This window comes from Streptomyces curacoi (assembly GCF_001513975.1).
Classification (GTDB): Bacteria; Actinomycetota; Actinomycetes; order Streptomycetales; family Streptomycetaceae; genus Streptomyces; species Streptomyces curacoi.
The window spans coordinates 657,617-715,287 of the sequence record NZ_KQ947987.1; the positions used below are offsets into that span (position 1 = coordinate 657,617).

Below are 57,671 nucleotides of genomic sequence, written 5' to 3' on the forward strand. Positions count from 1 at the left end.
GGGGGGGGGGGGGGGGGGGGGGGGGGGGGGGGGGGGGGGTGCCGTGTTGGGGCGTCCGTCGTCTGCGGCGCGCTGTCGTGTTGGGGCTCGGCCATGCGGAGGAGCCGCCCGGGGGCAGCGCCCTGTGTGCCTCAGGGTGCTGTGGTGCCGAGGGTGGGAAGGGGGTGGTCGGTCTGTGGGTGGCCGAGGGTGTGGAACAGGGTCGTGGTCAGGGCGAGGCCCTCGCGGGCGAGGGGGGGCGGGGAGGTGCTCGTCGGGGGCGTGCTGGAGGCAGCCGGGGTGGGAGTGGGGCAGCCAGAGGGTGGGCAGGCCCAGGACGTCCGTGAAGACGGCGTCGGGCAGGGAGCCGCCGATGTTGGGCAGGACCGCGACCGGCCGGCCGGCGACGCGCTCCAGCGTCGCGTGGGCCCAGCGCACCCACGGGTCGTCGAGCGGCGTACGGCTCGCGGCGAAGCTGCCGAGGACACGGACCTCGACCATCGGATAGCCGTGCTCGGCGAGATGGCCGGCGACCACCTCCGCGATCTTGCCGACCTCGGTGCCGACGATGTACCGCAGCTGCAGGACCGCGCGGGCCCGGCCGGGGATGGCGTTGACCGGGCGGTCGATGTCGCCCGCGCCCAGGCTGAGCACTTCCAGGGTGTTCCAGGCGTACAGCCGCTCGGCGGCGGACAGCCCCGGCTCGCCCCACCCCGCGTCCGGCACCGGGTCGCCGGTGCCGCCCGCGACCGTGACGCCGGCGAGGGCCTCGCGGACCGGGTCCGGGACGGCGGGCGGCAGCAACGCGAGGGTTTCGGGCGCCGCCTCGTGCCCCGGGCGATCGCCGACTTCCGGCGCGCGCACCCGGACGTGACGTTCCGCCTCGACGTCGTCCCGCGCCAGGAGGCGACGCGCCGGGTGGTGGAGGGGATCGCGGACGTCGCCGTCACCTAAGCGATGGGCCCGCAGCACGATGTCCGCGTGGAGTGCGCCGTCGTGGTGCCGGTGTCCGCCGTCGTCCCGCTCGGCCACGAGCTGGCCGGCCGCGACCGGATCGGCCTGGCGGAACTGTGCGCCCACCCGCTGGCGCTGGGCTCCCCGGGCACCAGCCAGCGTGAGCTTTTCGACATCGCCGTGCGGCTGGAGGGGCTGGCCGTCCGCCCCGCCCTGGTCTGCGACTCGCTCGCCCCGCAGTGTCAGCGTCGACCACGCCGTGTTCCGGCAGCGCGAGGCCCAGGTGCAGACGGCCACGGGCCGACGGCTGCCGTGGTCGGCCGTGCGCTTCACGGAGTCGCTGGTGACGTCGCTGCGCGCGGGCGCCCGGCCACGGTGATCACGACCCGATGCGCTCGGCGTCGGACGCCGGCCGGGTGACGGCCGTGTCGGCGGCGGCCGGTATCCGCAGCAGCAGCAGTGCCGCGTCGTCGTGTAGCCGGCCGCCCACATGGGTCAGCAGTTCGTCGTGGAGGGCGGTGACCGTGCGCACCGGCTCGTCGGACGTGTGCCGCGCCAGGCCGTCGGCGAGCGGGTAGAACTCACGGTCGTGGTTGCGGGCCTCGGTGACGCCGTCGGTGTAGAGCAGCAGCTGGTCCCCGTCGGCGAAGGGCAGCACCTGGAGCGCGGGGGTCTCACCCGCGAGGGTGCGCAGCCCGAGGGGCGGGGCCGGACGGTCCGGCTCGACCGCCACGACGTCGGTGTCACGCACCAGCAGCGGCGGCGCGTGGCCGCAGTTGACCACCTCCAGCTGCCCCTCCCGGGGGTATCCGGCGACGACGGCGGTGACGAAGTCGTCGCTGCCCAGGTTCCGCGCCAGGCTCCGTTCGATCCGCGCGACGACCGCCAGCAGGTCGGGCTCGTCGTAGGCGGCCTCGCGGAAGACACCGAGCACCAGCGCGGCGGTCCCGACGGCGGGCAGCCCCTTGCCGCGCACATCGCCGACGATCAGCCGGACCCCGTGCGGCGTGGACACCAGCGCGTAGAGGTCGCCGCCGATGCGGGCCTCCGCCGCGGCGGCGCTGTAGCGGACCGCCACCTGGAACGGCCCCACCGTCGCCGGCACGGGCTGCAGCAGCGCGTGCTGCGCGGCCTCGGCCACCGACCGTACGGCCGCGAGCACCCGCTCGCGCCGCCCGCGCAGCGCGCTGGCCAGGCCGCTCGCCAGGGTCACGGCCAGCAGGGCGGCCAGGGCGACCGCCAGGTCACCGCCCGGCGCGCCGTCACGGATGCCGAGGGCGGCGCCCAGGGCGGCGGCCAGCAGCCCCACGCAGAGGACTCCGCGCGGCCCGTTGGTGGTGGCGGCGAGCGCGGGCCCGGTGGCGAGCAGCGGCACCCAGGTCATCCCCGGTTCGCCGAGGAGGGCGGCGAGCACGAGGGCGGAGACGATCAGTACGGGCAGGATGGGCAGGATGGGCAGTACGGGCGCAGCGGCGACCAATCGCCTCGGCCGGTGGTCACGACCGTGGTGCGGGTCCTGGATCATGTCTTGTCCGCTGTCCTCACCTGTGCGCGGGGGGCGTGCACCCGAGATGTCCGTTTCCTTCAGGAAATAGGTTCGAACCGGACGGGACAAGGAGCTGGTTTTCAGATAGTGAGCGAGAGGCCCCTCGTCACCCGGCTCGCGGTCGGGATCAGGCGCGCCGTGATCTCCTCCAGACGGGAGCGCCGGTCGGCGCGCAGCGAGACGCCGAGCGAGCCGAGTGTGGTCCCGCTGTACACGGGCACCGCGACGCAGACCGTGCCGAGGGCGTACTCCTCCAGGTCCGTGACCGCCGGGGCCAGAGGCGAGGAGTCGAGCCGCCGCAGCAGCTCCGGAGTGTCGGTGATCGTCCTGGGGGTGAGGTCGGCCAGCGCGTGCCGGGACAGGTAGTCCTTCCGTGACTCGTCGTCCAGCTCGCGCAGCACGGACTTCCCCAGCGCCGTGGCGTGCCCGGCGTCCTCGAACCCCACCCAGAGATCGACCCGGGGAGCGCGCGGGCCGTCGACGATCTCGGCGACCCGGATCTCGCCCTCCTCGTAGAAGGTGAGATAGGCGGCGGTCGACAGGTCGTCCCGCAGCGCGGCGAGCGTGGGGCGGATCCGGCTGAGCAGCGCCTGCGCCCGGCCCGCCGTGTGCAGCGTCCCGAGCCGGTCGCCCAGGATGAAGCCGCCGTCGTCGAGCTTGCGCACGTATCCGTCGTGGACCAGGGTCCGCAGCAGGTGATACGCCGTGGCCAGGGGCAGACCCGTCTCCCGCGCCAGTTGCTTCGCCGGCGCGCCGTTCTCGTGCGCGCTCACCGCCTCCAGCAGGCGGAAGGCCCGCTGCACGGAGCTGATGAGGGTTGGCCCGTGGCCGGCAGCCATACGAACAGCGTGCGCCGGGCGCACAGCACGGGCAACACGGGCGCCGGGTTCCTACAGCACCCGCGCGACGAGAAGGGCCACGTCGTCGTGGTCGTCGGCATGGCGCAGACCGTACAGCAGGAGGTCGCAGGTCTCCTCCAGGGACCTGCGGGGTTCGTCGAGGAAGCCGAGGAGGGCGTTCAGGCGGTCGTCGATGGGGTGGTGGCGGGTCTCGACCAGGCCGTCGGTGTACAGGACCAGCAGATCGCCGGGGCCGACGTCGACCGTGGTGGTCTCGAACGGGATGCCGCCGACGCCGAGCGGGGCACCGGTGGGCAGGTCGAGCAGTTCCGGCGTGCGGCCGAGGCGGGCCAGCGCGGGCGGCATGTGACCGGCGTTGGCGATGGTGCACTGCCTGGTGCCGGGGTCGTACACGGCGTACAGGCAGGTGACGATGTAGTGCTCCAGATCGCAGGTGATCTTGTCCAGGTGCTGGAGCACCGAGCCGGGATCGAGGTCCAGGTCGGCGTAGGCGCAGGTCGCGGTGCGCAGCCGGCCCATGGTGGCGGCGGCGTCGATGCCGTTGCCCATGACGTCGCCGACGACCAGCGCGGTCCTGTCGCCGGTCAGCGGGAGGACGTCGTACCAGTCGCCGCCGACCTCGCTGGTGGCCTGCGCGGGCTGGTAGCGGGAGGCGAGTTCCAGACCGGTGTGGTGCGGCGGGTGGTCGGGCAGCAGGCTGCGCTGGAGGGTGAGGGCAGTGTTGCGCACGCTCTGGAACCAGCGGGCGTTGTCGATGGCCACGGCCGCCCGGCTGGCCAGCTCACCGGCCAGGACGACGTCGTCCTCGTCGAACGGCACCGGATTGCGGGTCCGCTTCAGATCGAGGGCGCCGAGCACCTCGCCATGGGCGATCAACGGCACCGCGAGATAGGAGTGGACGCCGGCCCGGGCCAGCAGGGACATGGCCTCGGCGTCCCGGGCGATGCGCGGCAGATCGTGCTCGCCGACATGGCGCACCAGGACCGGCCGGCCGGTGTGGACGCACAGGGTGACCAGGCGGTCCCCGTCGTATGCGGCGAGGTCACCGGGCGGGTCGGCGGCGCGCAGCGCCACGCTGGGGTAGGCGGCCTTGAGGGCGAGGGCGCGGAACAGTTCGGGGCCGTTGTCCGGCTTGCGCATACGGCGGCAGGCCAGCGCGGAGTCCAGGACGTCCACGGCGACCACGTCGGCCAGCTCGGGCGTGGCGATCTCGGCCAGCTCGCGGGCGGTCTGCTCCACCTCCAGCGTGGTGCCGACGCGGGTGGAGGCGTCCGCGATGAGCGCCAGGCGCCGCCGGGCCCGGTCGGCCTCGGCGGCGGCGCGGTGCCGCTCGGTGACGTCGACGAACGAGATGGCCGCGCCCAGGACCCGGCCGCCGGGATCCTCCAGCCGGTAGAAGGACAGCGACCAGGCGTGCTCGTGGTCGGGGTCGGCCGGCGGGCGGCCGACGTGGTACTGGTCGAGCAGCGGGGTGCCGGTGGTGAGCACCTGGCGCAGGGCCGACTCGATGGTGTCGATGTCGGGCAGCGGCAGGGTCTCCCTCAGCCGGCGGCCGATGTGCTCCTCGGCCGGTATGGCGTCGATCCGCTCCAGCGCCGGGTTGACCAGCAGGAACCGCAGATCGGGGTCGACCAGGGCGAGACCGATCGGGGACTGGTTGATCAGCCGCTCGCACAGGGCCAGATCGGTCTCCACCCGCTGGAGCAGGGAATGGTCGGCGGCGATGCCCAGGGCGTAGACGTCTCCCAGATCGTCCGTGAGCCGCATGTTGCGGAACTCCGTCAGCCGGGTGCTGCCGTCCTTGAGCCGCACGGGGAAGGCGCCGGCCCAGCTCCGCCCCGTCTCCAGCACCTCCGCGAACAGCTGCACCACGGCCGGCAGGTGCTCGGGGTGGATGAAGAGCCGCGCCGCGTGCGTGCCGAGGGCCTCCTCGGCGGTGTAGCCGAAGAGCTCCTCGGCCTGCGGCGTCCAGAACACGATCCGCCCGTCGGCGTCGACCACCACCGCGGCCACGCTCAGCACGTCGAGCAGGCCGATCGGCCGGGGCGGCTCGGGGCCGTACTCGTTGGACTCGAAGGATTGGGCTGTCATCCCGGCTCCTCCTCCACCGGCGGCAGGGCCCGCCGACCTCGGCCACAGCCGGGCACCACGGCTGCGACGACCGGCACCTCCATGCTCCCTCCGCCGCCTTCGCCCTGCCCAGTGCGAGCACCCCGCGTGCCCCGACCACGGCGGCCGTACCCGTCGGCCCGTGCACATCCGTCGGACAAGCAGGAACATGGTCGTGTAGAGGACGGGAACCATGGACGCTGCGTGAGGACCCATGGATGCTCCGCGAGTAGGACCGGACGCGCCCACGTCCGCAGGACCGCGCGCGCTCTTCGACGCGGCCTCCGACGCGGCGGCGGTGCTGTCCGCGCAGGGTGTCGTGCTCGGCTGGACCCGGGCCGCGGAGGAACTCCTCGGCCACCCGGCGGCGGAGGTCGTGGGCTGCTCCGCGGCCCGGCTGCTGGCGATGCCCGGTGATCCGGTACGGGTGGCCGGGATCGTCGAGCGCTGCCGCGCCGGCATGGGGTGGAGCGGTGTCATCCGCGTACGGCATCGCGACGGCCGCGGCATCGACGTGGACCTGCGGGTCTCGGCCTCCTTCCGCATCGGCGCGGACGAGTGCTTCCTGGTCTCGGCACGGGCGCGGCGCGAGCAGTGGACGGTGGGCCAGTCCGTCCTCGACGGCTTCCTGACCCGCTCGCCGATCGGCATGGCCGTGATGGACACCCAGCTGCGCTACGTCTGGCTGAACGACACCCTGGAACGCTTCGGCGGTGTGCCCCGTGAGCAGCGGCTCGGCCGCAGACTGAGCGAACTGCTGCCCGGGCTGCAGGCGGAGACCATCGAGGGCCTGATGCGCAAGGTCATCGAGACCGGCGTCCCGGTCACCGACTACGAGTACGCGGGATGGAGCTGGGCCGATCCGCACCGCCAGCACGCCTACTCCACGTCGTTCTTCCCCCTCGTGGACGCCGACGACTCGATCAGCGGGGTCTGTTACATGGTCTCGGACGTCACCGAGCGGTGGAACGCCCGCCGGCTGCTGTCGCTGGTCAACGAGGCCGGCACACGCATCGGCACCACCCTGGACGTGCTGCGGACGGCTCAGGAGCTCGCCGACTTCGCCGTTCCCCGCTTCGCGGACTTCGTCGTCGTGGACCTGCTGGAGCCCGTTTTCAGCTCCGAGGGACACGGAGCGTGGCTGACGGACGCCGGCCCGGCACCCGCCAGGCCGGTCATGCGCCGGGCCGGGATGAGCTCGGTGCGCGAGGGCTGCCCGGAGGCCGTCGCGCGCATCGGGGACCGGGTCGACTTCGTTCCTCCGCCGCACGACGTGCGGCTGCTCATCGACGGCGAGCCGGTCCTCGTCCCGGTGCTCGACCCCGCCGACGAACTGTGGGCCACCGAACAGCCGGCGCGGGCGGCGAGCATGCGCGAGTTCGGCCTGCACTCCCTCATCTCGGTGCCGATGCGGGCGCGGAACACCGCCCTGGGGCTCGCCACGTTCCTACGGTCGCTCAACCCCGTGTCGTTCCAGCCCGACGACGTCCTGGTCGCCCGGGAACTGGTGGCCCGAGCGGCGCTGTGCGTCGACAACGCCCGCCGCTACACCCGGGAACACACGGCCGCGGTCACCCTGCAGCGCAGTCTGCTGCCCCACGCCCTGACCGGCGGAACCGCGCTGGAGGTGGCCTCCTCCTATCTGCCGGCGGACCCGACCGGCGGCGTCGGCGGCGACTGGTTCGACGTGATCCCGCTGTCCGGCGCCCGGGTGGGCCTCGTCGTCGGCGACGTGGTCGGCCACGGCATCACCGCGGCGGCGACCATGGGCCGGCTGCGCACCGCCGTACAGACCCTCGCCGACATGGAGATGCCGCCCGACGAACTGCTGGCACACCTCGACGACCTGGTGCTGCGGCTCAGCGAGGAGCAGACGGACGGCGACCCGCCGGGGCACAGCACGACCGCCTTCCTCGGGGCGACCTGTCTGTACGCCGTCTACGACCCGGTCACCAGACGCTGCACGATGGCCCGCGCCGGACACCCGCCGCCAGTGGTCGTCGCACCCGACGGGCAGGTCTCCTTCCCGGAACCCCCTGCCGGTCCGCCGCTCGGGCTGGGCGGGATGGCGTTCGAGGCCGGCGAGATCGAACTCGCCGAGAACAGCCTGTTCGGCCTCTACACCGACGGCCTCGTCGAGGCGGCCGACCGCGACATGGAGCGGGGCATGACCCGGCTCGGCGAGCTGCTGTCCCGGCGGGACCTCGACCTCGCCACCCTGTGCTCGTCCGCCGTGCGCCGGCTCGTACCCGCACCGCAGCCCGACGACATCGCCCTGCTCCTGGCACGCACCCACGCCCTGGGCGCCGAACACGTCGTCTCCTGGGACGTGCCCGTGGACCCGGCCGCCGTCGCCGACCTGCGGGCCCGGGCGATCCGCCAGGTGGAGGCCTGGGGCTTCCCCGAACTGGCCATGACGACCGAACTGATCGTCAGCGAGCTGGTCACCAACGCGATCCGCTACGCCGAACCGCCGCTGCGCCTACGACTCCTCCGCGACTCCCGACTGACCTGCGAGGTCTCCGACGCCAGCCATACCGCTCCGCGGCTGCGGCACGCGCGGAGCACGGATGAGGGTGGTCGGGGTCTGTTCCTGGTGGCCCAGCTGTCCCATCGCTGGGGGGCTCGCTATACGGGCGACGGAAAGATCATCTGGGCGGAGCAGGAGATCGCCTGAGGGCTCGGGTGGTTTGGCTTGTTGTGCTGCCCCGCCACCAGTGCACCGGCCCCGCGCCCCTTCGGGTCGGCTGCCGCCCAGTCCGTCAGGGACGGGCCGCCCCGGTGCGTCGTACGCCTGCCGCCGCCACCAGTGCACCGGCCACGCACAGCACGCCGGCGACCAGCACGGAGGTGTGCACGCCGTTCATGAAGGCTTCGTGGCTTCCCTCGACGACGGCGGCCTTCAGCTGGGCCGGCATCTCACCGGAGACCGGGACGACGCCCATCGCCACCGCGTCCTTCGCCTCGCCCAGGCCCTCGGCCGCCTGCGCGGGCACCCCGGCGGAGGTCAGTTCGCCGGTCAGGGTGGCGCCGACCCGGCTGCTGATGAGGGACACCAGCACGGAGGTGCCGAGCGCGCCGCCGATCTGCAGCGCGGTCGCCTGCAGGCCGCCCGCCACACCGCCGTCCTCGACCGGCGCGTTGCCGACGATGGCGTCGGACGAGGACGCCATCACCATGCCGACACCCAGGCCGAGCGCGATGAACGGCGGCCACATGGTGGTGTACGAGGAGTCCGCGCTCCAACTCGGCATCGCGAAGCAGGCGGCGGCCTGGAGCGCCATGCCGAGCGGCATGGTGAGCCGGGGCCCGAACCGGTCCGTGAGCGCCGCGCCCAGCGGGGAGGCCACGACCGAGGCGAGGCTCAGCGGCAGGGTGCGCACACCCGCCTCGACGGGGCTGAAGCCGCGTACGTTCTGCAGATAGAGCATGACGAAGAAGATCACGCCGAGCAGCACGAAGAAGTTCAGCGCGGTGATGACGGTGCCGATGGTCAGCGCCCGGTTGCGGAACAGGCGCATGGGCAGCAGCGGCGCGGCGACCCGGCTCTCGTAGCCGCCGAAGACCAGCAGGATCACCACGCCCGCCGCGAGGGCGCCCAGCGTGCCGCCCGAAGTCCAGCCCCAGGTCTCGCCCTTGACGACGCCGAACACGACGGCGAGCAGGCCCAGCGCCAGCAGGACGACGCCGACGAGGTCGAACTTCTCGTCCGCGGCGGCGGTGTTCCTGCTCTGCGGCAGGACGATGCCGCTGAAGACGAGCGCGACGACACCGATGGGGGCGTTGATGTAGAAGACGGATTCCCAGTCGACGTGCTGCACGAGCAGGCCGCCGACGATGGGGCCGAGGGCGGTGGACACCGAGGAGACCATCGCCCAGATGCCGACCGCCATGCCGAACTTCCGCGGCGGGAACACGGCACGCAGCAGACCGAGGGTGTTGGGCATCAGCAGGGCGCCGAAGAAGCCCTGCACCGCGCGGAAGGCGATGACGCCCTCGATGGACCCGGCGAGCCCGATGGCGACGGACGCCGCGGTGAAGCCCGCGACGCCGACCAGGTAGAAGGTGCGGCGTCCGAACCGGTCACCGAGCTTGCCGCCGAGGATCAGGGCGGCGGCGAGGGCCAGCAGATAGGAGTTGGTGACCCACTGGAGGTCGGCGGTGGAGGCCTTGAGGTCCCGGCCGATCTCGGGGTTGGCGATCGAGACGACGGAGCCGTCGAGGCCGACCATGAAGAGGCCGAAGGCGACGGCGATCAGCGTCAGCCAGGGGTTGGCCCGCAGGCCGCGCGGCTGGTCGGCGGGCGGTGCGGAGGCCGGCGGGGCAGAGCTGGGCAGAGCGGCGGAGCCGGTGGTCGCGGAGGGCATGACTGTGCCTGTCCTTCGTGAGTACTGGAAGAAGAGCGCGGATCAGCGCACGGGACGGTGCAGCTGCTCGGCGAGGGCGTTGAGCGCGCCCAACGCCGAGCCGAGGGCGTCCAGTTCGCCCTCGGTCAGAGCACGCAGCGCCTGCGCGAGATGGGCGCCCATCACCTTCGATACCTCGGCGTTGCGCTGCCGGGCGGTCGGCGTGAGGTGCAGATGCGCGATCCGCTTGTCGGCGGGGTCCTGCCGGCGTTCCAGCATCCCCTGCTCGGTCATCAGCGTGACCAGCGCGCTGACGTTGTTCGGCTTCATCCGCAGCGCCTCGGCCGCCTCCCGCACGGTGACCCCGTCATGGGCGTCGACATACCGCAGCAGCGCGAGCTGGGCCTCGGGGGGCTTGGGGTGCGGGAACTCCTGGCCGACCTGCCGGTCGAGGGCCCGGTGCAGGGCGGGCAGGCATGCCACGAGCACAGCGGCCACGTGGTCGATGTCCTGGGCGGACGCGCTGTGCTGGGGCATGCCATCAGGGTAAGTATGAAGAGATACCTATGTCAAAGGACCTAATGTGGGGAGGCTCAATGGGGCAGGAGCGGCGCACCCGTACGCGCCGCGACCTCGTCCACGGCGACCCCGGGAGCGGTCTCCACCAGGGCGAGCCCCTCGGGGGTGATGTCGAGGACGCCGAGGTCGGTGATGACCCGGTGGACGCAGCGTTCGCCGGTGAGCGGCAGGGTGCAGTCCGCGACGAGCTTGGGGGAGCCGTCCTTGGCGTTGTGCTCCATCAGCACGATGACGCGCCGGGCACCGTGGACCAGGTCCATCGCCCCGCCCATGCCCTTGACCAGCTTGCCGGGGATCATCCAGTTGGCCAGGTCACCGCGCTGCGACACCTGCATGGCGCCGAGGACGGCGGTGTCGATGTGGCCGCCGCGGATCATGCCGAAGGACACGGCCGAGTCGAAGAAGGACGCCCCCGGCAGGACGGTGACGGTCTCCTTGCCGGCGTTGATCAGATCCGGGTCGACCTGGTCGGCGGTGGGATACGGCCCGGTGCCGAGGATGCCGTTCTCCGAGTGCAGGACGACATGCACCCCGGGCGGGAGGTGGTCCGGGACGAGGGTGGGCAGGCCGATGCCGAGGTTGACGTAGGAGCCGTCGGTGAGTTCGGCGGCGGCGCGGGCGGCCATCTGGTCGCGGGTCCAGGCCATCAGGAACGTACCGTCACCTTCTCGATGTGCTTGTCGGCTGCCTCTGCGGACGTCAGCCGCACCAGCCGCTGGACGAAGACGCCGGGCAGATGGATCTCGTCGGGGCCGAGTTCCCCTGGCTCCACCAGTTCCTCCACCTCGGCCACGGTGACGCGCCCGGCCATGGCGGCAAGCGGGTTGAAGTTGGCCGACGCCCTGCGGAAGACCAGGTTGCCGTGCCGGTCGCCGCGCCAGGCGCGGACGAGGGCGAAGTCCGCGGTGATGGCCTCCTCCAGGACGTGCGGCCGGCCGTCGAAGGCGCGGATCTCCTTGGCCGGGGACGCCACGGCCACCGAGCCGTCGGGCGCGTACCGCCACGGCAGGCCGCCGTTCGCGACCTGGGTGCCGACCCCGGCCGGCGTGAAGAACGCGGGCACACCGGCGCCGCCCGCGCGCAGCCGCTCGGCCAGCGTGCCCTGCGGCACCAGCTCCACCTCCAGCTCACCGGCCAGGTACTGGCGGGCGAACTCCTTGTTCTCACCCACGTAGGAGCCGGTGACCCGGGCGATCCGGCCCGCCGCCAGCAGCACGCCCAGGCCCCGCCCGTCCACGCCGCAGTTGTTCGACACGACCTTCAGACCGGTCGCGCCCTGCGTGTGCAACGCCTCGATGAGCACGGCCGGGATGCCGCTGAGGCCGAAGCCGCCGACGGCCAGCGACGCGCCGTCGGGGATGTCGGCGACCGCCTCGGCGGCGCTCGCACAGACCTTGTTCACAGAGGGACCTTTCTGGGCTGAGGGCTCAAGAACGCAGCGCGTCCGAGAGGGACTTGACACCGCCGTGCGCGGTGAGGCCGCCGTCCACGGGGATCTCGGCGCCGGTGATGAAGGACGCCTCGTCGGAGAGCAGGAACACCACGAGCGGGGTGATCTCGTCCACGGTGCCGGTGCGGCCGAGCGGGGTCTCGCGGATGTTCGCCTCGCGGAACGCCGGAGCCGCGGAGGCGGTCATCTCGGTCTCGATGTAGCCGGGGTGGATGGTGTTGACGCGGATGCCGCGGGGGCCGAGTTCGGTCGCTGCCGTCCTCGACAGGCCCCGCAGCGCCCACTTGCTGGTCGTGTAGGCGACCGGGTAGTGGCCGGTGAGCGCGGCCGTCGAACCGACGTTGACGACGGACGAGCCCGGCGGCATCAGTGGCGCGAGGTGCTGGATGCCGAGCAGCGGGCCGGTGACATTGACCGCGTGGACCCGGTCGAGGTCCTGCGGCCGTACCTCGCCGAGGCGGGCCCGCCAGGTGATGCCCGCGTTGTTGACCAGGCCGTGGACACCGCCGTACGACTCCCGCAGCTCGGCGGCGAGCCGGGCCCACGCCTCGTCGCTGGTGACGTCGAGGCGACGGCAGCCGGATGCGTCCGTGACGTCGGTGGCGATCACCCGGGCGCCCTCGCGGGTCAGTGCCTCGGCCTCGGCGGCGCCCTGGCCGCGGGCGGCTCCCGTGACGACCACGACCTTGCCGAGCAGCCTCTTGGGCCGCGGGCCGCTCACGGCCGCTCCCGGCTGCGGCGGCGGCCCCTCGGCAGCGGCACCGGCTCCGCGCCGGCCACCACGGTGTTGGACACGGCACCGATCCCCTCCACCGTGAGCGTCACCGTGTCACCCGGCTTCAGCGGCGGCGGCTCCCGTCTGCCGCGCACGCCCCACAACTCGGCGAGGCAGCCGCCGTTGCCGCAGGTGCCCGAGCCGAGGACGTCACCCGGACGCACCCACGTGCCGCGCGAGGCGTAGGCCACCATCTCCTCGAAGGTCCAGCTCATGTTGGACAGCAGGTCCTCGCCGACCACCTCGCCGTTCACCTCGGCGGTCAGGGCGAGACGCAGGAAGCCGTCGGCGTCGCGGTGGTGCTCCAGCTCGTCGGCGGTGACGAGATACGGCCCGAGGGTGGTGGCCGTGTCCTTGCCCTTGCAGGGGCCCAGGCCCACCCTCATCTCCGCCGACTGGAGGTCTCGGGCGGACCAGTCGTTGAAGATCGTGTAGCCGATGATGTGGTCGCGGGCCTGCTCCGGGGTGAGGTCGCGGCCCTCGCGGCCGATCACGGCGGCGACCTCCAGTTCGAAGTCGAGCACGCTCGACCCCGGCGGCATCGGGATCTCGTCGTGCGGGCCGTACACCGCGTGGGGATTGGCGAAGTAGAAGGTCGGGGCCGCGTACCACTGCTCGGGCACGCCTGCGGCCCCGTCCACGGAGCGCCGTACTCCTTCGACGTGCTCCTCGAAGGTGACGAAGTCCCGGACGGTCGACGGCGTCAGCGGCGGCAGCAGCCGCACCTCCGACAGCGCGACGGCCGCACCCACGGGACGGACCCCGACGGCGTCGAGGGGCGAGGTGCCGTCGGGCAGGGCCCGTACGACGGCGTCCTCCACGACCCCGCAGTGACGCCGTCCCTCGTACACATAGGTGGCGATACGCACGGGTCGGCGCCCCTACACCGGCGGGGCGACGAACACGCCGCGGTCGACGTCGTTGAACGACTCCTTGGCGATGAGTTCGTTCATCGGGTTCGCGGTGCCCCACTGGTCGGTGACCTCGGGCTGGGAGAAGTCGTAGACGTGCGGGTGCCAGGTGTCCTCGTCGAGCTCCTCCAGCTCGGTGGTGTACTCGACGGTGTTGCCGTGCGGGTCGAGGAAGTACGTGAAGGTGTTGTCGCCCGCCATGTGCCGGCCCGGCCCCCAGATCTTGCGGAAGCCCGCCCGCATCACCCGGCCCGAGCCGCGCATGTACTCGTCCAGGCCGCGCATCTCGAAGGAGACGTGGTGCAGGGAGGTGTGCGGGCCCTTCGCGAGCGCCATGGAGTGATGCTGGTTGCTGATCCGCATGAAGTGCATGACCTCACCCATGTGCGGCGAGCTGAGCGTGTCGGAGAGCCGGAACCCGAGGTGGGTCTCGTACCACTCACGGGTCCTGTTCAGGTCGGGGGAGTTGAGCACCACGTGCGACAGCCGGACCGGGATCGCCTCCTTCTCCTCGATACGACGGTGCCGGCGCGCCACCACATCGGCGGAGACCTCGATGGTGCGGCCGTCGACGTCGAAGAAGCGGAAGCCGTAACCGCCGCCGGGGGTGTCGAGCTTCCCCGGCTGGGAGATCAACTGCACACCACCCGCGAGCAGTTGCTCGGCGAGCGTGTCCACATCGGCCGCGCTGCCCGCGCCGTAGGAGACCAGGTCGAGGCGCTTCTCGTCGGCCTTGCGCAGCCGTACGACGTACTGCTCGGGGCTGCCCTCCGCGGCCAGGAAGGAGATTCCGGAGTCCTCGGCGACCTCGGTCAGGCCCCAGACGCCGGCGTAGAAGTCGAGTTGCTTGTCGTAGTCGGGTACGGCGAGGTCGACGTGCCGCAGGTGGGTGAGCAGACGGTGGGACATGTGGAGGTTCCTCCTCAGGCGAGGTTCAGCAGGGCGGCGGCGTTGCCGCCCCGCACCGCGTGGAAGTCGTGGTCGGGCAGACCGGCCGCGCGCAGGGCGCCCAGCGGGTCGTCGGTGCCCATGTCGAAGGGGAAGTCGGAGCCGAGCAGAACCCGGTCGGCGCCGACGACGCGGATCAACTCCCGCAGGACGTCGGGGTCGTGGACGAGGGAGTCGAAGTACAGCTGCCGCAGATAGCTGCTCGGCTCCCGGGCGCAGTCCCGGGCGTCGGGGCGGACCCGCCAGGCGTGGTCGGAGCGGCCGATGTGGGTGGGGAGGTAGCCGCCGCCGTGCGCGGCCACCAGCTTCAGGCCCGGATGGCGGTCCAGGACGCCGGAGAAGATCAGATGCGAGAGGGCGACGGCGTTCTCGGTGGGCTGGCCGACCGTGTTGGACAGGTACCACTGGTCCAGGCGCTCGTCGAGGGTGCAGCCGAAGGGGTGCAGGAAGACCAGGGCGCCGGTCTCCTCCGCGCGGGCCCAGAAGGGTGCGAGTCTCGGGTCGGAGAGCTCGACCCCCCGGGCTCCGCCCCGCCCCGGGGCGTGCGAGGAGATCTCCACGCCCCTCAGCCCTTGGTCCAGCGCGTGGTCGAGCAGGGCCGGAGCGAGGTCGGGATGCTGGAGGGGGACCAGGCCGAGCCCGTGCAGCCGGTCGGGGGCCTTGGCGCAGTGCGCGGCGGTGCCCTCGTTGGCCAACTGGCAGAGTTTTCCAGCCATTTGTCGGTCGGCCCAGTAGTGGTAGTGGCCCGGCGAGGGGCTCACCAGCTGCACGTCCACCCCGGCCGTGTCCATGGCCGCCAGGCGCACGGCGACGTCCGTCAGCGCCGGCAGACGCGCGCCGACCATGGGGCCGTTCACCGCGAGGGCCGCCGGACCGTTGCGGCGGGCGTCCAGCCCCCGCGCCTCGGCGAGGCCGGGGTGACCGGCGACGGCCTCCTCCACCTCCGGCAGCAGGACGTGCGCGTGCACGTCGACGGTGGGCGCCGTCACGGCAGCTCCTTCAGGAGGTTCATCGTGCGGCCGATCAGCCCGGGGACGTCGGCGTCGCGCACACAGTCCAGCTGCCACTGGCCGATCTGTACGGACGCCTCGACGACGGCCCGGACCCGGGGGATGCGGCGGTCGTAGTAGCTCTGGAACAGCTCGTCGTCCCAGTCCCGGCCGCTCGTGAGCAGCTCGGCGAGCACGAGGGCGTCCTCCAGGGACATGGCCGCGCCCTGGGCGAGCGTGGGCGGGCAGCAGTGGGCGGCGTCACCGACGAGGACGATCCGGCCGCGGTGCCAGGAGCCCTCGACCAGCATCCGGGTGAACCAGGTGTAGTTGACCCGTTTCGGGTCGGTGATGTGCTTGGTGATCTCCGGCCAGGCACCGCCGTACGCCTGCGCAAGGCGGCGCATCTCCTCGGCGTGGTCGGCCGCGTCGACGGAGGCGCGGTCGCGGCACCCTTCGACGAGGTACGCGTAGAGGGTGTCCTCGCTGGTGGGGGTGTACCCCGCTATATAGGCCGGGCCGCCGTAGGCGAGGTCGGTGCGGTCCACGCCCTCGGGCCGCGGAGCGGCGATGCGCCAGATGCCCATGCCGGTCGGTTCGGGCGTGTCGGGGATGCCGATCGCGGCGCGGGTGGCGGAGTTGAGGCCGTCGGCGGCGACGACCAGGTCGTAGCGGCCCTCGCTGCCGTCGCTGAGGCGCACCCGGACCCCGTCGGCGTCCTGCTCCAGCGACTCGGCGGTGGTGCCCAGGCGTACCGTGGCGCCGGACGCGCGGACCGCGTCGATGAGGATCCGCTGGAGCTGCGGGCGCTGCATGCCGAGCGTGGCGGGCAGGTCGTCGCCGCCGGTCCTGATGTCCTCGGCGACGTGCAGCACCGTGCCGTCGGGGGCGGTGATGCCGAGCGTGCCGAAGGGGAATCCGGAGGCCCGCACCCTTTCCCACAGGCCCAGTTCGCGCAGCACGCGCAGGGCGTTGCCCTGGAGGGTGATGCCGGAGCCGGTGGTGGCGTTCCAGTCGGGCCTGGCCTCGATCAGGTCGACGCGGAGGCCCGCGCGGCGCAGCAGGACGGTGACGGCGTTGCCGGAGGTGCCCCCGCCGATGACGAGGACTCTGCGGTTGGGGCTGTCTGCCATGTCGGGGATACCTCCCGAGATTCGGCCGCGCGGCTTCGAGCGGCGGGGTGCGGCTCGCCCGCGGGGAGCGCGGGCCAGGGGTGAGGACGGAGGTGGGGGCGGGGGTGAGGACGGAGGTGGGGGCGGGGGTGCGGGCGCCGGATGCACCGCCCGCTGTCCGGGGAGTGCCGCGCATCCGGCGGCCGGTTTTCGGTTACTTGACGGCGACGGGGTTGACGGGGGAACCGACGGCCCCGGTGATGGGCAGCGGCGCGGCGGTCAGCCAGAACTCGTACACGCCGTCCGCCGCGCAGTCCTCGGCGAGCGACTCCAGGTCCCACATCTCGCCGATGAGCAGACCCATGTTGGGGATGACGACCTGGTGCAGCGGCTGGAAGGCGTTCTCGAACTCGTTGGGCCGTACCTCGAAGCCCCAGGTGTCGGTGGCGATCGCGGCGATCTCGGTACGGTGCAGCCAGCCGGCGGTGGTGAACGACAGGCCGGGCGCGGCGCCGCCCGCGTAGTCGCCCCAGCCGTCGCGCCGGACACGGGCCAGCTGCCCGGTGCGCACGACGACGATGTCCCCGCGGCCGACGCTCACCCCGTGGGCCTCCGCCGTCGCGGTCAGGTGCTCCTCGGTGATCGCGAAACCGTCCGGGAGTTCACCGGGCTCACCGCCGATGACCCGGCCGACGTCGAGGAGCACGCCGCGCCCGGCGACGTACGGCGCCATGTGCTCGATGCCGGTGACCAGGTCGCCGTCGGAGGTGACCACCTTCTCGGCGTCCCGGCCGTTCCATGCCTTGCCGTGGTCGAAGATGTGCCCGAGGCCGTCCCACTGGGTGGAGCACTGCAGCGGCATCGCGATCACGTCGTCGGCGCCGCCGATCCCGTGCGGGAAGCCCTGGTTGCCGAGGGCCGCGTCCGTGCCGGTGTCGAGCATCGTGTGCACCGGGTTGGTGCGGCGCCGCCAGCCCTTCTGCGGGCCGTTCATGTCGAACCGCTGCGAGAGGGAGAAGCTCACCCCTCGCCGGACGAGGGCGGCGCCCGCACGCCGCTTGGCCTCGTCGAGGAAGTTGAGGGTGCCGAGGACGTCGTCCTCGCCCCAACGGCCCCAGTTCGAGCACTCCTTGGCGGCCTCGGCGATCGCGCCCTCGGGGTCCGTACGGTCGATCATGCGCCGGCCCCCTCCGCGACACAGCGGGTGCGCTGCACGCCCAGACCGGTGATCGACCCCTCCATGACGTCCCCGTCGCGCAGCAGCCGCCCCCAGTGGATGCCGTTGCCGGCCGGGCTGCCGGTCAGCACGAGGTCCCCGGGCAGCAGCCGCGCGGTCCGGGATATGTACGACACCAGCCGGGCGATGCCGAACAGCATGTCCTTGGTGGACTCGTCCTGCATGGTGTCGCCGTTGAGCTTGAGGGCGACCCGCAGATCACCGGGGTCGGCGATCGACCCGGCCGGGACGAGCCACGGGCCGAGCGGGGTGAAGCCCGGGGCGTTCTTGCAGCGCAGCCAGTCGGTGCCGATGGCCTTCATGTCCCGGCGGAAGACGGTGGCGCGGTCGGTGAGGTCGTTGGCGATCGTGTACCCGGCGACGTGCTCCAGGGCCTCCTCGACGGACACCCGGTACGCGGGCCGGCCGATCACCGCCGCCAACTCCAGCTCCCAGTCGGGCTGTTCGGCCCAGGCGGGGAGGACCACGTCGTCGTACGGCCCGGCGATGGTGGTGGGCAGGCCGATGAACACGTACGGCAGGTCCTCGGCGGCCCGCCGGTCCATCACCGCGGCGATCTCGGCCCGCGCCTCCTCGACGGTGCGCGGGTCGTCGGGGGAGCGGTGGGCGACCTCCAGGTCGATCACATGCTGCCGGTAGTTCGCCCCGGACTGGAAGATCTGCCGGGGCTCCACCGGGGCGTGCACCCGCAGCCCGGCCAGCGGCTGCCACTCCAGTGCGTCCTCGTGCGCGAGGGTGTGCAGGACGGGGAGGGCCTCCTCCCACCGCTCCAGCACGGCGCGCACGTCGGACGGCTCCCAGGCCATGGCCTGCCGCAGGTCCAGCACCCGCTCCCGGGCCACGAGACCGGGGAACGCGGACCCGCCCGGAGCGGAGAACGTGCCGAGCGCGAACGGGCCGGCAGGTTGCACGAGTGTTGCCATGAGATGTCCTCCCGCTGGGTTGCGGTCTACTCTGGCCCCCATCGACGAATCACGGAAATCAATCTTGTGGATGCATCACATCCACGACATGGATGGCTCTCGCTCGCTAGGTGGTGCCCGGTGAACCTGTCCCGACTCGACCTCAATCTGGTCGTCGCCCTGCGCGCCCTGCTGGAGGAGCGCAACGTCACCCGGGCCGGCGAGCGCGTCGGGCTGAGCCAGCCGGCGATGAGCGCGGCGCTGTCGCGCCTGCGCCGCCACTTCGACGACGAATTGCTCTCCCGGACCGGCAACAGCTACGAACTCACGCCCCTGGGCGTCGCGTTGCGGGACCGCAGCGCCACCGCCTGCGACCTGCTGGAGCGGGTCTTCTCCAGCCAGGCCGAGTTCGACCCGACCGCCGAGGCCCGCGAGTTCACGCTGCTCGCCTCGGACTACGGCGCGGCCGTCTTCGGCGCCGCGCTCGCCCGCGCCGTGCACCACGAGGCGCCCGGCATCCGGCTCACCTTCCAGCACCCCGCGCCCGGGGTCGTGGAGAACACCGCGACCACGCTCAGCACCGTCGACGGCCTGCTGATGCCGCACGGCGTCATCGACGGTTTCCCCGCCGTGGACCTCTACAGCGACCGCTGGCTGTGCCTGGTCGCCGACGACCACCCCGACATCGGCCACGAACTCACCCTGGACCAGCTGGCCCGGCTGCCCTGGGCGGTCTACCAGCGCCCCTACGACGCCCCGGCCGCCCGCCAGCTCAGCATGCTCGGCATCAGTCCCCAGGTGGAGGTCTCCGTGCAGACCTTCCAGCTGCTGCCGCACATGGTCGAGGGCACCCGTCGGATCGCGATGATCCAGGAGCGGCTGGCCCGCAGGGCGGTCCGCTCCGCCGCGGTACGCGTCCTGCCCTGCCCCTTCGAGGCCGTACCGGTCCAGGAGGCCCTGTGGTGGCACCCGCTCCACGCCCAGGACGCGGCCCACATCTGGCTACGCCAGAAGGCGGCACAGGTGGGCGAGACACTGCAGAGCAACGACACCGGCGAGACCACCCCCACCACCCAGCCCACGGAGCCGGTACCGGAACAACCCTGACACCGGCAACGCCACATGCCCACCAACGGCAAGTGCCCACCAACCGTCACTGTCCCGACGACACCGGCCGCGAGGGAGCCGGAGGGGCGCGTCGGTGTCGGGAGACCGAACGCGCGGAGGCGCGCAGCGCCGAGCACGATCGGTCTCCCGACACCGACATGTGGCGCCCCGCAGGCGACCGAGCCATCAAAGGGTGACGGCCCGGCAATGGCGCTACGGCGCTACGGCACAACGGCATGACGGCATGACGGCACAACGGCGCGACGGCTCGACGGCACAACGGCGCGACGGCGTCTCAGGCCGCCTGCTCAGGCACCGACCGGGACCCCACGACCCCCACCCGCCGCCGCACCGCAAGAAGCCCCCCGGCCACGAGGACGGCGACCAGCCCCAGCACACCCACCGCGCCGGCCAGCGACCCGACCGCCGACTCCACGGCGAGCAGCACCAGCGGGCAGACGAACTCACCGCCGAAGAAGGCCGCCATCCACAGCCCCGTGCCACGGCCCCGGTCCTCGAACGCCAGGCGGGACATGGCGCTGGTGAGGAGGGCGGGCAGCAGCATGCCCGTGCCCACGCAGTTGATCACCGCTCCGACGATCAGCAGCGGGGCGTTGCCCGCCAGGAACATCACCCCGAAGCCGGCCGCGCAGACCGTGAGGACGGCGGGCAGCATCGGGTCCGGGGAGCGCTTCAGCCGGGCGAAGGCGACCGCTCCGCCGACCGTGGCGGCACTCGCGATCGCGGTGGCCAGACCGATCACACCGGAGTCCGCCACACCGAGGTCGTCGAGCAGGTACGACATCTCCACGGGCACGGTGTAGAAGACCATCGCCCCGAAGAAGGTGAGCGCACAGATGCCCGCCAGCTGCCGCCAGGGGAAGGGGCGGCGCGCCTGACGGCTCGCTGCCTCGGCCGGGATCGCGTCGGTGGCCGTGCGGGCCGCCGGGCTGGGCAGGGCGGAGGCCATCAGCGGGGCGAGGAGCAGACTCACGCCGTAGACCCAGAAGGGCATCCTCCAGCTGGCCGCGCCCACGGCTCCGCCGAGCACGAAGAAGGCGGTGGCCGACGCGGAGGCGCACATGGTCTGCAGGGCGAGGTACTTCACCCGCCGCTGACCGCTGTAGTAGTCGCCGATGAGGGTGGTGCAGCAGGTCATGATGGCGGCCTCGGCGACGCCGACCAGGGCGCGGCTGGCGATGATCGCGCCCAGTGAGTCCAGCCAGAGCGGCGCCGTGCCGAACACGGCGTACAGGACGGTCGCCGCGATCAGCAGCCGCTTGCGTCCCAGCCGGTCCACGATCACCCCGGCGAACGGGGCCAGCAGGGCCAGCGACAGCGCCGGAACGGTCAGCGCCAGTGGGACGAGTGCCTTGGCCCCCGCTGTGGAGGCGAAGTGGTCCTGCATCTTCGGCAGCACCGGCGCGATCAGCACGGCACCCAGGATCGGCAGACAGCTGCCCGCCATCAGCACAGTCACGCGCAGCAGATGGGCGGGGCCCGACACGGCGGCGGGTGACGGAGCGTCGTCGTCGACCGTGGCGGCAGGCGGGGTCGGGGACACGGAACCGGGCATGGCGACTCCAGGGGACGGGATACGGGAGCGGGCATGCCGTTCACGGGCGCCGACGGTGCAGGGCATGCTGCGGACGGCCGCACGCGCGGGCTGGTCCGGACAGCGGCGTGCGGGTTGGGACGACTATGGGCCGTCCGGCTTCCCCGCCGCCATCCTCCGGGCGATCCGAATCCCGTATCCGCCTCATCCATCCGATGGATGAGCCGGCCGGCATGACCCGCACGGCGAAGTGCCGGGCCCGGATACCCGGGCCCGGCTTCGCGGCGATCTGCGCCCTCCTCCGGCGGATCAGCTGCTGCTTGCCGCCGTCACCAGTCCTGCTTCTTCGAGTGCTTCTCGTGGTGCGGCTTCTTCGGGTGGGCGGGCTTGTCGGGGTAGTCGGGCTTCTTCGGGTGCGCGGGGTAGGCGGGCTTGTGGGGGTAGTCGGGCTTCTTCGGGTGCGCGGGGTAGGCGGGCTTGTCGGGGTAGTCGGGCTTCTTCGGGTGCGCCGGATAGGCGGGCTTGTCCGGGTAGTCAGGCTTCTTGGGGTGTGCCGGGTAGTCAGGCTTCTTCGGGTGGGCGGGGTACGCGGGCTTGGCCGGGTAGGCGGGCTTGGCCGGGTAGTCAGGCTTGGCGGGGTACGCGGGCTTGGCCGGGTAGGCCGGTTTGGCCGGGTAGTCAGGCTTGGCGGGCTTGGCCGGGTACGCGGGCTTGGCGGGGTAGGCCGGTTTGGCCGGGTAGTCAGGCTTGGCGGGCTTGGCGGGGTACGCGGGCTTAGCTGGGTAGGCCGGCTTGGCCGGGTACGCGGGCTTGGCCGGGTACGCGGGCTTGGCCGGGTAGTCGGGCTTGGCCGGGTACGCAGGCTTGGCGGGGTACGCGGGCTTAGCTGGGTAGGCCGGCTTTGCCGGGTACGCGGGCTTAGCTGGGTACGCGGGCTTGGCCGGGTAGTCGGGCTTGGCGGGGTACGCGGGCTTGGCCGGGTAGTCAGGCTTGGCCGGGTAGGCCGGCTTGGCCGGGTAGGCCGGCTTGGCCGGGTACGCGGGCTTAGCTGGGTACGCGGGCTTGGCCGGGTAGTCAGGCTTCTTCGGGTACGCAGGCTTGACCGGGTAGGCCGGCTTGGCGGGGTACGCCGGCTTGGCCGGGTAGTCAGGCTTCTTCGGGTACGCAGGCTTGACCGGGTACGCAGGCTTTGCGGGGTACGCCGGCTTGGCCGGGTAGTCAGGCTTCTTCGGGTGAACCGGGTACGCCGGCTTCGCCGGGTAGTCGGGCTTCTTCGGATGCGCCGGGAACGCGGGCTTGCCGGGAGGAGCCGGGTACGCCGGCTTGGCGGGATAGGCCGGCTTGGCGGGGTAGTCAGGCTTCTTCGCGTGGACCGGGTACGCCGGCTTCTTCGCGTGTGCCGGGTGGGCAGGCTTGGCCGGGTACGGCGGGTGTGGGGTGGTGTGGTCCTGGGCGTGGGCCGTTCCGGCGCTCGCCAGCACGGCTGCGGCGAGCGCGGCAGCCATGGCGGCTGGCGCCAGGACAGATCGCCTTCTCGGCGATGTCGTCATGTTTCTCCACTCTCCTCGACTTGGTTCATAGCCTCGTGACGGCTGGTCAGCACCAAGAGCCGGACAGTGGAATGGATAGGAAATCGGCTGATATGAATAACGCTGTGGCGCTCATAAGCCACCGGATGGTGTAGCGCGGGAGGCCAGTCGGCCCGCCCCCGGCAGCCTCGTCGTCACCCGGTCACCTCACCTCACCTCACCTCACGCGCTGGCGTCCCAGGGGCGGATCCGGCAGCGCCGGCGAGCGGACCCGCCTCGGCGCTTCGCCCACCGCGACGGTCGGCCCCCAGGCGGGCGTAGTGGTCGAGCAGCTCCGGTGCGTCCACCGCGGCGGGATTGACGACCTGCTCGACGGGCGCGCCCTGGAGCAGCCGCTTCACCGGAACTTCGAGCTTCTTGCCGGTACGGGTGTGCGGGATCCCGGGCGTTTCGAGGATCTCGTCGGGGACATGGCGGGGGGACGCGCCGGTGCGGATCGCTTCCTTGATCTTCTCGCGCAGGGTGTCGTCCAAAACCACATCGGCCGCCGTGACGACGAACAGCGGCATCCAGTAGCCGCCGTCGGGTTCCTCGGCGCCGATGACCAGGGCCTCGGTGATCTCGGGAAGGCGTTCGACGACGTCGTGGATGTCGGCGCTGCCCAGACGTACGCCGTTGCGGTTGAGGGTGGAGTCGGAGCGGCCGTGCACGATCACCGAGCCGTGCCCCGTGACCGTGATCCAGTCGCCGTGGCGCCACACGCCCGGGTACGCCGAGAAGTAGGCGTCGTGGTAGCGGCTGCCGTCCGGGTCGTTCCAGAAGCACAGCGGCATGGACGGCATCGGTCGGGTCACCACGAGCTCGCCGACCCGGTCGACCACGGGGCGGCCCTCTTCGTCGTAGGCGGCCAGCGCCACACCCAGATGCGGAGCCGACAGCTCGCCCGCCCACACGGGTGTCGTGGGCGAACTGCCGGCGAAGCCGGAGACGACGTCCGTACCGCCGCTGACAGAGGCGAGCTGGATGTGCTCGCCGACGTGGTCGCGGACCCAGGGATAGGCGGAGGCCGGCAGCGCGGAGCCGGTGCATCCGATCACCCGGATCGAGGACAGGTCATGGACCGACGGGTCGATGCCGAACTTGGCCATGCCCAGCAGGTACTGCGGACTGGTGCCGAAGACCGTGACGCGGTGCCGGGCCGCCAGCTCCCACAGGACGTCCGGGCGGGTGAGCGGCGCCGGGCTGCCGTCGTAGGTGCAGGTGGTCGCGCCGGTCAGCAGCGTGGAGGCGACCAGGTTCCACATCATCCAGTGGGTGGTGGTGTACCAGAGGAGGCGGTCGCCGGGGCCGAGGTCGGAGTGCAGGGCCAGGGTCTTGAGGTGCTCCAGCAGCGCGCCGCCGTGGCCGTGCACGATGCCCTTGGGCAGGCCGGTGGTGCCGGACGAGAAGACGACCCACAGCGGGTGGTCGAACGGCACCGCGGTACAGACGAGTTCCTCGGCGCGGGTGGCCGCGTCCTCCCACGGGATCACCAGCGAGGGGTACGCCCGCGAGGGCCACGGCAGGCCCACATGGTCCACCAGCACCGTCGCCTTCAACGAGGGCAGGGCGCGGGCGAGTTCGAGGGCGGCCTCGCGGCGGTCGTGCGCGGTGCCGTTGAAGAGATAGCCGTCGGCGGCGATCAGCACGGCCGGCTCCAGCTGGGCGAAGCGGTCGGCGGCCGCCTGGGGGGCGTAGTCCTGGCCGCACACCGACCACACCGCGCCCAGGCTCGCCGCGGCGAGGAAGGCGACGATCGCGTGCGGCGTGTTGGGCAGGTAGCCCACCACCCGGTCCCCCGCCGCCACGCCCAGCTCGCGCAGGGTGGCGGCGACCGAGGCGACCTGGGCGCGCAGCCGGTCGCCGGTCACCTCGTAGCCGGAGCCGGTCTCGTCGAGGGCGACGATCGCCACGCCGTCGTCGGTGAGAGGGCGCAGGGCGTGGTGGGCGTAGTTCAGGGTGGCGCCGGGGAACCAGCGGGCACCCGGCATCCTGTCCTCCGCCAGCACCCGCTCGTACGGCGTGTCCGCGTCGATCTCGAAGTACTCCCACACCGCGCTCCAGAACCCCTCCAGGTCGGTGACCGACCAGCGATGCAGGGCCGTGTAGTCGCCGTGGTCGGCACCGGCCGCCACCCCGCGGTGCCGGGCCGCCCAGCGGCCGAAGTCCGCGATGCGGCCGGCGGCCGCCGCTTCCGGATCGGGCGTGAAGAAGGGGGCGGGGTACGGCGTGTTCATGGCGTCGTGCTCCTCGACGGGCTTGTCTCGGCGGTCCGTTGGGAAAGGGAGGGGCTTCGTGTCGTGTGCAGCAGGGACGCCCAGTCGGCCGTGCCCGTGAAGTCACGGCCGCCGGCCGGGACGACGTCCATCACGACCCGGTCCGGTCGCAGCAGCGCGGCGTCCGCCCGTCCCCTGCCCAACCAGTCGGCGAGGTGGCCGTCGTCGCCGAGGCCGGACACGGGGAGGATCCGGGCCCCGAGGCCGTCGGCGACCGCCCTCAGGGAGGGCGAGAGCGGTACGGCGGTCAGTACGGCGAAGGAGTCGCCGAGCAGTTCGTCCAGGCGGGCGCGTCGCCCGTCGGCGCTCACCCACGGCTGTGGGCAGAAGCGGCCCATGAGGCCGCTGCCGCCGTCAAGGGTTCGACGCCGTACGAGCGGCCCGGCGGCCAGAGCCGGACCGAGGTCGCGGGCGACCGCCGTACTCAGGCCGGGGATGCGGACGGCCGCGCCCAGGAGGCCACGGCGGACGGCTGCGGCGCCGTCCTGGCCGCCGGTCATCGCCCAGCCCATGGCGACGGCGAGGCGGATGACGTGCCGGGCGTGCGGCCTGCGCTCGCTCTCGTACGTCTCCAACAGCCGCTCGTCGGCGCCCTGTCGGAGGACACGGGCGAGTTTCCAGCTGAGGTTGTGGGCGTCGCGCAGCCCGGCGCACAGGCCCTGTCCGATGAACGGCGGGGTGAGGTGGGCGGCGTCACCGAGGAGGAAGACGCGACCTCGGCGCCAGCGGTCGGCGATCCGCGCGCGGAAGGTGTACCGAGCCTTCCGCACCACCTCGAAGTCGGCGCCGGGCCGGAGGTCCACCCATGGGGCGATCAGCTCGCGCAGTCGCTCGTGATCCGGTTCCGAGCCCTCGGGCAGCCGGAACTCCCAGCGGTAGCGGTCCTCGCCGATCCGCATGAAGGTGGCCGGCCGGCGCGGGTCGCAGACCTGGTCGACGCCCTCCCAGGAGCGGACCGGGAGGCTGGTGCGCACGTCGATGACCGTCCAGTCTTCCTCGAAGCGCAGGTCCTCCCAGGCCGCGCCGATGGCGTCGCGCGTGAGGCTGTTGGCGCCGTCACAGCCGAGGACGGCGTCCGCCCGCAGCAACTGTCGGCCCGCGTCGTCGCGGTAGGACACCAGGACCCGGCCGTGGCCGTCCTGCTCGACGCCGGCGACCTCCACCCCGCCGCGCAGCTCGCACTCCGGAGTGCGGGCCAGGGCGTCGCGCAGCACCCGCTCCAGCTGCGGCTGGTCGAACATGCTGGTCTGCGGGAAGCCGTGCGCCCCCTGCGCGGCGCGCGGGAACCGCGCCATCACCCGGTGCCGGGCGTCCAGCAGCCGTAGCCCCCGCGCGGGGCGGGCGATGGCGGCGAACTCCTCCTGGACCCCGGCGGCCTGGAGGATGCGGCGGACCTCGTCGTCGGTGGCGACGGCGCGCGGCAGGGGGTAGACGTCGCGGTGGCGTTCGAGGACGACGGTCCGCACGCCGCGCCGGGCCAGGAGGAGGGCGGCGGTGACACCCACGGGCCCGGCTCCGATGATCACGACGGGGGCGTGTCCCGGCCTGGGCATCGCGGTGCCCTGTGGCCGGGCGGCCTGGTCGACGGTCATGTGCGGCTCACTTCGGGTCGCGCTGCGCATCGGTCAGTTCGCATAGGTCAGTTCGCATCTGTCGGTTCCCATCGGTCGGTTCGCGTCGGTCGGTTCGCGTCGATCGGTTCATGTCGGCCGGTTCGCGTCGGTCACGGGAGTGCGCTGTCGGCCGAGGTCGATGCGCCCGTCCGGGGTGGCGATGGTGGCGGTCACCACATCGCCGTGCCGCAGGTAGCGCGGGTTCTTCGCCTGGCTCTTGAAGAACGCCTTCCACTTGGCGGCCGGCGGCAGGAGCGAAGCGATCTTCTCGACCGGCTTCGGCGGGGCCTTGAGGGCGGTGCCGCCCGGGGTGCCGGTGAGGAGCAGGTCGCCGGGGTCGAGGGTCTGGAAGCGGGCCAGCAGGGTGAGCGCCTGCGCCGGACGGACGATCATGTCGGCGAGCGTGCGGTCTTGGCGCAGCTCGCCGTTGACCGACAACCGCAGCCGCAGGTCCGGGAGATGGGCGAAGTCCTCCGGCTCCAGCAGGGCCAGGTGGGGCCCGGTGGGCGTGAAGGTCGGGTACGACTTGCTCTCGTAGAACTGCGTCTTGGTCAGCTGGATCTCACGGGCGCTGACGTCGTTGGTGATGACGAGCCCGGCGACGTACGACGGCAGGTCCCGCTCCTCGATCACCGTGCCGATGGGCAGCGGCGCCCCCATGACCAGGCCGAGCTCGATCTCGTAGTCGAGGAACCTCACGAACGACGGCCGGACGACGGCCTCGCCCGGGCCGCTGATGGAGCCGGAGGCCTTGCGGAAGAAGGCGGGCGGGATGTCGCCGGTGAAGCCCGAATCGCGGGCGTGGCTGCGGTAGTTGACCATCTGGGCCACCACCCGGCAGGGCGCGGTGACCGGGGAGAGCGCCACCAGGTCGGCGACCGGTGTGCCCGGCTCAGCCGAGAGCGCCGCCTGACGTACGGCCGCCCGGTCGGCGAGGAGCTCCGCGGTGGTGGTGGCTTTGGTGCCGACGGGGACGGCATGGTCGCCGAGGACAACCCACCAGCCGTCGGCGGGGCGCAGGACGTTGATGCTCATGTCATTGCCTTCGTGAGGGAGGAGCGGGGGAGCGGGGGAGTCGGGGGGTCAGGAGCTCGCGGCCTTGAGCAGGCCCAGCAGCCGCGCCGGGTCCAGCTCGTTGTCGCCGCGCAGGGCCTGGATGACGTCGCGGACCCGCTGCGGGGAGGGGCCGGCGCCGAGGAAGTCGCGGGTGACCGGCGGCCCCCACTGGGCGAGGCCGCTGGTCGACATGGGCGCCCAGCCGGGCTCGACGTCACAGGAGAACAGGTCGCCGTCGGCGAAGTGCTCCAGCATGAAGTGGTCGGGGTCGCGCCAGTAGTCGAAGAGCTGACTGCCCTGGATGTGCCGCCCGATGCCCCAACTGCGCCGGTAGCCGCGCTCCTTGAGGTACTCGCCGCCGGCCGCGATCGAGTCCAGGTCGGTGACCTGGTAGGCGGAGTGGACGTAGCCGTTGCCCGGACCGAGGTGCATGGCCAGCGTGTGGTGGTCCACCGCCCGGCCGCCCTGGTCGCAGCGGATGAACGCCATCGTCGGGCCCCGCTCCCGCTGCCCGTCCAGGAACAGGAAGTCGGAGACGATCATCCCGAGGGTGTCCAGGTACCAGTCCAGAGCCCGGGCGAACACCCTTGTCTCCAGCACCACATGCCCCAGCCGCTGGATGCGGGACGGCTCGCGCGGCGGGCGCTGAGTGGCGTTCGTACGACGGTGACCTGTGCCGGAGTTGAGGAGCAGCGGCCGCTGCTCGGGCAGCGCCGGCAGTTCCTCGCCGCAGTGCACCACGCGCACGGGGAAGCCGGAGGGGTCGAGCAGGTCGACCGCCTTGCCGCCGCCGGGCACGTCCGCGTCCCGTACGGCGGTCCCCGTCGCCCGGGCGAGCCGGTCCAGGTCGGCCCGCTCGGCCGCGCGGAACGCCGGACCGATGAACCGGGAGGCGCGCCCGCGCCGGAGGACCATGCAGGGCGAGCCGGCGAAGGTGCCCCGCAGCCACAGCGCGCCCTCGCTCCGGGCGGCGATCGCGAACCCGAAGTCACGGGCGAAGACCTCGGCCCGGTCCAGGTCGGGCTTCTCGAACTCCAGCCAGGCCAGGTCGGCCACCTTGATCACGGGGTTCCGGGAGCGTCCAGGATGTTCGCCGCGCAGGGCGCCCTGCTCACTGTGCAGGTCCTGATGGGCCGTTGTGGACATGGTGTCCTCCAAGCAACGCAGCAGTAATGATGAAATCATCAGCTTTGATTCTTCGATCGTCAATACCTGATCCAAGCTGAGATGATGAATTCATCAGAACTGTGGGTCTGGGGTGCCCGTTGTTAGACTCGCGCCCATGTCGACGTCAGCCCCGCCCCGGAACCGATTCGAACGGCGCCGTGCCGAGACGCGTCTGGCGCTCGTCCGCGCCGCCCGGCAGATCCTCGCCGAGACCGGGGACACCAGCGCCAGCATCCAGGTGATCGCGGAACGCGCGGACGTCGGCTTCGGCTCCTTCTACAACCACTTCGAGTCGAAGGCGGAGCTGTTCGACGCGGCGGTGCAGGACGCCCTCGAAGAGTTCGGTCAGACCTTCGACGAGCGGCTCGGCGGCATCGACGACCCCGCCGAACTCGTCGCGGCCGGCTTCCGGCTCAGCGCGCGTATGGCGGACTCCCACCCCGAGCTGATGCAGGTGCTGCGCCACCGCGGACTCGGCCACATCCACTCGGATTCGGGCCTGGCTCCGCGCGCTCTGCGCGACCTGGAGATCGGCGTCGCCTCCGGCCGCTTCGCCATCGCCGACCCGGTGGCCGCGCTGACCGCCCTCGGGGGCTCCCTCCTGGCACTGCTGGAGCTGCGGTTCGCGCGGCCCGAACTCGACGGCGACGAGGCCGCGGCGAACCTGGCCGAGATGCTGCTGCGCATGCTGGGGGTTCCGCCGCAGGACGCCCGGGACGTCGCCCGGCGCGCGCTGCCCGACCTCGACTGACGACCGGCGGATCGGCGCCTGCCGGAGACCTTGAGTCCCGCGAGTGCTCCATGGGGTGCGGGGTCACCGGGCTTCGACGAGTGAGGGGCGGCCGAGCCCGTGCACCTGCGCGGCGGCTCTGTCGCCGTCCACCCCCACCGCGATCAGCGCGGCGGTCGCGGCGCGTGTGCCGTCGTCGCTCCAGGTCCCGGCGTTCACGCACTCCAGGAGTGCCAGCAGCAGCCGTTCGAGGGCGCGGCTGAGCGGCTCGGGCGGGACGCTGGTGTGGAAGACGCCCTGCCGCTGCCCCCGCTCGATGATCGCCGCCGCCGTGTCGCGGGCGGGGCCGAGGATGTCGTGCGCGCGCTCCGCCCCGAGGTCCTGCGGCGACAGTCTCAGCAGTGTGCGACAGCGGTCGCCGACGGGCCACAGCGCCAGAACGAAGCGCGCCAGCGCCGAGATGGCATCGGCATCGGTGTCGGTGTCGGCATCGGGGATCGCCACGGCTGCCAGCGCCCGGCGCAACGCCTCCCCGGCATCCGCGACGAGCCCTTCGACCAGGACCGACCGGCCGGCGAAGTGGTCGTACACGGTACGGCGCACCACGCCGGCCGCCTCCGCGATGTCGCTGAGGCTGCTGTCGGGATCGCGGCCGAGCTGCTGTCTCGCCGCTGCGAGGATGCGGGCCCGGGTGAGCTGTGTCTGACGGCGGCCACCGCCGCTTGTGACGTGCGGGTCGGTCATGTCGGACCTCTGGGGGGGCGGGTGAGGGCGACACGATACTTGCACGTCCACGAGCAATTAACCAGGTCTGCTCAGTTGCGCCCCGCCATGACTCCGCCGTCGACGTCCCAGATGGCGCCGGTGACCCAGTCGGTCCGGCTCGACAGGAGGAAGGCGACGGTGGCGGCGACGTCGTCGGGGGTGCCGGTGCGGCCGAGAGGGTGGAAGGCGTTGAAGCCGTCGAGTGCGGAGTCGACGTCCGCCTTGGGGATGAACTCCTCGTAGATCGGGGTGCGCACGACGGCGGGGGCGACCGCGTTGACACGGATGCCGTGCGGAGCCAGTTCCATCGCGAGGTGCTGGGTGAACGAGTGCAGGCCGGCCTTGGCCATCGAGTACGCCGACGAGGGCGTGGCGGCGACGGCCTGATGCGCCCACATGGAGCCGATGTTGACCACGGCACCCTGTGCGCCGCGGTCGATCATGTTGCCGACGATCGTCTGGGTGAGGAGGAAGAAGGCCCGGTTGATGGCCTGGTAGCGGTCGTAGTCCTCCGGCGTGTGCTCCAGGAACGGCTTCGGGGAGAAGACGCCGGCCGCGTTGACGAGGAGCGTGGCGTCGGCGTGCTGCTCGGTGAGGATCTCGCGCAGGCGGTCGACGGCCGCGGGGTCGGTCAGGTCGGCCGCGAGGCCGACGGCCTTTCCGCGGCCGGCCAGGGCGGCCGCTGCCTCGTCGGTCCCGGCTTCGACAGGGCCGTCACCGCCCAGCTCGCGCAGCTCTTCGGTCCGGCGGCGGCCACTCCCGAGGCCCTGCATGTGCAGAACTGGAGCGCCGAGCCGTGGACCGCCCCGTTGACGGTGCACCACCTCGCCGACTACTCCCTCTTCGGCCACCCCCTCTATCAGCGGCCGGCCCTCGACGGCCGACTGCACTGGGCGTCCACCGAGACGGCCACCGACCACGCCGGACACATCGAGGGCGCCCTCGCCGCCGGGGAGCGCGCGGCACGGGCGGTCCTCGCGGCCACCGCCCGCACGAGTGACGCCGGCATCGACGTTGCCGCCACCGGCGGCTGAGGATCCCCCGGGAAGCGGGCCCTCGACGCCGACCGGCGCGGCAGCACGTTCCGTCTCACCCCCGCCGGCCGAACCGCCCCGCCTGCAGATACGTCGGGGTGGAGCAGTTCGCGGCCGGAAGCTGTACAGCCCCGCGGTTCTCGCCGACGAGCGCGACCGAGAGGCGCTGCGGGAGATGGCCGCCCATGGCTTCCAGGTACGGATCGCCACCGCCCCGCTTCCGCAGGGAACCGTCATCATCGACCGGCGGACCATGATCCTCACCGACCCGGCCGCCCACGGCCCGCGCACCTACACCATGAGTGCCTCGCCGGCCCTCATCGGCGGAACCTATGCGCTGTTCGAGGCCGCCTGGGAAAGCGCAGCCGACCTGACCACCGTCCTCGACTCGACCCGGCCCCGCTTCGACGACCAGACCGCCAGGGTCCTGCGCGCCCTCGGCTCCGGTGCCACCGACGAGGCAGCCGCACGGGACCTGGGCATGTCGCTGCGCACCTACCGCCGCCGGGTCGCTGAACTGCTCGCCACCCTCGAGGCGGCCTCACGTTTCCAGGCCGGAGTACGCGCGGGGGAGCTGGGCCTGACCCGCAGATGATGCCGCCTGGCCAGCGTCGGGGCGAACAGATTCGCCGCACACGACGCCAACGTGCGGCGCGGGGCGTGCCGGGCTTTTGGTGGTCGGAGGGTCACCAGTCGTCGCCGATGTCGAAGTTGGCGTCGATGGGCATGCCGTTGTCCGCGAAAGCGACCACGCGGTACCTGCCCAGCCGGACGAGCCGCTCGTACAGCTTCTCCGCCATCTCCCAGTTCTCGGTCTCGGACCGGGACCGGGCCATGAGCATCGCCGGTACCTGCCCGAAGAAACCGTCGTCCGGCTCCGGTTCCTCCACGTACAGGTCGACGCTCAGGTCCTCGTTCTCGAACCAGTACTGGTAGCCGCCGTATTCGTTCGGCACCCCCGGATTTCGATCGGCGGGGACCTCCATAATTCGGGCGACATCACTCCACAGTCGGTCGGCGAAGCTCTTGCGGTCCCAAGTGCCCTCCGCGACTCCGACTCTGAGTTCGAAGTCCTTCCTGGCGCCATGCGGCTCGAACTTTCCCACGAGTATTCTCCACTTCCTGTATTCCGCTCGGGGGCATGCCGTGAAATGTGGCATGCCCCCGAGCGTGCACTACGCTACAGCTCCTCGTCGATCATGTAGTCCCGGCCGAAGATGATGATTCTCTGTACATTTCCCTCGGCTCCTCTCTTGAACTGTCTGATGCCGTCCTCCGCGGCGTCTTCGCTCATGCCGCCCGGCCGGAGGTCCACGATCGCCATGTCGACCTTCTGCTTTTCATCGGCCTTTTGTAGGTGCTTGCGAAGTCCATCACTCCGGTGACTGGTCATCGCCTTGAATTCCGCGCGCTTGTCGTCGACCCAGGCATCCCCCGCGTGCGGGGCCAACTGGTCGTCATTGCGCGACATCACCTCATGACCGTGAATGGCGAGCGTCAGGGCGATCTGGAACTCCGCGTCGTCATCGAAGGCGAAGCCGCTCTCGCCCTGCTTGTTCTTCCGCTTCCACGACTCGTCGATCCGCTCCATGATTTCCTCGGCCTCGTCGCGGTCCGGGCCGAACATCTCCATGAGGTCCTTGGCGAGGTTGTACGCGCCGCAGCCGTCGCGGGCACCCCGGTGGCAGGTCTGCTCCTCGACGTCCTCCACCGCTTCCTCGATGTAGTTGGTGAGGTCCCACTTGCCGTCGAGGATCTGGTTCACGCGCTCCTTGCGGAGCTTGGCCGCGATGTCCGCGTTGGTGAAGAGGATCTGCTCCAGGTAGCGGCTGTAGCGCGGGGCTCCGGCCGGGGCCTTGCCCGAGCGGCCCTGGTTGTAGACGGTGGAGGTGCCGCCGGTCTTCCTCGGCTTCCACCCCTTCCGCTCGCGCTCCTCCTTGGTGTCCGGGATGCCACCCGTGCAGGAGATCTCGCCGGTGTGGCACTCGGGCACGCCGAGCCCGGAGGGGTCGCTGAGAGTGGTGGGGTTGTTGTTGGCGTAGCCGTAGCCGTTGAGGGACTGGTGCTGGTCCGGCATCAGCAGCGGGTCGACGCTCAGGAACTGCCCCGTGGAGGCGTCGTACTCGCGGGCGCCGACCTGGGTGAGGCCGGTGCCGCTGTCGACGCTTTTGCCGAGGAACCCCTTGTCGTCGGGCCAGGTGCCCACGGCGCTGCCGCGGGCCGTGCCGAACGGCGTCGTGTACCGCTTGCTCAGCGTCTGCGTGCTGTCGGCGCTGACCGCGACCGTGCTGGTGGCGTGGTGATCGCCGGAGAGGAACTGGAGCTTCTCCGTGCCGGTCGCGTTGGTACGCAACGCGATGGCGGCTCCGGCCACCGTGTAATAGCGATTCGCCCACTTCTTGGTGCCCTTGAGGTGGACCTCGGTGGCCCCGAGGTACAGGACGGTCTCGCCGTTCGACGCGCCGTCGCGGCGGATGAGGAGGGCGCCGTCGGCGTCGTAGAGGTAGTCGGTGGCGGTGCTCCCCTCGGTGAGCTTGGCGAGCCTGCCTTCCGGGTTCCAGAGCAGGGACTGCTTGGTCGTGGACCCGACGGACTCGGCGCGGGTCTGCGTGTTGCCCGCCTCGTCATAGGTGTACTGGGCCGCTGCCGGGTCGCACGTGGCGGACGTCGTAGTCGACTTCAGGGCGTGCTTGCGGGCCTGGTCGTAGCAGTACGTCGTCGTGACGGGGCTCGGGGTCGCCGTGTTGCGGGTCTCCGTCTGTCGCTGCCCCGATGCCGTGTACGTGTAGCTGTTCCAGTACGGGGCCGCGCCGCCGAGGTTGGCCACCGTGCGACCGGAGGTGGAGCAGTCGGCCGTCTTCGGTGTCCACGCCTGGGTCAGCCGCTTCTGGCCGTCGTAGGCGAAGCACTGGTGGTCGGTGCCGGAACCGGTGTCCGCGTGGTCGGAGATCGACGTCACGTTGCCGGTCTGGTCGTAGCGGTACTGCAGATCCTGGACCGGGCCACGGGTCTGGTCGTCGGTGGACGACGTCAGCAGCCGGCCGGTGCCCGCCTCGTACGTACGCGAGATGAAGAGCCGCTTCGCCGAGGCCGAGGTGCCGAGCTGGTACTGGTGCACCTGGCCGAGCGCGGAGTAGTCCACGCCCAGCAGATAGCCGCTGATGCCGGACTGCTTAACGGGCAGCCCCGCGTCGTTGTACAGCGTTTCGACCGTCTCGGCGGACAGCCCGCCGACCGCCGGCTCCTTGGTGTTGTTGACGGTGCCGTCGAGCCGGTACGCCGTGCCGAACGTGGTGGTCGCCGCGACGGCGCCCGAGGTGACCAGGGGGTCGGTGTCCGGCAGGGTCAGCGTGGTGGCGGTCGGCCGGTTCATGCCGTCATAGGCGGTGACCGCCTTGACGTATGCCTTGCTGTTGGGCTGGCCGACGCCGTTCTCGTAGCGGATGGACTGGTCGACGTGGCCCTTCAGCAGGCTGTCGTACGTCCACGCGGCGAGTTTGCTGGCGTCCGTACGGCCGGTGTGCCACAGGCCGGTCTTGCGCCCGAGCTCGTCGTAGCCGTAGTAGAGGAACTGGCCCTTGGCGTCCTTGGTGTGATCGACCTGGTCGAGCACGGTGTACTTGGTGGTGGTCGTGCCCTTGTCCGGGTCGGTCGCGGTGGCCTGCCGGCCTGCCAGGTCGTAGGTGTACGACCAGACGGAACCGTCGGGGCCGGTGACGGTCTCCTGCTTGCCGTCCGGGGTGTAGGTGAACGCGACCTTGGTGTACGAGGTGCCCTGTGCGGCGCCGTACTGCGTGTCGTTCGGGTTCGGGCCCGCGTAGGTGCGGGTCTCCTTCGTCCGGCCCAGCACGTCGGTGATCACACGCGACGCCGTGCCGCCCTCCAGAGCGCTGGTCGCCACCGAGTCACCGGTGTACGCGGTGGTCGTGTCCCACTTCTTGACACCCCACGAGGACAGCGTGGTCTTCACGGCGCGACCGGCGCCGTCGTACACGGTGTCGTTCTGCTTCGGCGACTGCGCGTACTCCACTCCGGTGTACTCGCCGTTGGGCGCGGTGGTGTTGTCGTAGGCGTCGTTCTGAGTGATGACGGCCAGTCCGCGGGAGTCGTACCGGGTGTCGCTGAGAACCCGGCCGCCGCCGGCCGCGGCCGGGGTCTGGGACTGGATCGGGCGCAGCAGCGAGTCGTACAGGGCGTACGAGGTGCGGTAGGTGGTGCCGTCGGCCGAGAGCTTGGCGACGGAGTTCCAGGACGCCTTGGTCTGGCTGATGCCGTAACCGTACTTCGCGCTGGGGCTGTCGCCGCCGCCCTTGGACCGGTTCGGCAGCCAGGTGGCGGTGAGCCGGCCGAGGGCGTCCCGGGTGTGCTCGGTGCGCTTGAGGTTGGTGTCGAGGGTGTGGGTGACCGTGCCACGTGCCGGGTCGAAGTAGGTGTACGACTTGTGGCTCTGGCCGTTCGACGCGAGCTTCGGGTAGGTGACGACGACGCTGTTGACCGGGCCACCAGAGGCCGGGAAGTAGGCCGTGCTGGTGGCGTTGCCCGCCGCGTCGACCACCTTGAGGGGCCTGCCCAGCTTGGCGGTGGCCGTGTCGAACGTCGTGGCGGTGACGGTCTGCCAGGAGCCCGTGCCGGGGTTGCGGTCGGCGGTGCCGCTCGCCGCTGGGTAAGCGATGGGGTGGCCGGTCCACGTGGGCAGGCCGAGCGTCGGGGTCTGGTCGGCCGTCCAGGCGGTCGCCGACGTGTTGTCGTACACGGTCGCGGCGTCGGAGAGCACGTCCCCGCGCGTGTCGGCGTTCTTCGGCAGCGACAGCTTGTCGTCGGTGGCCGCGCACTCCTTGGCCACCGTACGGGTGCGGGAGACGAGCGAGGTCAGGCCCTTGTCGGCGTTGCGGGCGTACCAGGTGCGGGTGCAGGTCTCGTCGCCCGTCACCGACCAGTCGCCGTGGTTCTCGGTGCGGGTGGTCATGCCGTACGTGTCGTCGTACGTGTACGAGGTGGCGGCGGTGCGCCACTTCTGGGTGGCCGTCAGCCAGGTGCGCTCGTAGGTGCGGGCCGTGCGTACGTAGTACGCCTTCGTGTTCGCGTACGACTTCTGCTGGCTGGCGGTCTGCTTGGACCAGAAGTTGTTGATCGTGAACGAGATCGGTGTGGCGCCGTCGTAGGTGATCTGCTGGCGCAGTTGGCCCGCGTACTGGTCGGAGTCGGTCGCGGCCGACAGGGTGACGCCGCCCGGCAACGCGATCGGCTCTACGCTCGCGGTGCGCGTGGTGCCGTCCGACTGCTTGTCGCCGTGCATGCCCTGCATGAACGACTTCACGGTCCGGGAGCGGGTGGCGCCCTTCTCACCGGTCCACGCGGTGACCTTCTGGTAGCCACGCCACACCGACCAGGTGCGCTCCTTCTCCTTGGTGAAGGGGTCGTCGTTGTAGTGCCAGGCCGGGGTGTCGTACTCGTAGGCGTACTCGACGGCCGGGTTCTTGCCCGCGGGATCGGAGGTGTTGACCGCGGTGACCCGGTACTTGTGGAACCAGTCCAGCGCCGGCTCGCCGCCGTTGATCGGCCAGAACACGGGGTAGCAGGACAGGGTGTTCTTGTCCTGCGCGGCCGGCATGTTGCTGCCGCGCACGCACTCGGGGTCGGAGAGCGCTACGGTCGTGACGGCGCCGGTCTCCGAGGTGATGGTGGAGATACGGGGCCGGGTCAGCGGAAGGATGTTTGCGCCGCCGGGCTGGGTGCCGCCCGCGACGCGGTTGGGCCGCTGCTGGTAGGTGAAGCCCACCTGCGGCAGGGAGACGGCCGTGCCGTTGAGACCGGTCCGTTTCAGCGAGGTGAGGGTGAGGACCTGGTCGGAGCTGTTGCCGATGTCCTGCCCGTCGAAGAACTCCTGGTCGAGGGCGTAGGAGTCCACCGGCTTGAAGGCATCCGGCTCGGCCGCCGTGGACCACACCTGGGTCTCGACGGCGCTGAGCCGCTTGCGTGTGAAGAACGACGGGCCGGTGGAGAGGCAGTCCGTCGCGTCGGACGCGCAGATCGAGTCGAACGGGACATCCGGCCAGTTGGTCGCGGTGTCCTTGGTCAGCGAGGCGCACGAGGAGGCCGTGCAGCGCTCCTTGTAGGAGAACGTCACCTTGGCGGAGGTAACCCCGGAGAACAGCGCGTCCGCGCGCTGCCCGTATCGGATCTCGGTCGGGTGGCCGCCGCGGGTGTACGACGCGAGCTTCGTCTTGTCGCCGTTCTTGGCGTAGTGGTTGGTCTCCTTGGCGTACCAGTAGGTCGCCGCGTTGCCGTGGACGTCCTGGACGAGGTCGAGGTTCCAACGCCATGCCTGGGTCTTGGCGCGGCCCGAGAATCCGGTGCCGGAGCCGTACCCGGGTTCGCCGCTGTCGTCGCCGAAGACGGGCACGGTCCAGGTGGAGTTGGTGCGCTCGGTGTCGGCGCCGGGCAGTTTGTTGCGGCCGAAGGTGTACGTGGTGCCGTCACCGGTGACGACGCGCCAGTACTCGCCCTTGCCGTCGCCCTTGCCGTCAACGATGTCGTCGCCGTCGTCGCTGTTGTCGGCGCCGACCTCGTGGAAGACCTGGGAGGCGTCGTCGTTGGCCAGCCGCCAGGTGCCGCTGGTGTCGTCCTTGACGAGTTCGTTGGAGACTCCGTTGAGCACCAGTGAGGCGTTCTCGTACTTCCAGCACTGGTCGTTCTTGTCGGCCTGACCGTCGTCCTCGCAGCTGCCGTACTTACGCTCGACGTAGGACTCCGTCAGGGAGAATCCTTCACCGACCAGGGAGCCCTGGTTGTTGGTGTTGGCGGTACGGCCGTCGATGGACCCGGAGTCGTACGCCAGCGTCAGCGGCGGCACGGGGCCGGCCGGGGCCGGGGGCAGGGTGATCGGGTACGACCAGCCGAACGAGCCAGAGGACTCACCGGCCTGCCAGGTCGAGGAGGGGGCCAGCGGGGTCGCCGCGAGGTCACCGCCACCGGCTGTGGACGTGGTGGTGTCGGCGGCCAGGGCCATGACCGTAGGCGCGGAGCGCGGGGCGACGGGCGTCTTCGCCGTCACGGTCTCCGCCTTGGCGTTGTTGGTGGAGTCCACCGGGGTGGTGGTGCGGCACTTGGGCTTCTCGGGGGTGGTCAGGGCACATGCCGGGAGCCGTACCAGGCCCAGCCGGCTCGCCCAGTCGCCACCCACGGCGGAGGCGAACGAGCCGTAGTCCACGGTGACTTGGGCGGTGCCCGGCTCGCTCGTGCCCACGGTGAACAGCACACCGGTGACTCCGGCCCGCTCGGCGGCCTTCTGGTCGAGGACCCGGACGGTCGCCTTGCCGGAGGCGCGCTGCCTGCTTCCGGTCGTCCTCTCCCGGATGGTCTCGTTCTCAGCGGTCCTGCCCTTGGCCGTCTTCCGGTCGGGGGCGGACGCGGTGACGGCGGAGACGTCCACGATGGTGCCGCTGACTGTCTCGGTGAGCGAGTCATGGGCGGTGCCGGCCTTCGGCCAGGAGGCGCGGCGTTCCGCTCGGGCCGAGGCGATCAGGCGCTGGTTGGCCTTCTTCTCGCGGGCGACCCGCTCGCGGGCCTTCTTGGCGCCCTGGCCGGTGATGGGGTGGACACGGCTGACCTTGGTGTCGGCCGAGTCGGGGACGGGTGGGGTGGCCGCCGCGGCGACCGCGGAGGGCGTCACCGTCGTCGCGGTCAGTGCGACGAGCACGCCGAGGGCGGTGAGCACCGGCTGTCGGCCGGTGCGCTGCCTGTCCCCGCGCAAACGTGGTCTGAACACGGTCTGCTTTCTGGTGAGGGGGGTGGGTAGGGCGGCCCGGTCGGGCCGCCGGTGGACACGGGCAGGGCGCGGGCCGTCGGACGACCCGCGCCCCTGTGGTGCCGTGCGGTCAGTCGCCGACGACCGCGGTTTTGTGGTGGGCGCTCTGCACCGCGCCCGCCCACATCCGGATGTGGTTGACACGGCCCGGCGTGTGGTTGCCCCACACGCTGTTCAGCCAGCCCTTGCCGATGGCGGCGCCGCCGCTGCTCGCCGCGGCCGTGAACTCGGTGGGCTCGCCCTGCCGGTCGACGAGGAACAGGGAGATCTGCCGGCTCTGGGCGTCGTAGGCACCGACGAGCTGGACCTCGGTGCCGAGGACCGCCGTGTCGTCGCTCTGCACGGAGGCGCCCGTGCCGTCGGCGGTCAGCCGGCCGAAGTGCCAGCGGCCGAGCGCCCACTTCTCCGAGAGCGGTTCGCCGGTGTTCTCGTCGAGGACCGGATCACCGTTCTCGTCGAGCACCTCGTGACCGGTGCTGTCCACACCGGTCTTCTCGAACCACAAGCCCCAGGACGAGCCGGTCTCCGTGCGCTGGCCGAGGATCTGCGTGCGGTGGCCGTTCGGCTTGTCCACCAGCGCGGCGCCGTCGACGAGTGCCTCGACGGCCACGGTGAAGGAGCCGGTGGCGTCAACGAGCGGAGAGCTCGACTCGGCGCCGCCGGTGCCGTCCAGGACGATGGACTCGTCCGCCAGTCGGGCACCGCCGCCCAGGGTGATGGTGGGCCCGTAACCGCTGGTGGTGTCCTGGACGGTCGTGCCGGAGGCACCGGAGGCGTTCAGGTCGGCCACCAGCTCCAGCTGGGGCATGCCCGTGCCGTCGGGGCCGTCGGTGAGCCTGGCCTCGGTGGCGATCTCCTCGGCGGACTTGGCGTCCTGCCAGACGGTCACCTCGTCGATCTCACCGCCGAAGTGGTCCACGTGGCTGCCCTTGTACTTGGCCCGGCCGATCTGGAATCGGCCGCCCGCGGACCAGTTGGTTGTGATGGTGTCGGTGCCCTGGAGCTGCCCGTTCATGTAGAGCGCGAGGACGTTCTTGTCGTGGTCCACGACCGCGGCCAGATGCGTCCACACATCCGTCTGTGCCGGGCTCTTGGCATCGACGCGCTGGTTGTCCATGGAAGTGGAGGCGGCGTCCGCGTCGGGCAGCCGTACGCACCAGGTCTTCGTGCTTTCGCAGTAGCCGAGGAAGAACGGGCTGTAATACGTGCCGTCCTGGCTCACGGCGGTGAAGAACCGACCGGTCGTGTCGAGGCGGACCCAGGCGGCGACAGTGTATGAGGCGGCCGTCTGCAGGACCGGCTCGGCGGTCGCCGCGTATGCCGAGTTCGCCAGCTTCAGCGCCTGGTCCGGTCCGAGCACAGCCGGTTCGGTGTCCGTCGCGGGCTGCTTGACGATCTCGCCGCGCCGCCCGTTGGACGAACGGACCGCGCCGGACAGGGTCAGGTCGTCGCGCAGCGCGCTGTCGGTGGTCGAGGTGTCCACTGCAGCGCCGCCGGTCTCGTCGAAGTTCCAGTGCGCGACGGGCTTCGGCCCCTCGTCCACCAGGAAGCGGACGATCTGCTCGTCGCCGCCGTTCGGGTAGCCGGCGGACCTGGCCTGGACGTGCAGCAGATAGGTGCCGGAGGACGGCGGGGTGAACGTGGCCCGGTAGGTGGCGCCGCTCTTCCAGTCCGACCACGCGGAGTTCGAGGAGAGCCTGTACCGGTAGCCGGTGTTGGTGCCGGCCTCGCCGGGGGCGGGCCCGAAGAGTGCGGTGCCGGACTTGCCGGGGCCACCGCCCACCGTGCAGGTGCCGCCGGTCACGCACTCGCTGTAGACGGTCCAGGAGGTGACGCTCGGCTTCTGCGGGGCCTTGCTGTCGACGAGGAAGTAGCACCACGGGGAGTAGGGGCCGGTCAGATGGCTGTCGTCGCCGTTGTACAGCGACTGGGTGGCGGCCCGGTAGCGGTGCAGTTTCCCGTCGGCGAGCGGGTTGTCCCAGTCCTTGGTCTGCGCCGGGAAGTTCTTCAGGCTGCTGCTGTACGAGACATGGCCCGAGGTCGGTTTCAGGGATCCGGTGCTCGGCTGAGGCGCATCGGACCATGTGGTGCCGTTCTTGACGTCCACGTCGAAGTAGACCCGCAGCCGCCCGCCGGACTCACCGCCGGCCGCCGTCTCCGGAGTGGCCAGCAGATCGGGCTTCGGGTCGGTGATCATGCTGGGGGACGACTCCGACTTGCTGCACACCCGGCTCGCACCGGCCCTGATGCCGTACGCGGTGGGCGTGGCCGGCTTGCTGACGTAGTCGACCTTGAGGACGGCGTCGTCGTCGAAACGCTTCCAGGAGACGGTGTCCGACTCGTCCTTGGCCATGAGCATCAGCGTCAGCCGGGGGAACGCGCCGTTCGCGAAGGACCTGACGGTCGGGGTCAGGTTCTCGTCCTTCTCCTCTGCGTTGTCCTTGAACTTGATCGGTGCCGCGGGCTGGGCCGGCGAGCAGTTGGAGCCGCGTCCGGCCGAGACATGCCGGTCGCCCATCTGGTCCAGCTTCGTCGGGCCGGGCCATTTGCTGGCCTTGGTGATGTTGTTGGTCCGCTCCAGGTCGACCCAACGGGCGTCACAGGAGAACGACCAGGTCTCCGTCACCCAGAACTCGGCGTCCAGGATGTGCTTGCCCTTGAGTTTGTCCGGGGCGAACTCGAAGTACATCCGGTTCACATAGCCGCTGCCGCAGTAGTACGAGATGCCGCCGATCACGGCGGTGCCGCACTTGCCGACGCTCATGCCGTTGGTGCCGCCGGAGAAGTTGTAGAAGACATCGCCGTCGGACGACAGCACCGTGCGCTCGCCCTCGTTGAGTTCCACGGCCGGGTCTATGTACAAGGGCAGTTCGGCCTTCGTGGTGTCCGCGACGAGGCCGGCGTCGGGGACGACACGGACGGAGTCCTCGTCCAGGACGACGTCCATCACCGCCGACTCGTCGCCCGAGCGCGGACCCTCCAGGGGGTCCTCACGCACGGGCGGGTTCACCGGGATGGGCTCGGGGTCGGCCTCGTCGGCGGTGGCCGCTCCCAGAGGCCGACGGTCGGCGATCTGCGCGGACATGCCCTCGTCGGTGGCCGGCGCTCCGGCGGAGTTCCACATCCGAGCGCTCGGCGAACGGAAGACGACCTGGCCGTTGCCGTCGACCACCTCCATGCTGCCCGTGGCGCCCGGGCGCACGGCCAGGCCCTCGGCGTCCAGGCCGTACTCGATGCTCTTCAGAGCGGGGTCGGCGGCGGCGTCGAGCGTCTCGACCTCCAGCACCTGCCGGAAACCCTCGGGCGTCGCGGTCAGGATGAGGTTGACGTCGGGGCGCACGTTCTCGTAGACGGCACGGGTGCCGTCCAGGCGCGGCTCGGGCAGGGTGCCCGGCCAGCCGAGCGTCACCGAGCGGCCCGCCTCGCCGATGGTGACCAGGCCGCTGCCGGGGCCGCCGCCGGAGAAGGTGAGGTCGACGGTGGCGGCCTTCGGGCCGATCGATCCGTCCGCGCGCTTCACGAGCGTGGCGTCGGGCCGTGTCCAGCCGCCGTCCTGCTCGGCGACCCGCACCGGGACGATCGACTTCTCCAGGGTGAGGGTGGTGCCGTCCGGGTTGGCGAACACCGTGTCGCGCTCGGTGCGTTCGGCGACCACCTCGACCCGCTCACCGGTGGCCTCGGCCTCGGCCAGCGCCACTTCGGAGGGGGTCCTCGGGGTTTCCGGCGCGGCACTCGCCGACTGCACGGCGAACGGCGCGCCCGGGGCCACCGTCAGGGCCAGGGTCAGGGCGAGCGCGGCGGCGGACAGCCGTGCGGCGCGTCGTCGGTTCCGTCTCATGACGGTCTCCGTACGGCAGCCCGGCCGTCGGCGGAGGGAATTCGGGGGGTGGACATGGATCAGAACCGTTTCGCATGAAGAGCCCGGTGCGGGACCGGGCGAAAGCGGACATAAATAGAACTGGTGCTCGAATTCAGGGTCGTGGGAGGGTGTGTCAACGGAGCAATGCACGGCCGCAGACCGGCACGGACGCCGCGATCAGCTGTCCGGCGAAATCAGGGGTGCGGCGCCTTCGGTCGTACGCCGCCGAGGAGGCGCAGGAAGGGGGCGGCCCGCGGAGCTACGGCCGACGGCAGAGGGGTCGGGACGACGGGATGCCATGCCCCGCCACCGAGAGAATCACCGAACCGGGCGGCGCCGCGGCTCTAACCGGCCACTCACTCCCGGTCGACGCCAACGCGCATGACCGACTGCATGAACCAGCACTGCGGCCCCCCCGGCGCCCCTACTTCTGACCTGTTCGTTCGCAGAGTACATGGAAGGTTCACAAGTTGACGAGAGTGTGCCTGAGAGGTGATGTGCTGCCCGTCGACACCTCGCTGGCCGCTTCTGACCCCCAGGTGCAGGCCGGCGCGCTGAGGGGGGTCGCTCAAGCCCTGCCCGCGCTGGTGGCGGGAACCGTCGTCCAGCAGGGCGGGCAGGCGCTATCCAATGCCCTTTCATCATCAGGGAGTTGAGGAGAACGACTCCCTGACGGCCGACGGGACCCGGGATGACCCGTTTCGGCTGCCGACATCTGCGCGCGCGGATACAGTGCTGGGACCAGTGGGGGAGAAGACATACGTGGACGAGCTGACCTTCGCCGCGACGACAGTGTTCGCGGCACTTCTCAGCCAGGCATCACAGGACACCTACGCGAAGGCGCGGGACATCATCCGGCGCTTGCTGCGACGCGGCGACCAGCCGGACACCGCAGCCGAGTTGGAGCGCCTCGACCAGGATCGAGCGAGTGTGATGGAGTGTTCCGAGCCCGCGCGGGACGAGGCGGCACGCAGGGCAGCCGCGGGGTGGGCGCTGGGCTTGGAAGGACGCCTGCGCGCGGACCATGAGGCCTTCGAGGAGCTGCGGGCGCTTGCGGAAAGGAACGGGCCGGCCACGGTGATCAACCAACACAACCACGGCTCGGGCACCTTCATCAACGGCAGTGTCGCCGGGGGGCTCACCATCAATCACGGCGCGGCGCATGGCAGAGACACCTGAACCCCCGACCCGGCTGGACCAGCACAACCACGGTCCCGGCATTTTCATCGCAGGTGACGTCATCGGGGACGTGCATCATCATTCTTCGTCCCGGCCAACCTTCCACCAGACCGGGCACATTGAGGAGCATGAGTCGGTCGGAGGCCCGGGCAGTGACGGAAGGGCGCCCGTCAATGAGGAGCCGTCGGGCGAGGAAGGCAGGGCGGGTCCGCTCAAGTCCCTGATCGGGAACGCATTCGGCGCCTTCATGCTGATCGGCATGGCCGGCTACGGTCTGGCAACCGTGTTCATGCCGACGCATCCGACATCGGAACGTGTCATTTCGGTCCCCCTGGCGGCTGGTCTGGCCTTGGGCGGTCTGGTGCCCCTGGCATCCTCGCTCGCCGTGCTCGCCGAACTCTGCGCCGCGGGCGCGGCCAACGCGGCCCACGCGGCCGGTTCGGCGGGCAGACGAGGGCGGGACGGCCGACGTACTGCCGTCCGTCTGAACCTGCGACATGCACATCTGCTCGCCCGCACCGCCCACTACAGCGCGGTGCTCGCCGGTTTCGTGACAGCACTCATCGCCTTCCGGGCCGCGAGCAGAAGAGCTGCGGACCGCGCCCAGGAGGCCGGCGATCGTGCGGAGTCGGAGGTCGCCAAGGCTCGCGCGGTACTACAGCAGAGTGATCCGGCTGCGGGGTGCGTTGACTATCGGGCCTGACCAACGTGGGCAGGGTGGGAAAAGAAGGCCGATCAGGCTCCGGGTGGGCGGCCCGTTCGGGCGCGGAGCCCACGTAGCACCAGTTCCACCACTGCGTCGAAATGGGCCTCGATGTCGTGTTGTCCCCAGTCGCGGAAGTAGCGGGGGTCGTGAAAGCGGCCCGGGGCATGGAAGACGGCTCGGGCGGTGGTCGTGGGCTCGGTGGTGATGAAGACGCCGGCGTCGGCGCCGGGCCCGATGATCTGGGTGAGTTGGGTGGTGAGCACGTCAAGATGGGCGGTGACTGCGCCGCCGAGGTCAGCGGCCAGCACCCGGTATGCGGCGAACAGCTCGGGATCGTCACTCGATGTGCGCCTGCCGCGGTGGAGGTGCAGCTGCCGTGGGGCGGCCCGGAACCCGATCGCGAGACTCGGAAGCTCCCGCTCGTCATCACGACGACGTACGGCAACGCCCTTCGCGCGAACATCTTCAACGTCGAGGTGTGGAAGCCGGCTCTGGCTGCGGCCGGCGTCATCCCCAGGCGGAAACCACCACTCCCGCAACCCGCGCAAACGGATGGGCACAGCACCTCGCTGCGCCCGGTCTTTTGGAGTTTCAGCCCGGAAGGCCACTACGGTCCGTGCAGTCGGCGAGGCTCTCGCATGCCAACGCCCACGATCGCAGGAGACCGTCCCGAACGGAGCGCGGCTCATTCTCCCCACACACTCCCCAGCGGCCCCGAACGCGTCATCCATGCCCTCGATCGGAGCTGCACGCGCTCAAGACAGCAGCCCTCCGCGGTGATTACTCAGAGCCAATCTCGTCGCTTGAAGACGACGTACAAACTGGTACAAACGACCCCCATTAGGGCAATGGCGAAGGGGTATCCGAGCACCCAGTGCAACTCCGGCATGTGCGTGAAGTTCATCCCGTAGATCGTCCCGACCAGCGTCGGCGCGAACAGAATCGCCGCCCAGGACGAGATCTTCTTGATCTCCTCGTTCTGCTCGAACCCCGCCTCCGCCAACGCCCGCATCTCCGCGTTCTGTTGCTGCGTGACCAGCGTCGCGTTGACCGTGAGGATCTCGGTGAGGGCCTGGCGGAAGCCGTCGACGCGTTCGCTGGTGTGGGTGACGTGGTCGGCGACGTCGCGGAGGTAGCGCTGTAGCTCCTCGTCCGTGCCGTACTTGGAGAAGCCGGCCATCAGGCCGTGCAGCATGCCGACCAGGGGGCGGGTGGCGCGCTGGAACTCGACCATTTCGCGGGAGAGTTCGTAGATGCGGCGGGAGGCCTCCGGGTCGCCGCGGAAGACCTCGGTCTCGATCTCGTCGATGTCGTTCTGGACGCCCGCCACCACCGGCTCGTAACCGTCGACGACCGCGTCCAGTATCGCGTAGAGCACCGCCTCCGGGCCGAGCTTGAGCAGCTCCGGCGTCTCCTCCATGCGCCGGCGCACCGCCGACAGGTCGGGCGCCGCGCCATGGCGGACCGTGATCACGAAGTCGGGGCCGACGAAGACGTGCAGTTCGCCGAAGTCGACCTCCTCGGGCGCGTCCAGGTAGCGGGCGGCACGCAGGACCACGAAGAGCGTGTCGCCGTAGCGCTCCAGCTTGGGCCGCTGGTGTGCCTCCATCGCGTCCTCGACCGCGAGCGGGTGCAGGTCGAACTCGGCGGCGAGAGAGAGAAGTTCGGCCTCCGTGGGGCGGGCAAGCCCGATCCATGCCATGCCGGACGGCTGGTCGCGCAGCTCGCGGTAGGTGTCGGCGAGGGTGGCGGGGGAGGAGACGCGGACGCCGTCCTGGTACAGCGCCGCCTCCACGACACTTGCCACATCGGAGGACTCCGGAACAGAAGGGCGCGTCGGCGGATCGGGAGTCGGTGGCTGCGGTGGCTGCGCCGGAGTGAGGGCCCGTCGCCAGACTGACTTCATGGAGTTCTTCGCGGTGGGGCGGGCGCGTCGCTCGGACATCGCGGCTGCCTCCCGGTCGGGACGACTGGTGCGTGATCTCGGAGCAGGATATACGGGGCGAATGGCGTGGGCGGGGCGGGGTGATCCTGGACTCCGTGAGAGTTGCGGACGGAAGGTGTCCGCAAGCCTCGCTAGCGTGCCCGGCATGACGAAGCGGACCACGACCCAGCGCAGCACGAAGCAGACGACGGCCCCGCTCGGCCCCGTGCTCGGCACCCGCGCCCTCAACCGTGCCACCCTCGACCGGCAGCTGTTGCTGCGCCGCTCGCCGCTGTCCGCCCTGACGGCCGTGGAGCACCTGGTCGGCCTCCAGGCCCAGGAGGTCAAGCCGCCGTACTACGCGCTCGCCGCCCGCCTCGAAGGCTTCACGCCCGAGGAGTTGTCCGGGCTGTTGGCCGACCGCGCGGCCGTGCGCATCGTGACCATGCGCTCGACGATCCACCTGCACACCGCCGACGACGGTCTCACCTTGCGTCCGCTGGTGCAGCCCGCCCGGGACCGCGAGGTGAACTACTTCCGCAAGGGCCTCGTCGGCGTCGACCTGGACCGGCTCGCCGTACTCGCCCGCGAACTCGTCGAGGCCGAACCCCGCACCATGAAGCAACTGCGCGCGGCCCTGGGCGCCGAGTGGCCGGACGCCGACCCGCAGTCCCTGGCCGTCGCCGCCCGCTGCACGCTCCCTCTCGTCCAGGTGACCCCGCGCGGACTGTGGGGGAGGAGCGCCCAGGTCGTCCTCACCACCCTCGAACACTGGCTCGGCCGTCCCGCCGAACCGGCCGCCTCGCCCGACGCCACGGTCCTGCGCTACCTGGCGGCCTTCGGGCCGGCCTCCGTGAAGGACATGCAGACCTGGTCCGGCCTGACCCGGATGCGCGCCGCCTTCGAACGGCTCCGTCCCCAGCTGGTCACCTTCCGGGACGAGAACGGCGTCGAACTCTTCGACCTCCCCGACGCCCCGCGCCCTGACCCGGACACCCCGGCCCCGCCCCGCTTCCTGCCCGAGTTCGACAACCTCCTCCTCTCCCACGCCGACCGGACCCGGGTCGTGCCGCCCGCCGACCGGGGCCGCACCTGGCAGGCGAACACGGTCTACTGTCCGCTCCTCGTCGACGGCTTCCTCGCCGGCGTGTGGCGGATCCTCGACGACGCCCTCGTCATCGAGCAGTTCACCGAGCTCACCAAGGCCCAGTGCGCGGAGGTGACCGAGGAGGCGGAGCGGATGCTGAGGGTGCTGCACCCGGGCGCGCCGTACGACATCCGCTTCGGGACCGTCATCCCCTAGGGCCGCCCAATGACGAGTGGGCCACGCTTCGGCAAGGCGGTGAGGTGACGCTCGAAAACCGGTGGAACAGCGTCGCTGTGCGCCGCTACCGTGCTGCCGAACCCAGTCGTCCAGTCAAGGGCATGCCGTTGTACACCGTGTGAGACCTCCCAAGCGCTGATTCGTCGCGCGTCGCGTCTGTGCGCCGCGCTGCTTTTTGCTGCGGACTTCTCACTGAAACCGGTGTACTTCTGTGCTCAATGACTGGGTGGTCATGCCCACCTGCCTGCCGCTCGTTCTCCGGCGTTGCCACACGTGCGCGTCCGGGAGCTTCCGGGCAAGCGGCAAGTTTCGCGTCAACGCCAACCACAAGCTCATCGACGCCTGGCTCCTCGTGCTCTGTACCGCTTGCGGGGACACCGCGAAGCTCACGGTCCTGGAGCGGATGAATGTGCGCTCCGTACGACCTGAGCTGCTGGACCGGCTGCATGCCAACGACCTTGGCCTGGCGGCCGAGCTGCTCCAGGATCCGGTCGTGCGGCGCCGTAACCGCATCGCCCTCGACTGGGAGGACGCCTGGCGCCTCGACACCTGCGGATCGGATCACCTGGACCGCGAGGTGATCGACGTCTCGGTCCGCTTCGCCGCGCGGATTCCTGTCCGGCCGGTGCGGCTGATCGCTGAAGGCTGCGGTCTTTCACGGGCCGAGGTCGAGCGACTGATCAGGGAGGGGAAGCTCGTTTCGGCAGTCCGGCTGAACGGCAAGCTCTCCGGCGATTTCACCTTCACGCTCAAGCGCTGAGCGCTCCTCGGGGCCTGGGGCCTGAGGCCTGGGGCCTGGGGCCTGTCCGGCAGGAACCGCCGGGCAGGCCCCAGGACCTGTCGTCCATCCCCCAGGTCCCGTCGTCAACGCGGGCGTCAGTCCGCCCGTCCCGTCACCGCGACCGTCACCCCGAGTCCGATCATCGTGCACCCGCCCGCGCCGCCTATCAGCGACAGCCGGCGGTCGGAGCGGGCGAACCAGGTACGGGCCGCCGACGCGGTCAGCCCCCACAGGGTGTCCGTGACCAGGCCGATGGTGATCGGGACCAGGCCCAACAGCAGCATCTGCAGCGGGACATGGCCGGCCGAGTGGTCCACGAACTGAGGGAGTACGGCGGCGAAGAACACCACGCCCTTCGGGTTGGTGACACCGACGAGGACGCCGTCGAGGACCGTGCGCAGATCGCCGCGCGCCGGTCCCGTCGGCTGCGTCCGTATCGCCGCCGCCGTCAGGTCCTTGCGGTGCCGGAACGCCTGCACACCCAGCCAGACCAGATAGGCCGCACCGGCCAGCTTCACCGTCAGATAGACCGCCACGGACCGCTCCACGAGGGAGCCGATGCCGACCGCTACGGCCACCACCAGCAGATACGACCCGAAGACATTGCCGAGCGCGGTCGCCACGGCGGTGCGCCGGCCATGGGCCAGGGCGCGGCCGATGACGAACAGGACACTCGGGCCCGGAATCACGATCACCAGCACCGACATCGCCGCGAAGGCCAGGAAACGGTCTGCGGACACCATGCCATCACCCCCAACGCCCATCACTCCCAACCGGCACCCATTGAAACAGGCCGCACTGACAACGGACCTGACCACGGGCACCGACCATCGGGCAAGAACATGGGCAAGGGCAAGGGCAAGGGCATGGGCAAGGACATGGGCAAGGACATGGAGAGGGGGCGTTGCGGGCCGCTCGTGGAGGCCCGCAACGCCCCCTGGTCTTTCACCTGAGCTGTGCTCAGGAGACCCTCTGGGTGACGATCCCGGTTACGACTGGACCTGTTCGGTCACCTCGTCCGAGAACGTGGTCAGCCGGGTGTAGATGCCCGGGTAACCGGCCTGGGCGCAGCCCTCGCCCCAGGAAGTGATCCCTGCCAGGACGCCCCCGATGAGCAGGGGACCGCCGCTGTCGCCCTGGCAGGTGTCAACGCCGCCGGAGGTGGGTCCGGCGCAGACCATGTCGGACGCGATGAAGTTCGAGCCGTAGGAGCTCGCACAGCTGGAGTTGGAGACGACCGGCACGGTCGCCGTCCGCAGCTGGTTGGAGGAGCTGCCGCCCGAGGAGGTGGTGCCCCAGCCGATGATGCGGGCGGTGGCGCCGGTCGCGTACACACCGGTGTCCGAGGAGTCGACGTACGAGGCCGGGGTGTACGGCATCGACGTCGACAGGGTGAGCACGGCGATGTCGTTGCCCTGGGTGACGTCGGTGTAGTCCGGGTGGATCCAGATGTCGCTGACCCGGCTGACCGTGCCGTTCGTGCCGTTGCGGTAGGTGCGGCCGCCGACGACCCGGACGCTGCTGGTGGTCTCGTCGACCATGCAGTGCGCGGCGGTGACGACCTTGTTCGCGGAGACGAGCGTGCCGCCACAGAACTGGTTCTGGGAGGCGTCCGTTATCTGCATCATGAACGGGTACGCGGTCGTCGTGGTCGTCGTGCCGCCCACGATGCGGGAGGACGCGGCCTCAGCGGTGGGGGCGCTGAGCAGTGCGACCGCGGCGGCGGCAGCGGTCGCCGCGACGGCGGCGGTCTTTCTGGCACGGGTGAGCCCGAACATGAGACTCCTCATTGGGGATTGCCGGTGGGGGGTCGCGCGGGTGTGGGGGGTTGTGCAAGGGGGTCGCGGGACCGACCCCCGTGTGCCCGGGCGAGCGGCACATCCCCCAAGTTAGGTCCCGGAACTTGGCCTTCCCAATGAGGGAACCCCCTAAGGGAGTTGGGCAGGGAAAACCCTCGGTCGTGTACGGGTAAACCTGCGCGGACCGACAAGGACGGGTGAACTCACGTCGTACGGCGTCCCGCTGCCAGTCTGACGATGTCGACCCGCGATCGGATCCCGAGCTTGCGATACACCCGGGTAAGTGTCGCTTCGACCGTTTTGACGCTGATGAACAGACGGGCGGCGATCTCCCGGTTGGTCGCGCCCTCCATGACGAGTGCGGCGACCTGGCGCTCCATCGAGGCGAGCCCGGCCAGACCGTCCAGCCCGTCCAGCCCGTCCGGCGCGGAGGCGGGGGTGGGGACCGCCTCCGCGGGGCGCGCCTCGGTGGCCGCCTCGACCTGCCGCAGCCAGGGCAGCGCCCGGCAACGGCGGAACAGCCGAGCCGCCTCGTCGTACGAGGTCGGACCCGGCCCGCAGCTGCCCCCGGCCCGAGGGGCGCCGAGCGCCTCGGGGGCGGTGCGCAGCTGGGCCAGGGCGAAGGCGGCCCGCGCCTCCTCCAGGCCGTAGCCCAGTTTGCCGAGCCGGTCCTGTGCCGACGTCAACTGGGCCACGGCGGCCTCCCGTTCCCCGCGCGCCGCGCGCACCAGCGCCTCGGCCCGGTCGAGGACGGCCAGGACGCTCTCGCGGTCCAGCCGCAGCGCCTGCTCGCGCGTGACGTCGATGACGTCCTGTGCCTCCGCGAGCTCGCCGCTGCGCACCAAAGCCTCGGCCAGGTCGCCGTGCCAGCGGCCCCGGGCCGGGTCGGTGATGCCGAGGCCCTGCTCCACCTCCCGCACGCGCCGCAGCGAACGCACCGCTCCCTCCGCGTCCCCGGCCACCAGCTGGGCGTGGCCGAGGGCGGCCAGGGCGCGGGAGACGTACATCTGGTCGCCGTCCTCCTCGGCGTGCTCCACCGCCTCCCGTGCCAGCGTCAGCGCCCGGTCCACCTCCCCGCCCGCGGCCTCCGCGAGCGAGGTCAGCACGGCGGAGGCCACCTCGCCGATCCCGGTGTCCCGGGCCAGCCGCAGGCTCTCGCGGGCCAGGTCGAGGGCGCGCCCGCAGTGCCCGGAGTGCAGTTCGGTCTCGGCGACCCCGCGCAGGAAGTGCACCTCGCTCTCGACCCAGCCGTGCCGGCGCACCTCGCGCAGCAGCGCGGTGACCGCCGCGCGCGCCTCGGGCAGCTGGTCGCTCATGATCAGCCAGCGGAAGCGGGAGTAGCCGGCCCCGTTGTGATGGCAGGCCACCCTCGGGTCCTGCGGTTCCTCCAGCGCCCGGCGAATGGTCGCGGGGGCGTCCGGGTGGCCCATGAGGGTCTCGATCTGGGCCTGGAAGGCGAGCGCCATCAGCTCGGTGTACCGGTCGCCGGCCCGTGCGGCGAGCGCCGCCGCGTACGCGGCCTCCTCCCGGGCCTCGTCGAAGTCGCCCTTCACCAGCACGGCGCGCCAGGTCAGTTGGTAGTGGACCAGGGCGAGCAGCCGGGGGTCCTCGCCCGCGTCGGCCAGGGCCTGCGGGAAGATCGCGTCGACCTCCGTCATGGCGTGGCCCGCCGTGTCGATCACGATGATCCAGGCCCGCACCCGGTCCGCGGGCACGGTCGCCCGGGTGAGCACCTCACGCGCGATGTCCCGGGCGAGGTCCAGCTCGCCGGCGGTGATCGCGTCCTCGGCGGCGTCCAGCCGCAGCACCTCCGGGCTCGGCGGGCCGTCCGCCGGGGTGTGCCGGGCGGCGAGCAGGCCGATCTGCGCCGCCACCGAGGGGGCTCCGCGGTCCCGGGCCAGGGCGGCGGCCTCGGCGAGACGGGCCGCGACCTCGGGGTCGGTGCCCGTGGTCGCGAGGGCCAGGTGGCGGGCGCGCTCGATGGGGTCGGAGGCCGCCGTGGACAGCGCGGCGTGCGCGGCACGGCGCTCCTGCGCGGGTGCCTCCGCGTAGAGCGCGGCGGAGATCATCGGGTGCGCGAACCGTACGGCGGGCCCCTCGGGCTCGGTCGCCAGCAGCCCGAGTGCGGCGGCCTGGGCGGTCTCGGCCTCGGCGTTGTCACGGCCGGCCGCGTGCAGCAGGGCCAGGGTGGGACGGGCGCCGGCACTGGCGACGAGGAGGGTGCGGCGGGCCTCCTCCGACAGCATCTCCAGGCGGTTCAGCACCAGGGTGCGCAGCGAGGTGGGCACCGGCAGGGGCTCGCCCGGGCGGGGCGGGGTGGGGTTCTCGGCGAGGGCGCGGCCGAGCTCCAGGGCGAACAGGGCGTTGCCGCCGCTGGTGCGGTGGATGTCCCGGACGATGGAGCGGGGCAGGCCGGTGTAGCCGCGGTGATCGAGGAGGGCCGACGTCTGGGCGCGCGAGAGGGGGCCCAGACGTACGGCCAGGGTGTCCGGCGGGGACGCGCGTAGATAGCGGTCGTACTCCTGGCCCTCGGTCCGCACCGCGCACAGCATGCGCACCGGGGTGTCGCCGAGGCGGCGGGCGGCGAAACCGAGGAGCTCGGCGCTGGCCGGGTCGAGCCACTGGAGGTCGTCGACGACGACGAGGACGGGCCCGGTGGCGGCGAGGGCGCGCAGGGCGGACAGCACGGCCAGGCGCAGGGCGAGGCCGTCGCGCTGGAGGGTGGACTCGCCGCGGCCGGTGAGCGCCGACTCCAGGGCGGTGCGCTGGGCGGTGGGGAGCCGGTCGGACACCTCGTCCAGGACCAGGCCGAGGAGGTCGGCCAGGGCGAGGAAGGGGAGATGGGATTCGTTCTCCGTGGGCGAGCAGCGCAACACGGTGCGTGCGGCTCCGCCGCATTCCGCGGCCAATGCCCGCAGGACCGTCGACTTCCCAATTCCGGCCGGCCCGTGAAGCAGCACGCTGCCGCCCCGCGCGAGCTGCTCACGCGCCGCGGTGAACGGCTCCTCCCTGCCGATGACCTGGTCGGGGCGGCATCTGGCAGGCTCCTTGAAGTCCCGTCGCACGGTCACCGCTCCCCTCCGTGTGTCGTGTCCGGGCCAATATTAGGCAACAGTTCTTTGAATTTCGGACCGACGACGAGGTGAGGCAAATAACAGCAGCCGAGCATAGGGAAATTCAAAGCCGGGGTGCATGAATGAGGGGTCGTCGGTGTGGGCTGGACCATGCCGCGGCGCCCCCGCCCTACGGCAGCAGCCCCGCCCGGCGTGCCGCCACCACCGCCTCTCCGCGCGTGTGGGCGCCCAGCTTGCGCATGGCCGACCGCAGATAGCCCTTGACCGTCTCCACCCCCAGTCCCAGCCGCTCGGCGGCGACCGCGTTCGTCGAGCCGGCGGCCACGCACGCGAGCACGTCCAACTCGCGCGGGGCCAGTGTCACTCCGGCCGCCGGGCGCTCCGCCGTCAGCAGGGCACAGGCCTCCAGGAGCTCCGAGCGCAGCGCGGGGTCGGCGATGCGCGGTGCCAACGCCCGCAGGGCCGCGTGGGCCTCGCGTACCTGCTCCAGGGCGGCGCCCTCCTCGTTCGGCGCCGGCTCCGGACGCGCCGCCGCCAGCAACGCCCGCACCTCCTCCCGCACCACCAGCGCCTGCTCCACGTCCCGCGCCGCCGCCACGGCCGCCGTCAGCGTGCGGTCGCCCAGGGGCTGGGCCGTGCGCAGGGCGCCGTACAGCACGCCGCGCACCCGGCGCCGTACCACGACCGGGACCGCCACCACCGAGCGCAGCCCCTCCACGGCGACGGCGGCGTCGTACTCGTGGGTGATCTGCCGTGAGGCGGAGTAGTCGGTCACCGCGCAGGGGCGGGCCAGGGTCACCGCCTTGCCGCCCAGGCCGTTCCCGGCGGTCACCGCGAGCCGGCTCAGGGACTCGGTGGCCGTGCCGTTCAGTTCGCTGATGCGCATCTGGCGGCGCCCGGAGTCCAGCAGGCCGCCGAAGGCCACCGGGAGCCCCGTCGAGCGGCGCAGGCGCACCAGCGCGCCCCTTATCTCCACCGATGCGGCCGCGTCCACTGCCACGTACTCGCCCTTTCACTGCGGCTTCCCCGGAGCGCACACCCCCGTTCGGGGGTAGTGAGACCCACGTCACGGATTAGACGATGACAGAGAGCCGCCCGGCAAGGTCCGGTAACCAGGAGGTCAGATGAAGACGGCGACGGAGCTGTTCCGCGGGGCGCGGGACTTCCTGCTCGAACACCGCGAGGACTACGCCACCGCCTACGAGGGCTTCGACTGGCCCCGGCCCGAGCGGTTCAACTGGGCGCTCGACTGGTTCGACGTGATCGCGGCGGGGAACGACCGCACCGCGCTGCACATCGTCGAGGAGGACGGCAGCGAGGTCCGGCTGTCCTTCGCCGCGATGGCCGAGCGCTCCGCCCGCGTCGCCAACTGGCTGCGGGCGTGCGGTGTCCGCGCCGAGGACCGCGTCCTCGTCATGCTCGGCAACCAGGCCGAGCTGTGGGAGACGGCCCTCGCCGCGATGAAGCTGCGCGCCGTCGTCATCCCGGCCACCCCCCTGCTCGGCCCCGCCGACCTGCGCGACCGGGTGGAGCGCGGACGTGTCCGGCATGTGCTGGTGCGCGCCGAGGACACCGGGAAGTTCGACGAGGTGCCCGGCCGCTACACCCGCATCGCCGTCGGCGGCGCGCCCGAGGGCTGGCGGGCGTACGAGGACGCGTACGCGGCCCCCGCCGAGTTCGCCCCCGACGGACCGACCGCGGCCGACGACCCGCTGATGCTCTACTTCACCTCCGGTACGACCGCCCGCCCCAAGCTGGTCGAGCACACCCACGCCTCCTACCCGATCGGGCATCTGGCCACCATGTACTGGATCGGCCTCAAACCCGGCGACGTGCATCTGAACATCTCCTCGCCCGGCTGGGCCAAGCACGCCTGGTCCAACCTCTTCGCGCCGTGGAACGCGGAGGCGACCGTCTTCATCCACAACTACACGCGCTTCGACGCCGCCCGTCTGATGGCCGAGATGGACCGCGCCGGCGTCACCACCTTCTGCGCCCCGCCGACCGTGTGGCGCATGCTCATCCAGGCCGATCTGAGCGCGCTGCGCACCCCGCCCCGCGAGGCCGTCGCCGCCGGTGAGCCGCTCAACCCCGAGGTCATCGAACAGGTCCGCCGCTCCTGGGGCGTGACCATCCGGGACGGCTTCGGGCAGACCGAGACCGCCGTCCAGGTCTCCAACAGCCCCGGCCAGCCCCTGAAGACCGGCTCCATGGGCCGTCCCAGCCCCGGCTTCCGCGTCGAACTCCTCGACCCCGTCTCCGGCGCGCCCGGCGCCGACGAGGGCGAGATCGCGCTCGACCTCTCGTCGCGGCCGGTCGGCGTGATGACCGGCTACCACGGCGACGCCGACCGTACGGCGGAGGCGATGGCGGGCGGCTACTACCGCACCGGCGACATCGGCTCCCGGGACGCCGACGGCTACATCACCTACGTCGGGCGTGCGGACGACGTGTTCAAGGCCTCCGACTACAAGATCTCCCCGTTCGAGCTGGAGAGCGCGCTGCTGGAGCACGAGGCGGTGGCCGAGGCGGCCGTCGTGCCCGCGCCGGACGAGCTGCGGCTGGCGGTGCCGAAGGCGTACGTCGTGCTGGCGGAGGGCTGGGAGCCCGGCCCCGACACGGCCAAGGTGCTCTTCGAGCACTCGCGGGAGGTCCTGGCGCCGTACAAGCGCGTCCGCCGCCTGGAGTTCGCGCCGCTGCCCAAGACCGTCTCCGGCAAGATCCGCCGCATCGAGCTGCGCGAGGCCACCACCGCGGGATCGGACGCCGAGTACCGCGAGGAGGACTTCCGGTGAGCGCACAGCTGTCGTACACGCACGGGACGAGCGACACCGTCCTGCTCGGGGACACGATCGGGGCCAACCTGGACCGGGCCGTCGCCGCCTGGCCGGACCGTGAGGCGCTGGTCGACGTGGCCTCGGGGCGGCGCTGGACCTACGCCCGGTTCGCCGCCGACGTCGACGAGTTGGCGTACGCGCTGCTCGCGAGCGGGGTGGCCAAGGGCGACCGGGTCGGCATCTGGGCGGTCAACTGCCCGGAGTGGGTCCTGGTCCAGTACGCCACCGCCCGCATCGGCGCGATCATGGTGAACATCAACCCGGCCTACCGCACCCACGAGGTGGAGTACGTCCTCAACCAGGCCGGCGTCTCCCTGCTGTTCGCCTCCCTCGGTCACAAGACGAGCGACTACCGGGCGATGGTCGAGCAGGTGCGGGGCAGATGCCCGCGGTTGCGGGAGACCGTGTTCATCGGTGACCCGAGCTGGGAGGCGCTGATCGCGCGGGGGACGCCGGTGCCGTTCGAGGAGCTGTCCTGCGACGACCCCATCAACATCCAGTACACCTCGGGCACGACGGGCTTCCCCAAGGGGGCTACCCTCTCCCACCACAACATCCTCAACAACGGCTACTTCGTGGGCGAGATGATCGCCTACAGCGAGCAGGACCGGGTGTGCATCCCCGTGCCGTTCTATCACTGTTTCGGCATGGTCATGGGGAATTTGGCCGCTACATCCCACGGCGCCTGCATGGTGATCCCAGCCCCCTCCTTCGACCCGAAGGCCACGCTGGAGGCCGTCCAGCAGGAGCGGTGCACCTCCCTGTACGGCGTACCGACCATGTTCATCGCGGAGTTGAACCTCCCCGACTTCG

The 57,671-nt window shown here is 71.4% G+C and carries 42 protein-coding genes and 1 pseudogene (1 of these 43 cut by a window edge); 12 read left to right on the top strand and 31 right to left on the bottom strand.

Annotation, left to right across the window (positions count from 1 at the left end; all coding sequences use genetic code 11):
* Positions 1 to 501 precede the first annotated feature (501 nt).
* Positions 502 to 1,104 (top strand): annotated as a pseudogene (locus tag AQI70_RS37480) (LysR substrate-binding domain-containing protein); the annotation flags it as partial.
* Positions 1,105 to 1,312: 208 nt separating this feature from the next.
* On the opposite strand, the gene AQI70_RS16285 reads toward AQI70_RS37480, so the two are convergent.
* From AQI70_RS16285 to AQI70_RS16295, 3 genes are all read right to left on the bottom strand, one after another.
* A complete protein-coding gene (locus AQI70_RS16285) occupies positions 1,313 to 2,458 on the bottom strand; it encodes a PP2C family protein-serine/threonine phosphatase (RefSeq protein WP_244181656.1) in 1,146 nt (381 codons plus the stop codon).
* 101 nt (positions 2,459 to 2,559) lie between these two features.
* Entirely contained in the window at positions 2,560 to 3,318 is a 759-nt protein-coding gene (locus tag AQI70_RS16290) for an IclR family transcriptional regulator (RefSeq protein WP_037886017.1), read from the bottom strand.
* Positions 3,319 to 3,369: 51 nt separating this feature from the next.
* On the bottom strand, positions 3,370 to 5,430 hold the full coding sequence (locus AQI70_RS16295) for a SpoIIE family protein phosphatase (RefSeq protein WP_062149777.1): 2,061 nt from the start codon (positions 5,428 to 5,430) through the stop codon (positions 3,370 to 3,372).
* 232 nt (positions 5,431 to 5,662) lie between these two features.
* Here AQI70_RS16295 and AQI70_RS16300 point away from each other — a divergent pair, with 232 nt between their 5' ends.
* Positions 5,663 to 8,125 carry a SpoIIE family protein phosphatase gene (locus AQI70_RS16300; protein WP_062149780.1) on the top strand — a complete coding sequence of 821 codons (2,463 nt, stop codon included), beginning with the start codon at positions 5,663 to 5,665 and terminating at the stop codon, positions 8,123 to 8,125.
* Between the two features lie 85 nt (positions 8,126 to 8,210).
* Here AQI70_RS16300 and AQI70_RS16305 read toward each other — a convergent pair whose 3' ends face one another.
* The 11 genes from AQI70_RS16305 to AQI70_RS16355 all read right to left on the bottom strand — a co-directional run bounded on the left by AQI70_RS16305 (position 8,211) and on the right by AQI70_RS16355 (position 18,718).
* On the bottom strand, positions 8,211 to 9,815 hold the full coding sequence (locus tag AQI70_RS16305) for an MFS transporter (RefSeq protein WP_062149783.1): 1,605 nt from the start codon (positions 9,813 to 9,815) through the stop codon (positions 8,211 to 8,213).
* A 42-nt stretch (positions 9,816 to 9,857) separates the two neighbouring features.
* Positions 9,858 to 10,331: a MarR family winged helix-turn-helix transcriptional regulator gene (locus tag AQI70_RS16310; protein ID WP_062149786.1), complete on the bottom strand. Its 474-nt coding sequence runs from the start codon at positions 10,329 to 10,331 to the stop codon at positions 9,858 to 9,860.
* A 56-nt stretch (positions 10,332 to 10,387) separates the two neighbouring features.
* Positions 10,388 to 11,020, bottom strand: a complete 633-nt coding sequence (locus AQI70_RS16315) for a CoA transferase subunit B (RefSeq protein WP_062149789.1) — start codon at positions 11,018 to 11,020, stop codon at positions 10,388 to 10,390.
* Positions 11,020 to 11,775, bottom strand: a complete 756-nt coding sequence (locus tag AQI70_RS16320) for a CoA transferase subunit A (RefSeq protein ID WP_062149792.1) — start codon at positions 11,773 to 11,775, stop codon at positions 11,020 to 11,022. Before AQI70_RS16320 ends, AQI70_RS16315 begins: the two co-directional genes overlap by 1 nt.
* Before the next feature lie 25 nt (positions 11,776 to 11,800).
* A complete protein-coding gene (locus AQI70_RS16325) occupies positions 11,801 to 12,544 on the bottom strand; it encodes an SDR family NAD(P)-dependent oxidoreductase (RefSeq protein WP_062149795.1) in 744 nt (247 codons plus the stop codon).
* A complete protein-coding gene (locus tag AQI70_RS16330) occupies positions 12,541 to 13,467 on the bottom strand; it encodes a fumarylacetoacetate hydrolase family protein (protein ID WP_062149798.1) in 927 nt (308 codons plus the stop codon). The genes AQI70_RS16325 and AQI70_RS16330 overlap by 4 nt, the downstream gene beginning before the upstream one ends.
* A gap of 12 nt (positions 13,468 to 13,479) precedes the next feature.
* Positions 13,480 to 14,418, bottom strand: coding sequence for a VOC family protein (locus AQI70_RS16335; RefSeq protein WP_062149802.1), 939 nt, complete (start codon positions 14,416 to 14,418; stop codon positions 13,480 to 13,482).
* A 14-nt stretch (positions 14,419 to 14,432) separates the two neighbouring features.
* Complete coding sequence (locus AQI70_RS16340) at positions 14,433 to 15,446, bottom strand: amidohydrolase family protein (protein WP_062149804.1); 1,014 nt, start codon at positions 15,444 to 15,446, stop codon at positions 14,433 to 14,435.
* Positions 15,443 to 16,579: an FAD-dependent oxidoreductase gene (locus AQI70_RS16345; protein WP_062149807.1), complete on the bottom strand. Its 1,137-nt coding sequence runs from the start codon at positions 16,577 to 16,579 to the stop codon at positions 15,443 to 15,445. The genes AQI70_RS16340 and AQI70_RS16345 overlap by 4 nt, the downstream gene beginning before the upstream one ends.
* Before the next feature lie 193 nt (positions 16,580 to 16,772).
* Positions 16,773 to 17,735 (bottom strand): cyclase family protein, encoded by a 963-nt coding sequence (locus AQI70_RS16350; RefSeq protein ID WP_062149809.1) that lies wholly within the window; start codon positions 17,733 to 17,735, stop codon positions 16,773 to 16,775.
* On the bottom strand, positions 17,732 to 18,718 hold the full coding sequence (locus AQI70_RS16355; RefSeq protein WP_062149812.1) for a fumarylacetoacetate hydrolase family protein: 987 nt from the start codon (positions 18,716 to 18,718) through the stop codon (positions 17,732 to 17,734). The genes AQI70_RS16350 and AQI70_RS16355 overlap by 4 nt, the downstream gene beginning before the upstream one ends.
* A gap of 120 nt (positions 18,719 to 18,838) precedes the next feature.
* Between AQI70_RS16355 and AQI70_RS16360 the strand changes: the two genes are divergently transcribed.
* Positions 18,839 to 19,804: a LysR family transcriptional regulator gene (locus AQI70_RS16360; protein ID WP_062149815.1), complete on the top strand. Its 966-nt coding sequence runs from the start codon at positions 18,839 to 18,841 to the stop codon at positions 19,802 to 19,804.
* Between the two features lie 295 nt (positions 19,805 to 20,099).
* Here AQI70_RS16360 and AQI70_RS16365 read toward each other — a convergent pair whose 3' ends face one another.
* From AQI70_RS16365 to AQI70_RS16390, 6 genes are all read right to left on the bottom strand, one after another.
* Positions 20,100 to 21,380: an MFS transporter gene (locus tag AQI70_RS16365; protein WP_062149818.1), complete on the bottom strand. Its 1,281-nt coding sequence runs from the start codon at positions 21,378 to 21,380 to the stop codon at positions 20,100 to 20,102.
* Positions 21,381 to 21,688: 308 nt separating this feature from the next.
* Entirely contained in the window at positions 21,689 to 22,864 is a 1,176-nt protein-coding gene (locus AQI70_RS39185; RefSeq protein WP_062149821.1) for a hypothetical protein, read from the bottom strand.
* A 236-nt stretch (positions 22,865 to 23,100) separates the two neighbouring features.
* Positions 23,101 to 25,164, bottom strand: a complete 2,064-nt coding sequence (locus AQI70_RS16375) for an acetoacetate--CoA ligase (RefSeq protein WP_079051317.1) — start codon at positions 25,162 to 25,164, stop codon at positions 23,101 to 23,103.
* Positions 25,161 to 26,795 (bottom strand): bifunctional 3-(3-hydroxy-phenyl)propionate/3-hydroxycinnamic acid hydroxylase MhpA, encoded by a 1,635-nt coding sequence (mhpA, locus tag AQI70_RS16380; protein ID WP_062149825.1) that lies wholly within the window; start codon positions 26,793 to 26,795, stop codon positions 25,161 to 25,163. Before mhpA ends, AQI70_RS16375 begins: the two co-directional genes overlap by 4 nt.
* 108 nt (positions 26,796 to 26,903) lie before the next feature.
* Positions 26,904 to 27,851: a fumarylacetoacetate hydrolase family protein gene (locus tag AQI70_RS16385; RefSeq protein ID WP_062149828.1), complete on the bottom strand. Its 948-nt coding sequence runs from the start codon at positions 27,849 to 27,851 to the stop codon at positions 26,904 to 26,906.
* 48 nt (positions 27,852 to 27,899) lie between these two features.
* Positions 27,900 to 29,018: a VOC family protein gene (locus AQI70_RS16390; RefSeq protein ID WP_107117001.1), complete on the bottom strand. Its 1,119-nt coding sequence runs from the start codon at positions 29,016 to 29,018 to the stop codon at positions 27,900 to 27,902.
* Positions 29,019 to 29,154: 136 nt separating this feature from the next.
* On the opposite strand from AQI70_RS16390, the gene AQI70_RS16395 reads away from it, so the two are divergent.
* Positions 29,155 to 29,790, top strand: a complete 636-nt coding sequence (locus AQI70_RS16395) for a TetR/AcrR family transcriptional regulator (RefSeq protein WP_062149834.1) — start codon at positions 29,155 to 29,157, stop codon at positions 29,788 to 29,790.
* Positions 29,791 to 29,853: 63 nt separating this feature from the next.
* On the opposite strand, the gene AQI70_RS16400 is transcribed toward AQI70_RS16395, so the two are convergent.
* Together AQI70_RS16400 and AQI70_RS16405 are read right to left on the bottom strand one after the other, a co-directional pair.
* A complete protein-coding gene (locus AQI70_RS16400) occupies positions 29,854 to 30,513 on the bottom strand; it encodes a TetR/AcrR family transcriptional regulator (protein WP_062149837.1) in 660 nt (219 codons plus the stop codon).
* Between the two features lie 71 nt (positions 30,514 to 30,584).
* On the bottom strand, positions 30,585 to 31,307 hold the full coding sequence (locus AQI70_RS16405; RefSeq protein WP_062149839.1) for an SDR family NAD(P)-dependent oxidoreductase: 723 nt from the start codon (positions 31,305 to 31,307) through the stop codon (positions 30,585 to 30,587).
* On the opposite strand from AQI70_RS16405, the gene AQI70_RS16410 reads away from it, so the two are divergent.
* Both AQI70_RS16410 and AQI70_RS37485 read left to right on the top strand, forming a co-directional pair.
* Complete coding sequence (locus AQI70_RS16410) at positions 31,302 to 31,568, top strand: FAD-dependent oxidoreductase (protein ID WP_244181680.1); 267 nt, start codon at positions 31,302 to 31,304, stop codon at positions 31,566 to 31,568. The genes AQI70_RS16405 and AQI70_RS16410 overlap by 6 nt on opposite strands.
* Positions 31,569 to 31,743: 175 nt before the next feature.
* Positions 31,744 to 32,163 carry a hypothetical protein gene (locus tag AQI70_RS37485; protein ID WP_244181658.1) on the top strand — a complete coding sequence of 140 codons (420 nt, stop codon included), beginning with the start codon at positions 31,744 to 31,746 and terminating at the stop codon, positions 32,161 to 32,163.
* A gap of 91 nt (positions 32,164 to 32,254) precedes the next feature.
* Here the strand turns inward: AQI70_RS37485 and AQI70_RS39190 are convergent, their stop codons facing one another.
* The 3 genes from AQI70_RS39190 to AQI70_RS16430 all read right to left on the bottom strand — a co-directional run bounded on the left by AQI70_RS39190 (position 32,255) and on the right by AQI70_RS16430 (position 43,213).
* Positions 32,255 to 32,674 carry a hypothetical protein gene (locus AQI70_RS39190; RefSeq protein ID WP_159042670.1) on the bottom strand — a complete coding sequence of 140 codons (420 nt, stop codon included), beginning with the start codon at positions 32,672 to 32,674 and terminating at the stop codon, positions 32,255 to 32,257.
* A 74-nt stretch (positions 32,675 to 32,748) separates the two neighbouring features.
* Positions 32,749 to 39,336: an RHS repeat-associated core domain-containing protein gene (locus AQI70_RS16425; RefSeq protein ID WP_244181660.1), complete on the bottom strand. Its 6,588-nt coding sequence runs from the start codon at positions 39,334 to 39,336 to the stop codon at positions 32,749 to 32,751.
* Positions 39,337 to 39,445: 109 nt separating this feature from the next.
* Positions 39,446 to 43,213, bottom strand: a complete 3,768-nt coding sequence (locus tag AQI70_RS16430) for a LamG-like jellyroll fold domain-containing protein (protein WP_062149848.1) — start codon at positions 43,211 to 43,213, stop codon at positions 39,446 to 39,448.
* Positions 43,214 to 43,996: 783 nt separating this feature from the next.
* Here AQI70_RS16430 and AQI70_RS16435 point away from each other — a divergent pair.
* Entirely contained in the window at positions 43,997 to 44,413 is a 417-nt protein-coding gene (locus AQI70_RS16435) for a hypothetical protein (RefSeq protein ID WP_159042671.1), read from the top strand.
* Positions 44,397 to 45,116: a hypothetical protein gene (locus tag AQI70_RS39195; protein WP_159042672.1), complete on the top strand. Its 720-nt coding sequence runs from the start codon at positions 44,397 to 44,399 to the stop codon at positions 45,114 to 45,116. Before AQI70_RS16435 ends, AQI70_RS39195 begins: the two co-directional genes overlap by 17 nt.
* 32 nt (positions 45,117 to 45,148) lie before the next feature.
* Here AQI70_RS39195 and AQI70_RS37490 read toward each other — a convergent pair whose 3' ends face one another.
* Together AQI70_RS37490 and AQI70_RS16450 are read right to left on the bottom strand one after the other, a co-directional pair.
* Complete coding sequence (locus AQI70_RS37490) at positions 45,149 to 45,679, bottom strand: hypothetical protein (protein ID WP_062149857.1); 531 nt, start codon at positions 45,677 to 45,679, stop codon at positions 45,149 to 45,151.
* Positions 45,680 to 45,903: 224 nt separating this feature from the next.
* Positions 45,904 to 47,064, bottom strand: a complete 1,161-nt coding sequence (locus AQI70_RS16450) for a magnesium and cobalt transport protein CorA (RefSeq protein ID WP_079051320.1) — start codon at positions 47,062 to 47,064, stop codon at positions 45,904 to 45,906.
* A gap of 145 nt (positions 47,065 to 47,209) precedes the next feature.
* On the opposite strand from AQI70_RS16450, the gene AQI70_RS16455 reads away from it, so the two are divergent.
* Both AQI70_RS16455 and AQI70_RS16460 read left to right on the top strand, forming a co-directional pair.
* Positions 47,210 to 48,346, top strand: coding sequence for a winged helix DNA-binding domain-containing protein (locus tag AQI70_RS16455; RefSeq protein ID WP_062149862.1), 1,137 nt, complete (start codon positions 47,210 to 47,212; stop codon positions 48,344 to 48,346).
* Positions 48,347 to 48,599: 253 nt separating this feature from the next.
* A complete protein-coding gene (locus AQI70_RS16460) occupies positions 48,600 to 49,127 on the top strand; it encodes a DUF1062 domain-containing protein (RefSeq protein ID WP_062149866.1) in 528 nt (175 codons plus the stop codon).
* Positions 49,128 to 49,243: 116 nt separating this feature from the next.
* Here the strand turns inward: AQI70_RS16460 and AQI70_RS16465 are convergent, their stop codons facing one another.
* The 4 genes from AQI70_RS16465 to AQI70_RS16480 all read right to left on the bottom strand — a co-directional run bounded on the left by AQI70_RS16465 (position 49,244) and on the right by AQI70_RS16480 (position 55,021).
* A complete protein-coding gene (locus AQI70_RS16465; protein ID WP_062149870.1) occupies positions 49,244 to 49,891 on the bottom strand; it encodes a LysE family translocator in 648 nt (215 codons plus the stop codon).
* 246 nt (positions 49,892 to 50,137) lie between these two features.
* A complete protein-coding gene (locus tag AQI70_RS16470; RefSeq protein ID WP_062149873.1) occupies positions 50,138 to 50,926 on the bottom strand; it encodes a S1 family peptidase in 789 nt (262 codons plus the stop codon).
* A 224-nt stretch (positions 50,927 to 51,150) separates the two neighbouring features.
* Positions 51,151 to 54,018 carry a helix-turn-helix transcriptional regulator gene (locus AQI70_RS16475; RefSeq protein WP_062149876.1) on the bottom strand — a complete coding sequence of 956 codons (2,868 nt, stop codon included), beginning with the start codon at positions 54,016 to 54,018 and terminating at the stop codon, positions 51,151 to 51,153.
* Positions 54,019 to 54,190: 172 nt separating this feature from the next.
* On the bottom strand, positions 54,191 to 55,021 hold the full coding sequence (locus AQI70_RS16480) for a response regulator transcription factor (protein ID WP_079051322.1): 831 nt from the start codon (positions 55,019 to 55,021) through the stop codon (positions 54,191 to 54,193).
* 124 nt (positions 55,022 to 55,145) lie between these two features.
* Here AQI70_RS16480 and AQI70_RS16485 point away from each other — a divergent pair, with 124 nt between their 5' ends.
* Together AQI70_RS16485 and AQI70_RS16490 are read left to right on the top strand one after the other, a co-directional pair.
* A complete protein-coding gene (locus tag AQI70_RS16485) occupies positions 55,146 to 56,816 on the top strand; it encodes an AMP-binding protein (protein ID WP_062149883.1) in 1,671 nt (556 codons plus the stop codon).
* On the top strand, positions 56,813 to 57,671 hold the 5' portion of the coding sequence (locus AQI70_RS16490) for an AMP-binding protein (protein WP_062149885.1). 734 nt of this gene lie beyond the right edge of the window; only the first 859 of its 1,593 coding nucleotides appear in the window; its start codon is at positions 56,813 to 56,815; the stop codon falls past the right edge of the window. The genes AQI70_RS16485 and AQI70_RS16490 overlap by 4 nt, the downstream gene beginning before the upstream one ends.

Excerpts from the sequence above, each read along its gene's own strand:
- AQI70_RS16300 (WP_062149780.1), top strand. The coding sequence starts at position 5,663 with ATGGATGCTCCGCGAGTAGGACCGGACGCGCCCACGTCCGCAGGACCG.
- AQI70_RS16455 (WP_062149862.1), top strand. The coding sequence starts at position 47,210 with ATGACGAAGCGGACCACGACCCAGCGCAGCACGAAGCAGACGACGGCC.
- AQI70_RS16365 (WP_062149818.1), bottom strand. The coding sequence starts at position 21,380 with ATGCCCGGTTCCGTGTCCCCGACCCCGCCTGCCGCCACGGTCGACGAC.
- AQI70_RS16485 (WP_062149883.1), top strand. The coding sequence starts at position 55,146 with ATGAAGACGGCGACGGAGCTGTTCCGCGGGGCGCGGGACTTCCTGCTC.
- AQI70_RS16395 (WP_062149834.1), top strand. The coding sequence starts at position 29,155 with ATGTCGACGTCAGCCCCGCCCCGGAACCGATTCGAACGGCGCCGTGCC.
- AQI70_RS16335 (WP_062149802.1), bottom strand. The coding sequence starts at position 14,418 with ATGTCCCACCGTCTGCTCACCCACCTGCGGCACGTCGACCTCGCCGTA.
- AQI70_RS16375 (WP_079051317.1), bottom strand. The coding sequence starts at position 25,164 with ATGAACACGCCGTACCCCGCCCCCTTCTTCACGCCCGATCCGGAAGCG.
- AQI70_RS37485 (WP_244181658.1), top strand. The coding sequence starts at position 31,744 with ATGGCCGCCCATGGCTTCCAGGTACGGATCGCCACCGCCCCGCTTCCG.
- AQI70_RS16400 (WP_062149837.1), bottom strand. The coding sequence starts at position 30,513 with ATGACCGACCCGCACGTCACAAGCGGCGGTGGCCGCCGTCAGACACAG.
- AQI70_RS16430 (WP_062149848.1), bottom strand. The coding sequence starts at position 43,213 with ATGAGACGGAACCGACGACGCGCCGCACGGCTGTCCGCCGCCGCGCTC.
- AQI70_RS16405 (WP_062149839.1), bottom strand. The coding sequence starts at position 31,307 with ATGCAGGGCCTCGGGAGTGGCCGCCGCCGGACCGAAGAGCTGCGCGAG.
- AQI70_RS39185 (WP_062149821.1), bottom strand. The coding sequence starts at position 22,864 with ATGGCTGCCGCGCTCGCCGCAGCCGTGCTGGCGAGCGCCGGAACGGCC.
- AQI70_RS16470 (WP_062149873.1), bottom strand. The coding sequence starts at position 50,926 with ATGTTCGGGCTCACCCGTGCCAGAAAGACCGCCGCCGTCGCGGCGACC.
- AQI70_RS16355 (WP_062149812.1), bottom strand. The coding sequence starts at position 18,718 with ATGGCAACACTCGTGCAACCTGCCGGCCCGTTCGCGCTCGGCACGTTC.
- AQI70_RS16295 (WP_062149777.1), bottom strand. The coding sequence starts at position 5,430 with ATGACAGCCCAATCCTTCGAGTCCAACGAGTACGGCCCCGAGCCGCCC.
- AQI70_RS16310 (WP_062149786.1), bottom strand. The coding sequence starts at position 10,331 with ATGCCCCAGCACAGCGCGTCCGCCCAGGACATCGACCACGTGGCCGCT.
- AQI70_RS16350 (WP_062149809.1), bottom strand. The coding sequence starts at position 17,735 with ATGATCGACCGTACGGACCCCGAGGGCGCGATCGCCGAGGCCGCCAAG.
- AQI70_RS16290 (WP_037886017.1), bottom strand. The coding sequence starts at position 3,318 with ATGGCTGCCGGCCACGGGCCAACCCTCATCAGCTCCGTGCAGCGGGCC.
- AQI70_RS16315 (WP_062149789.1), bottom strand. The coding sequence starts at position 11,020 with ATGGCCTGGACCCGCGACCAGATGGCCGCCCGCGCCGCCGCCGAACTC.
- AQI70_RS16345 (WP_062149807.1), bottom strand. The coding sequence starts at position 16,579 with ATGGCAGACAGCCCCAACCGCAGAGTCCTCGTCATCGGCGGGGGCACC.
- AQI70_RS16305 (WP_062149783.1), bottom strand. The coding sequence starts at position 9,815 with ATGCCCTCCGCGACCACCGGCTCCGCCGCTCTGCCCAGCTCTGCCCCG.
- AQI70_RS39195 (WP_159042672.1), top strand. The coding sequence starts at position 44,397 with ATGGCAGAGACACCTGAACCCCCGACCCGGCTGGACCAGCACAACCAC.
- AQI70_RS16460 (WP_062149866.1), top strand. The coding sequence starts at position 48,600 with ATGCCCACCTGCCTGCCGCTCGTTCTCCGGCGTTGCCACACGTGCGCG.
- AQI70_RS16450 (WP_079051320.1), bottom strand. The coding sequence starts at position 47,064 with ATGTCCGAGCGACGCGCCCGCCCCACCGCGAAGAACTCCATGAAGTCA.
- AQI70_RS16390 (WP_107117001.1), bottom strand. The coding sequence starts at position 29,018 with ATGTCCACAACGGCCCATCAGGACCTGCACAGTGAGCAGGGCGCCCTG.
- AQI70_RS16385 (WP_062149828.1), bottom strand. The coding sequence starts at position 27,851 with ATGAGCATCAACGTCCTGCGCCCCGCCGACGGCTGGTGGGTTGTCCTC.
- mhpA (WP_062149825.1), bottom strand. The coding sequence starts at position 26,795 with ATGACCGTCGACCAGGCCGCCCGGCCACAGGGCACCGCGATGCCCAGG.
- AQI70_RS16465 (WP_062149870.1), bottom strand. The coding sequence starts at position 49,891 with ATGGTGTCCGCAGACCGTTTCCTGGCCTTCGCGGCGATGTCGGTGCTG.
- AQI70_RS16285 (WP_244181656.1), bottom strand. The coding sequence starts at position 2,458 with ATGATCCAGGACCCGCACCACGGTCGTGACCACCGGCCGAGGCGATTG.